Origin of the sequence: Duganella sp. Root198D2, from assembly GCF_001428585.1 — a bacterium.
Classification (GTDB): domain Bacteria; phylum Pseudomonadota; class Gammaproteobacteria; order Burkholderiales; family Burkholderiaceae_D; genus Rugamonas.
The window spans coordinates 167964-223111 of sequence record NZ_LMIC01000050.1 but is presented as its reverse complement, the minus strand read 5'-3'; the positions used below and the strand labels follow the sequence as shown (position 1 = coordinate 223111).

Sequence of the window (55148 nt, the reverse complement as noted above, 5' to 3'; positions counted from 1 at the left end):
TGTGGGCACTGGCCATTGCGTGGCTGGTGGCACTGGCCCAGCAGGGCATCCACTTCCAGGACATCAGCGAGCGCTTCGAATCGCAGCGCCGCCTCGACACCGTCTACGCCGAACGCGCCGCCAAGGCGCAAGCCGCCGAAGAAGGCCGCCAGCGCCAGCGCGCCGAAACCGAGGCTCGTCAGACCGCAGAACGCACCAGGCGCGCCAACAAGAAGGTCCGCAGCAGCAAATTCGACTATTAATCGTGGGGTGTTTTCAGTTTCCCTCTTGCTCGCAAGCTGTTAATCTTAGCTTTTTGATAGCAAGGAGATTGGTGTGCTTATCCTGTTTGCAGCATTGATGACGGGGTTTGCCATCGGCAAGTTCATGCCGGACGGACGCGGCGCGTATCGCATCTGCATTCCTGCCAGTATCGTCGCCTACGGGCTGATTAAAACGCTGGTCGCCGGCTTCCCGGATATGGCAATGCTCATCGCTGTCGGTGTACTCCAATCGCCGTTGCTGATGTTGGGCGTATTCCTTGCCCGCCGCAATACCAGGCGCAACACATTCGAAGCCGATTGAGCGCCGCGAAAGCCTTACATCCAGTTCTGGTCCTACTGCCCGGAATGGATGGAACAGGCGAGCTGTTTGACCCATTCATCGCCGCGCTCGGCGACCAATTTGAGGTGCGCGTGGTGCGCTACCCAGGCGATCACCGCGGCGGCTATGCGGAACTCGAGGCGTTTGCCAGGGCGGCAATTCCACCGGAGCGGCCATACGTCCTGCTGGGCGAATCGTTCTCGGGGCCGATTGCCATTTCCCTGGCGGCGGCGGCACCTGGGCAATTGCGCGCGCTGGTGTTGTGCTGCACATTTGCGCGAAACCCAAGGCCAGGATTGGCGGCCCTGGCGCCCTTGGTCGGCGCGGTACCGTTCAAAGCATTGCCGGCCGCTTGGCTCGTGGCGGCCCCAATACGCGCGGCCTTCAGGCAGGCACTTGGCCAGCTCACGACGCCGGCACTGCATGCTCGGATGCGCGCGGTACTTGCCGTCGACGTCTGCGACCGGCTGGCGGCCTGCGATGTGCCGATACTGTATTTGCGTGCGACACGCGACCGCCTGGTGCCGCGCGCGGCGGCAGCGCTGGTCGCGCAGCTCAAGCCAGCCACCACGGTGATCGACTTCGATGCGCCGCACTTCCTGCTGCAAACCGCGCCCGAACAGGCCGCGCACGAAGTCGCGGCCTTCGTGCGGCTTAATGGGCGGAGATAATCCCCAGCCCCATCACGCCCAGGATGGCGATGGCCAGCGAAATCCCATGCAGCACGCTAAGCAGGACCCAGCGCCAGAATGTCCCCCACCTGCCCTTCCGGTAGACACGCTGCATGGCCCACGGCAGGTAGCCGGCCACCCAGCAGAACGCCAGGAACTTCAGGAAGCCGTCGGGCAGGAAGATGAACACAGCGAGCATCACGAAGGCGAATGCGTTGGTGTGCAGCGCGAACAGCATATGCTCGCCGTACTTCTTGCCGCTACCGAGGTAGAGCAGCTTGAGCCACAAGGCGAAAATCGGCATCAGCAGGAAGATTGCGTACGGCGCGTATTTGTAGAAGCCCGCCTGCATGGCCGCGCTCTTCTGCCGGTCATCCATGTTGTTGAAGCGCTCGATGGCGTGGGAGATGCCGGGCGTCTCCTTCTCCAGCACCAGCTGCAGCCTTTCGTTAACGATCGCGGGCTGCTCTTTCGCCGCCACCACCTGCTGCGTCGCCCCCGGCGGCAAAGGGCGCGGATCGACCGTGGCAACGTCCGCATCGCTGAATTTCAGGATGGCGAAGAAAAGGATGCTGAGCGACAGGTACAGCCGCAGCGGCTCGACGTAGCGCTTGCGCCGGCCCGCCAGGTATTCGGCGGTCAGCAGGCCGGGACGGAACAGCAAACGCGTAATGGTGCCCCACAAGCGCCCTTCCAGCGCAACGTAGTGGCCAATGAATTCGTGCATGAATTCACTGAAGCTGGGTGCATGCAGGTGGCTCTCCTGTCCGCACATATGGCAGAAATTCCCGGAGGTGGTGGCGCCGCAGTTGCGGCAAGTGTTGTCGGTGGCGATATCCATATTGCAATGCTACCGGCGTAATTGCTTCTGTTCAAGCTGGCGACCGCCGCCGCGTGGCTTCGCTACCATGAATTGAGGAGGATGACCGCATGGAACCGAACAGCAAGGACCGCAAGGTCAATACGCAGGCGCCCGTGGAGCGCAGCGGCGGCAAGCGCCTGCCGCACGAGCGCGACGAGTCGCCGCAGGGCGCGAGCCAGCAAAAGACACGCAGCGTGATCCGCCAGGCAGCGGAAGACGTCGAACAAGGCCTGGTCGACACCGACTTGCACGGCAAGCCGGGGCTGCAAAAGCCGCAGGCGGGCAGCGCGTCGAAGGCCAATCCCCTGCCCGGCACCAAACGCGATTGAGGCCCGCCATGCGAACCGCGATTCTATCCGTGCTGGCCTGCGCAGCCGCCGCCGCATTGGCGCAAGATGCCGTGGCGCAGAGCTATCCGCCAAGCTGGGGACCCAACCCCAGCCTGCCCGAGCCAAACAAGAAACTGATCCCGACCGTCAACGTAGCCCCGGTCGAACGCTGGAAGGGCGACGACAAGCCGCTGCCTGCGGCCGGCTTCACCGTCAGCGCCTATGCGCGCGACCTCGACCACCCGCGCTGGCTGTACGTGCTGCCCAATGGCGACGTGCTGGTCGCTGAAACCGCGGCGCCGCCCAAGCCGGAAGACGGCAAGGGCATCAAGGGCGCGATCATGAAGCACGAGATGAAGAAAGCCGGCTCGGTGACGCCATCCGCCAACCGGATTACGCTGCTGCGCGATATCGACGAGCGCGGCGTGGCGAAAACGCGCGGCACCTTCATCAAGGACCTCAATTCGCCCTTCGGCATGGTGCTGGTCGATAAAGACCTGTACGTCGCCAATACCGATGCCGTGGTGCGCTTCCCCTACACCGAGGGCGCGACGTCGATCGGCGCCGCCGGCATCAAGATCCTGGACCTGCCGGCCGGCCCGCTCAACCACCATTGGACCAAGAACATCACGGCCAGCCCGGACGGGCGCTTCCTGTACGTCACCGTGGGCTCGAACAGCAACGTCGCCGAGAACGGCATGGACAAGGAAGAAGGCCGCGCCGCCATCTGGGAATACGAGCGCGCCACCGGCAAATCGCGCCTGTTCGCCACCGGCCTGCGCAATGCCAACGGCATGGCCTGGGAACCCAAGTCCAAGGCGCTGTGGACCGTGGTGAACGAACGCGACGAACTGGGTGAAGACCTGGTGCCGGACTACCTGACCTCAGTCAAGGACGGCGCGTTCTACGGCTGGCCTTACAGCTACTACGGCCAGCGCGTCGACAGCCGCGTCAAGCCGCCGCGCCCGGACCTGGTGGCGAAAGCGGTGATGCCCGATTACGCGCTGGGTGGCCACACCGCCTCCCTCGGGCTTACCTTCTACGATGCGAAGCTGTTCCCGGCAAGCTGGCAAGGCGGCGCCTTCATCGGCCAGCACGGCTCGTGGAACCGCAAGGAATACAGCGGCTACAAGGTCGCCTTCGTGCCGTTTGCGGAAGGGCGCCCTGCCGGGCCGCCGGTGGATTTCCTGTCCGGCTTCCTGACGCGCGAGGGCAAGGCCAAAGGCCGGCCGGTTGGCGTGGCGGTGGACAAGGCCGGCGCGCTGCTGGTGGCGGATGACGTGGGCAATGTGGTGTGGCGCGTGTCGCCGGCGAGCCACTGAGAAAACCCCTACAATGTAGCCATGCGAATCCTACACACGATGCTGCGGGTTGGTGACCTGCAGCGATCCATCGACTTCTACACCAAGGTGCTGGGCATGCAACTTCTGCGCACCAGCGACAATCCCGAATACAAGTACACGCTGGCCTTCCTCGGCTACGGGCACAACCCGGAACATGCGGAGCTGGAGCTGACGTACAACTACGGCGTCGAGAAATACGATATGGGCAATGCCTACGGCCATATCGCGATTTCGGCCACCGACATCGTGTCGGCCTGCGCGGCCGTGCGCAGCAACGGCGGTAACGTCACGCGCGAACCGGGCCCGGTCAAAGGCGGCAGCACCGTGATTGCTTTTGTGACCGACCCGGACGGGTACAAGATCGAACTGATCGAACGCAGCTTCGACGGCCAGGGAGCCGGCCTGCGTTGAAGGGACGGGCCGCGGCGCCTTGACCGGCGCCGCGGCGGTTTTGATGCTTAGTGTTCCAGCAGGGCGTTGATCGGCTCCAGGTCTTCTTCCTTGAGCGAACCAGCCGCCGACTTCAGGCGCAGGCCATTCATGATGGTGTCGTAACGCGCCTTCGACAGGTCCTTCTGCGTGGTGTACAGCTGGCGCTGTGCATTCAACACGTCGATGTTGATACGCACGCCCACCTGGTAACCCAGCTTGTTCGATTCCAGCGCGGACTTGGACGACACTTCCGCCGCTTCCAGCGCCTTGACCTGGGCCAGGCCGCTGTTTACGCCAAGGAAAGCCTGGCGTGCGGTTTGCGCAGCCTGGCGGCGCGAAACCTCCAGGTCGTTGCGCGCCTTGTCTTCCAGTGCGATCGATTCACGCACCTTGCTGGTGACGGCGAAGCCGTTGAAGATTGGTACGTTCCAGGTCAGGCCGATGGCGTTGTTGTTGGCCAGCGCCACGCCGGTCGTCGAATTGCGAGTCTTCTGCGCCACCAGGTCCAGCGTCGGCATATGGCCGGCACGCTGCTTGCTGATCTCACGCTTGGCGACTTCCACATTCAGCTTGGCGCCGGTCACGCCGTAGTTCTGCTCTTCCGCCGCCGACACCCAAGGCTCCAGCGTAGCGGGCTGCGGGCTGGCGATGGCCACGCCGGTGCGCAGCGGTGCCAGTGCACCTGGCGCCTGGCCGATGACCTGCTGCAGCGCGGTGCGCTTCACTTCCAGCTCGTTCTGGGCGGCGAATTCCTGCGCCACCACCAGGTCGTACGCCGCTTGCGCTTCGTGCGTGTCAGTGATGGTCTGGGTGCCCACTTCGAAGTTGCGCTTGGCCGATGCCAGCTGCTCGGTGGTGGCCGCCTTCTGCGCCTGGGTCGCGGTCAGGTTGTCCTGCGCGGTCAGCACGTCGAAGTATGCCTGCGACACGCGCAGGATCACGTCTTGCTGCGCTTGTGCAAACACGGCTTCGGCGGCCGCGGCGGACAGCTTGCTCTGCTGGTAGTTCTCCCAGTTGGCCCAGCGGAACAGGGGCTGGGTCAGTTGCAGCTGCATTGTGTGGCTGTAGTTTTCAGTGTCGCCAGACAGGCCTTTGATGCGGTCAGTCTGGTCACCGTCGTTCTTCATGGCGGTGCCGCTGAGGCCGACGGTTGGAAGCAATAGCGAACGCCCCTGCACCGTGCGTTCCTGGCCCGCCGCCAGCGCGGCGCGCGCGCTGGCGTAGGTGGCGTCATTGGCGAGCGCCTGTTTGTACACCTGGACCAGGTCGGCCGCCTGTGCATTCAGCGAGAACAGGGCGCTGGCTACCAGCACGGCGAGGAGGGGTTTCTGCATTTGCATCTCCGTTGGAGTCGTCAAAAAGGATTAGTTTTCGTGCCTAGTACTGCGGCATGGAGCTGTCTACCTGCACAGCCCAGGCGTGAATCCCGCCTGTCAGATTGCTTACCTTGCTGAAACCGTGATGCTCGAGGAAAGCTGCCACATTGAGGCTGCGCGCCCCGTGATGGCAGATGCAGACGATTTCTGCATCCTCGTCGAGATCGTCGATGCGGGCCGGGATGGTCTGCATCGGCATCAGGGTCGAGCCTGCGATATGGCAGGTCTCGAATTCCCAGTTCTCGCGCACGTCCAGCAGGAACGGCTGGGCGCGGCTCTCGTCATTGAGCCAGCCAGCCAGTTCCGGTGCGGTTAAGTGCTGCATGGGCGTTCCTTAGAAAGTGAACGCCGAAGGTTTCACCGCCAGGTCGAGCGGCTTGACATCGGTCTCAAACAGTTTGACGGTGTCGTAGCCGTGCTCGCCGGTGCGGGTGATGCGCTGCGCCGACATCACCGGCGAATCGCCGAGGATGACCACGATGCGGCCGCCCACTTTCACTTGCTGCAGCACCGCTTCCGGCAGTACCGGCAGCGAGCCGGAGAACACGATCACGTCGAACGGCGCGCCATTGGACCAGCCCTGGGCGCCATTGCCCAGTTCCACGGTCACATTGGAGATGCCGTTCGCCGCCAGGTTCTTTTCCGCCAGCGCCTTGAATTCAGGGGCGAGTTCGACGGCGGTGACGTGGCGTGCACGGTGCGCCAGCAGCGCGGCCAGGTAGCCAGTGCCCGCGCCAACCAGCAGCACGTTTTCATGTTTCTTGATTTGCGCGTCCTGTGTGATGCGCGCTTCCAGCTTCGGGGTCAGCATTTGCTCGCCGCCCGCCAGCGGAATGAACGTGTCGACAAAAGCCAGGTTCTTGTAGGCTTCTGGCACGAAATTCTCGCGTTTTACGACCAGCAAGAGATCGAGGATGTCCGTATCCAGCACATCCCAAGGGCGGATTTGCTGTTCGATCATATTGAAACGGGCTTGTTCGATATTCATCTTTGTTGACTCGGTGAGGGATAAATAATCCGTCATTTTATCGTTTGTCTGGTCAGGTGGGCATATTAACGATTAAGACAACGGATCGCGGGAAATTGCGACAGTCTGCAGATTTGGGGGGGTGAACGACCGAATTCGGCAATTTAAGCCGGTTTTTGCGGGGCCAGTCCCTGCTGCACCAGGCCGAGGAAGGCGTCCATGAAGGCGTCGGCGTCAACGCCCTCGTGGGTGTCGCAGGGGAAGAAGCTGTGCTTCCACATCATCAGCGTCAGCACCGGGGCGATCAGGACATTGGTCATCATCACCGGGTCGAGCGGACGGAATTCGCCGCGCTCCACGCCGCGCTCCAGGATACGGGTCAGCAAGGCGCTGCCGCGCTCGATGACTTCTTCGTTATAGAACTGGGCCAGTTCGGGGAAATTGCCGGATTCGGCCATCATCAGTTTGGTCAGGCCGGCGGCCTTGGTGGCGCCGACCTGGGTCCACCAGCGGCGCAGCATCTGGCGCAGCAGTTCGTCGCTGGGCATATCGCGCGCCGCGGCAGCATCGCTTTCCGCCTGGCCGATGGTTTGCACGATGGTTTCGCGCACCACGGCCTTGAACAGTTCCTGCTTGTTTTCGAAGTACAGGTAGAGCGTGCCCTTCGAGACGCCGGCGGCGCGCGCCACGTCTTCCAGGCGGGTGGCGGCAAATCCACGATCGACGAACAGCTCCAGCGCGGCCGCCAGCAGTTCCTGCGGACGCGCATCCTTGCGCCGCTCCCAGCGGGGCTTGGTATCAGTCGGGGCTTGCATGATAAAAATTGGGATTGGGTAACTTACTTAAGAGTCATTTATATTAGTTCCCCCACCCGCCCCGCGTCAAGTCAAGCCCGCCGAGGCGGGCCGCGAATTGCATTACAAGGTGGCCATGCCGCCATCGAACACGACGTTCTCGCCCATCATGTACGAGGAATCGTCGCTGGCCAGGAACAGCACGGCTTTGGCCACTTCATCGGCCTGGCCGAAGCGCGCGGCCGGCACCTTGGCCACCAGTTGGCCGGCCCATGCCTGCACCGCATCCGGCGGCAGGCCAAGCTTGCCGTAGATCGGGGTCTCGATCAGGCCCGGGCTGATGACGTTGACCCGCACGCCGCGCGGCGCCAGTTCGGTCGACAGGGTGCGCGCCAGCGAGCGCACCGCGGCCTTGGTGGCCGAGTACACGGACAGGCCGGCCACGCCCTGCTCGGCCAGCGTGGTGCCGGTCAGGACCACGCTGGCGGGGTTGTTCAGCAGCGGCAGCATGCATTGCACGGTGTGGATCACGCCCTTGAAGTTGACGTCGACCTGGCTGTCGATGTGCCTGGCGTCCACGTCCGAGAATTGCATGGGCTGGGCGATGCCGGCGTTGGCGAACACCACATCCAGGCTGCCGAATAGCGCCCTGATCCTGGCGGCGGCGGCCACCATGTCCGCTGCCGAGGTCACGTCGGCGCGCAGCGCCAGCACACCTTCGCCCAGTTCCTTGCCGGCCGCTTCGACGCGCTGCGCGTCCTGGCCGATGATGGCCACGCGCGCCCCTTCCTCCAGGAACAGCCTGGCCGTCGCCAGGCCGATGCCCGTGGTGCCGCCGGTGATCAATGCGGTTTTGCCAGTCAGTCTACCCATCGTGTTCTCCTTGAAGTTGAAAAGTTACCGGTTCGCCTTAATTATGTACCGATAGGTATTTAATGTACCGGTTAGTATAATATTCGTCAACAGAACCGATGGAGATTCCCGATGCCACGTGAACGCGGCCGCCCACGCACCTTCGATATCGATCACGCCCTGGACCGGGCGGTGGAGATTTTCTGGAAGCACGGCTACCAGGACGCTTCCCTGCACGAACTGACGGAGGCAATGGGCCTGTCGAAACCGAGCCTGTACGCGGCCTTCGGCGACAAGGAAGCGTTGTACCTGAAAGGACTGCAGCGCTACCTGTCGCTGCTGATCGGGCGCCATGCGGGCAAACTCAATGACGAACCGGAGGGCCGCAAGGCCCTGGATGGCTTCCTGCGTTCGCTGGCTGCGATGCTGGCCGATCCCGCGCTGCCGGGCGGCTGCTTCATCATCAATGGCACTGCCGATTGCGGCGGTTCGACCATCCCCGCCTCGGTCGAAATGGCGCTGCGCGAGGCCCTGCAGGGCACGGAAACGATGGTGCTGGAGCGATTGGTGCGGGCGGAGAAGGACGGCCAGTTGCCGGCCGGGATGACGCCGCACGCGATGGCGGCGCTGTTCGGCTCTTTGATCGCCGGGCTGGGAGTGCAGGCCAAGAGTGGCGCGGACCTGGCCAAATTGACGATGGTGATCGAGGCTGCGATGGCCGTCTGGCCGAACTAGCCCCTCAAGTTTCTTCAGGTCGTTTCGCCACCGCGTAGACCGCTTGCACCACCATCGCCATCCGCTGGTAATCGAGCTTGTCGAACGTATCGCCAGCCCGGTGATAGTTCGGATTGCGCATGAATGAGGTATCGGTCACCATCAGGGCTGGATAGCCCTGCGCCCAATAGCTGCGGTGGTCGGAAAAATCGACCCCTTGCACAAGACTGGGCGCGTTGAGCGAATAGACCGGCAGCTCGGACGCGCCCGACATTGCAGCCTTCACCGAGCGGCTGGCGCCAAAGTCGCCAAACTGGCCCACCAGCGCGATGAAATTGCCGCGGTCCGGATAGCCGAGTTTCATCGCGGCCAGCGGGTACGCCTGGCTGCCTGGACGGTCGCTGAAATAACCGATCATCTCCAGCGACAGCATCAGCTCCACATCGCGTCCCGCCTCTTTCAAGCTGCGGGCATGCCATACGCTGCCCATGCGGGGTGAGCGGAAATGCGGCGGCTCTTCCAGGGTATACGCCACCAGTTCAATCGGGCGGGCTGGTTCGGATTGCCCCAGCAGGTGCGCCAGTTCCAGCAGGCCTGCGATGCCGCTGGCATTGTCATCGGCGCCCGGTGTCGCGCCGTGGCTGTCGTAATGTGCGCCAATCACCAGCAGGCGCCCGTTCGCAGGACCGAAGCGCGCGACGACGTTCTTGTAATGCTCGGCGTCGACCACCACGTCCTGGATGGACACCTGCGCTCCGGCTGCCTTGAATTCCTCCACGATGTATGCCGCCGTACGCTCCAGTTTTGCGCGGTGCTCGAATGAGCGCGGATAAAAGTCCACGGTCAGCTTTTTTACGTGCTCTTCGAGCTTGGCCGGATCGACCGCGGGCGGCGTCGATGGAACGGACGGCACCAGGGGCTGGCAGACCAGTGCAGCAAGCAGCATCAGTATCGCCGTGGCGATGATGGCCAATGCGGCGTAGAAGCGGCGGCTGCGTTTGGGCGGCTGCGAAAAATCCATTCCTGTTCCCTGGTGTCAAATCAGAAAAGGCAGTATGCCATGCGCCCGTTCACGTCATTGCTTTGCCGCGGCCTTGGCAGGCTCGATCAGCACCAGCTGGCCGGTCTTCGGGTCGCGGAACACCTCGCCGACGCGGTCGTAGCCGCTGCCCGCTTGCGTGACGCCGGCGTCCGGGCGTTCGATCTGGCGGCCCTTTTCCACCGGCTTGTGCTGGAGCGCTCCCTGGCTGCCGGCGATGGCGGCGATCAGGCCGCAGGCGAAGACCAGCATGACGTCAACCAGGTTGACCAGGCTGGCGCGCGGGTCTTCGTCGCTGTCGTCGAAGCGGGAGTCGAGGTGGCGGTACAGGCGCAGCCGCTTGCGGGCCGGGACGGCAGCGTTGCCAGGGGCTTGGGCCTGGTCCCTCATGCTGCGTGCTCCATCGCGTCCAGGGTTTCTTCGTACCAGCGGCGGCGCAGTTTGCCGATCACCAGTCCGGCGATACCGGCCACCAGGCCAAGCACCGTGGCGTCGAAGGCGACTGTCACGGCGCTGGCCAGCTGGGCCGGATTGCCTTGGCCGAGGGCGGCCAGGCCAGGGCCAAGCGGGATGATGGTGGCCATCAGACCAAGCATCGGCGGAATGCGGGCCAGCAGGTCGGCGCGCTCCAGGCGGTGGCGGGCCAAGGCCTGGATGTGGGCGGCGTTGCCGGCCTCGCGAAGTTTCTTCAAGCCGCTGAAACGTTCGCCGGCGGCGATGCCTGCTTCAACCGCCGCCACCGCGCAGGCGGCCAGTAGGGCCAGCAGGGCTGGGGCGAGGAGGAAGCTGACGCCGTCGTGCAGCCAGGCGTAGGTTTGGTTGTCGATCATTGGTGTGCTCCTTTGTAAATGGGTATTTGGGTACCGCGCAGGGCGCCGATGGCGAACAGCGCGATGCCGGCGCCGGCCGCGGCCAGCAGGGCGAGCAGCTTCATCGCGCGTTCGGCGGGGCTTGGCGGCTGCCCGGCCAGGTCGCGCAGCTCGTAGACGTGGGCCTGGGCCTGGGTTTGGGCGGCACTGCCATCCGCTGCCGCGACGGCGCCGGACTCGGTCGCGTCGTGCGCGGTGCGGCGCTCTTGCCTGGCGGCTGTAGTCGCGGCGGCATTTGCGGCGGGCGCCCTGGCATCCGCCTGGACTGCGGCGGCGAACGCGGGGACGGCGCTTGCCTCGGGTGCCGCGTATGCATCGGCGGCTGGCGCGTCGCCGCGAGCTTTGGCGAGGGTGGCAGCCAGTGCCTGCGCGTCAGCTGCATCGAGCTGGGGCGAGAGCCATTGCCACATCGGATGGTCGGGTGCGGTATGGCCGCTGCCTGGCAACCCGTTGCTGGCCACCAGCCGCGCCAGCTCGCCGCCCATCTGCCTGATGGTGGCGTCATCGGTTTTCCAGTAGCCCTTTTCCGCCGCCACCATGAAGATCGCCAGCATATGCGCCTTGGCGTGCGCGTTGTGGCGCTGGCCGAGGAATTGCGGCAGGCCGAGTTTATGCGCGTCGTCGAAGTAGACCGACTTCACCTCATCCCAGGCCCAGTCCTTCACCAGGTCGGGGCGTGTCACCTGCCATCCCCACAGGTTTTCCAGGAACTCCTGCCCCATGGTACGGGCGCCGGCATAACCATGCCCCATTAAAGGCTTGATCCAGGCCGGATTCAGGAAGCGGCCGCGCAATTCGCCCAGCATGGCCGAGGCAAGCGGCTCCACGTCGGCACGCCCCGGCTGCGCATGCTGCAGGATCAGCGCTTCCGGCACGCGGCCGGTGCGGCTTTCGACGGCCAGCGACAGGCCGCCCAGGTAATCGAAGGCGTCGTTGTTATCGAGCAGGCCGTACAGGTTGCTGGCGCGGCCGTGATAGGTGCGCGTGATGCCGTCCAGCGCGGCGTCGAAAGCGGCGTGGCTCGATTCGCCGCTGGCATCCAGGCCGTAAGCGTGGCCCATGCGGTTGCGGTAGGCCTTGCCGATCTCGTCGCGTTCGCGCCAGGCGCCCGAGCGTTCGGTCAGGCGGTTGACGCCGGCGCCGTAGGCACCGGGGGCATCGCCGAAGATGCGCTGCGCCGCGGCGCGGCCGGCTTCGGCGGGCGGCATGCCGCCCGCCTGCAAGGCCCGCACGCGCACCAGCCATTCGCGTGCAACGCGGTTGCTGGTGGCAGGCTCGCGTCCCCAGGCGGCACTGGCGCCGGTACTGCCGCTACCGGCGCCGGCACCGCTGGCAAGCGGCGCCAGCGCAGCTTCGAGCGCTTCGCGCAGCGCCGGCTCCTGCTCGGCAAGGCCGGCGGCGGAAGCGGCCAGCGACAGGCGGCCGGCACGGTCGATCAGGCGAATCAGGTTCGGGTACAGGTCGCGAAACAGGCCTGAGGTGGTCACCAGCGCATCGCGCCGCACCGCGCCCGGCACCAGCCGCACGTCATTAACGATGCCGCGCGCATTCCATACCGGCTCGGCGCCCATCATGGCCAGCGCGAACGCCACCATCACGCCTTCGTCGCGCACCGCATCGGAGGCCCACAGCAGGATGCCTTCGCTGCCGGCGCCGGAGCGCTCGCGCGCGGCAGCCTTGGCGGCCAGGCTGGAGCCCATCTGGTAGCCGATTTTGGTCGGCAGGATATCGCCGTCGACGGCATGGAAATTGCGGCCGGTCGGCAGCGCTTCCGGCGAGCGCAGCGGGTCGTTGCCCTTGCCCGGTTCGATGAAGCGCCCGTCCAGCCCAGCCAGCAGCGAGCGCATTTCATTCAACGGCGAGGCGGCCAGCTTGCGCGCCACTTCGGGATCGTCGATGCCGCCCTTTTTCATCGATTCCAGCATCAGGTCAATGGACTCCTGCTTCCACGGCCGGCCGAAGATGTGCAGGCCGTGCGGCATGAACTTCTCCTGCAGCTTGGTCAGGTAGTGGCCAACTTCGTGCGCCAGCAAATCGTCGTCGGCCGCATCGAAGCCGATGCCGCGCACGGCCAGCACATCGGCCATCGAAGCTTCCAGTTCCGCTTTCAGGTTGAGGGCCACCACCCGTTCGCGCATCAGTTGCGCGGCCTTCGCCTTCAACGTCTCGGAGCTGGCTGCCTCGTAGCTCTCGACCACCTGGCGCAGCGACAGCAGCTCGTCGTACAGCGGCGTCGATGCCAGCGGCGGCGTCAGGTGGTCGACCATCACCGCCAGGCCGCGCCGCTTGGCTTGCGTACCTTCGCCGACGCCGTCCACGATGTAGGGATAGATGCCCGGCAGGTCGCCCGCGATCAGGCTGGGAAAGTCGTCGACCGACAAGCCGACCGCCTTCCCCGGCAGGAATTCATAGGTGGAATGGCGCCCGATATGCACCAGCGCATCGGCCTTGAAGCGGTCGCGCAGCCAGTGGTAAAAGGCCAGGTACTGGTGCGGCGGCGGCACGCTGGTGTTCGCATGCAGCAGTTCTTCCTCGACTTCCCAGCCGCGCGGCGGCTGCGGGCCGATGAATACATTGCCGAACACCATGCCCGGCACCAGCAGCTTGCCGCTTTCGACCATGATCTTGCCGGGCGCAGCTCCCCAGCCCTTCAAGCCTTCGATACCGTAAGACGACACGCGGCGGCGCAGCGGCTCCAGCGCGGAGCAGCGCCGCGCAGCCTTCGCTTGCAGGCAGGCGGCATAGCCATCGGCCAGCTCAGCGAGGTCGCGGATCGCTTTCTCGCGCTGAGGATGATCGGCTCCCTCCACCAGGTGCTGCAGTTCCTTGATCACGACTTCCGCCTGCTTGCGCCCCAGCACCCATTCGCCCGCGGCTTCCGCTTCCAGCACGTCGGCATGCAGGCGGCCCAGCAAACCGCTGGTCATCTCGCCTTGTACGCGCGGCGACAGCGTGCCGAACCACTTCGCATAATCGGCGGCGCTGACGCTGTTCACGGTGCCCGCCAGTTCGCGCAAGGCGCCGCGGTCTTCCGGCAGGTTGACGCCGTGCGCCATGATGCGGTCGAGCAGCGCTTCCGGCGTGGCGGGCAATTCGCCCACGGTGTAGCCGGCGTCCTTCATGGCATGCAGCATGTCGAACAGCGAAGCCGGCACGTCGAGGTTGTCGGCGCCGATATTCTGCCGGCCCGGCGGATGGTTGTAGTAGACCAGGGCCACGCGCTTGTCGCGGTTGGATTTGGCGCGCAGCGCCAGCCAGCGATCGATGCGCGCGGCCAGGCGCTCGGCTTCCGCCGCCAGCACCACCGGCGGGCGGTTCTCGATGCCGGTCAGCTTGTCGCGCTGCGGCTCGCCAAGGGCGGCCATCACGATCGGCTGGCCGATGCCCTGCAGCTCCGGCAGCGCCACGCGATACTGCACCGAGTCCGGCGGCAAGCCGTCCGGCGACAGGCGCCATTGCATGGGCGTGCGGTCGGACAGGCGGATCGCCTTGAACAGCGGAATGTCGAGCTTCTTGAATGCTTCGCTGACGGCCTCGCGTCCTTCGGCGGCGCCCACTACAAAGTCCTGCAGCACCACCATGGCGGCCGGCACGGCCGGTGCGATCAGTTCCGGCAAACGCTCCAGCGCTTCGCGCGATGCACCGCCCCAGCGCGGCAGCACCTGCACGCATTGCTGGCCAGTGCGCTCGACCTGGCGGCACACGGCGTCGGGCACCGTGCCGTCCATATTCGACAGGTCCAGCACCACTACCGTGGGCCGCGCCTGCAGGCCCAGCTGCGCCGCCCTGCCCCACGCTGCCGCGTCATGCAGCTCGCGCTGGCCGACACGCAGGCGCAGCGTCGGTTCCGGCTGCGGCTGCGCCAGGGCGTGCGACGGCTCGAGCAGGTGAGCGAACAGGGCCGCCGTGTTGTCGCGCCCCCCGGCCTGCCACACCTGGCGCGCAGCCAGCCACTGGCCCGCAGCCGGACGCGCCCTGGCCTCCTGCAGCGCCGCCTGCGGCGGCTGCTCGGCCGACAGCTGGCGCAGCGTTTCCGGCGAAAAGCCTTGCAGGCTGCCCTGCCGCCCGCGCGACAGCAGGCTAAGCGTGGCTTCGCCGTTCATGGCCAGCACCGTCGCCTGCGGGCGGGCATGGCGCGGCAAGGCTTCCTTCAGCCTGCGCGCCGGGTCGCCGAACAGCGATACCGCCAGGATGCTGTCGGCCTGCGCCAGCCACTGGGCGGCTTGCTTGTCGTCCGCCGCCATCCACTGCGCAGGAGTGCGCAGCACGATGCGGTCCTGCGGATGATCGGCCAGGTGGCGATGGGCGGCCTCGATGGCGATGGGCGCGGCGCGCTCGGTGACGATGGCAAACAGCACGGCGGCATTGGCACGCGCGCAAGCGAACGCACATAGCAGGACCGCAATGGTCCGGACAAAGGTAGTGGTAGGCACGACAGGATTCCGAGCACGCAAAACCACACCCCGGGCTTTGCACAATCAAAGTGACTGGCCGGTCTTCTGGCTCGCCTTCATCCTCCCCTGGCCTGGCCTTCCCGTGCGGTGCACAGTGGCGTTGGTCAGCTTCGTCCGGCTTACAGCAGCGGGGGCTGCGCCGGACTGGCGCAAGATGGCAATCCCGCGCGGCACCGGCTTCCCGTTTCACCTCCCTGCAGGCTTGCAAGAAGGCACCAATCACATAACGTGCGCCATTCTAGCAGAGTGGATTCCAGCGGCAATCTAGCTAGAAAAGCAACGACTGTTGTTATATGGATCCACTACTTCAAAATCATTGGTAATTCGAGAGAATTAGGTATTTACTGCTAAGTACGCGTCAAAGAACGTGTCTGGGAGAGTAAAAATGCATAACAAGACAACATTACAAGTCCTGGCAGCCGCCTCCGGACTTGCGGATGAGCGCATCCAGGAACTCTGGGAAGGGGCGGATATGTATGCCCGTGCCCAGGCTGGGGACCCGGATTCGCCGCGCTACCAGCAAGTGCTGCACGAGCGCATGGCGGCCATGGTCGAACGCGAAGTGGCCAAACGCCATGCCGCTGACGGCGAACCCTGGGTGCTGGCAGATGCCCACCTGGGCCAGATTGAAGTGTCGCTGTCCGACGCCCTGAAAGCCTTCGGCAGCCGCACGCACCACGTTATCCACTAGCAAGGCAAAGCCGCCAACACGGCTGTGAACCGCACCCCGATCCCGTGCCGTCCACAATGCGGTGCCTGTTGTACGGCGCCCGCAATCTCCAGCCCGATTCCCGGCATGCCTGAAGGCAAACCGGCGGGCGTGCCCTGCATCCAGCTCGATTCACAACGGCGCTGCAAGCTGTACGGCTTGCCCGAACGCCCCCGCGTGTGCGTCGAGTTCAGAGCCGATGAAGCGGTGTGCGGTGCGTCGCGCGAGCAGGCCATGCGCTGGCTGGGTTGGCCGAAGCTGTAGAATATCGCCCCATCATGAGTTTCCAATGCCGCCCAGCCTGTGGCGCCTGCTGCACTGCGCCTTCGATCACCTCGCCGATTCCCGGTATGCCGAACGGCAAGCCGGCCGGGGTGCGCTGCGTGCAGCTGGGCGACGATAATCTCTGCAGGATTTTCGGCCGACCCGAACGCCCGGCATTCTGCGGCGGCCTGCAGCCATCGGCTGAAATGTGCGGCGAGACGCGCGAGCAAGCCATGCACTGGCTCACCACGCTCGAGCTGGCCACAGCGCCCTGAACACGCCAGCGGGCAGTGGAAACGATTCCCAGCTAGAATGTTCAGCTATGAATCAAGCCATCGACCACCGCCATCGCCTGTCCACCCGCCTCGCCTTCCTGACCGCGGGCCTTGCCATGTCCGCTTGGGCGCCGCTGGTGCCCTATGCCAAGGAACGCCTGCAACTGGCGGAAGGCCCGCTCGGCCTGCTGCTGCTCTGCCTTGGCCTGGGTTCACTGCTGGCGATGCCGCTGACCGGCGCGCTGGCGGCGCGCTTTGGCTGCCGCAAGGTGGTGCTGTGGTCGGCGCTGGCGGTCTGCCTGGCCCTGCCCGGCCTGGCACTGGCGCCGACGCCGGTCCTGCTTGGGCTGGTGCTGTTCGTCTTCGGCGCCTCGCTGGGCACCATGGACGTGGCGATGAACGTGCAGGCCGTGATTGTCGAAAAGGCCAGCGGCGGCGCCCTGATGTCCGGCTTCCATGGCATGTTCAGCCTGGGCGGTTTCGCCGGCGCCGGCGGCATGGCGCTGCTGCTGTGGCTGGGCAGCGGCCCGCTGGTCGCCTGCCTGGCCATCGTGGCGCTGATCGTACTGCTGCTGTGGCGCGCCGGCGCCGACCTGCTGCGCGAACCGGAAGCGCGCGACGACGGCACCCCAAGCTTTGTCATGCCGCACGGCGCGGTGATCTTCATTGGCGCGCTGTGCTTCATCGTCTTCCTGGCCGAAGGCGCCATGCTGGACTGGAGCGCCGTGTTCCTGAGCGCCGAACGCGGGCTGGAAGAAGGCCGCGCCGGTCTCGGCTACGCCGCCTTCGCCGTCGCCATGACCGTGGGCCGCCTGACCGGCGACCGTGTGGTGGGCCGCTTCGGCGGACGCCGCGTGCTGCTGGCGGGCGGCCTGTGCGCCGCAGCCGGCTTCTTCACGGCAGTGGCCTCGCCCACGCCGGCCGTGGCGCTGGCCGGATTCGTGCTGATCGGCCTGGGCGCCTCCAACATCGTGCCCATCCTGTTCACCGCCGCCGGCAACCAGAACGCCATGCCGGCCAGCCTGGCGATTGCCGCCATTACCACCATCGGCTATGCCGGCATCCTGGCCGGTCCGGCCATGATCGGCTTCGTGGCCCACCTGTCCAGCCTGGACCTGGCCTTTGCCGCCCTCGGCGGGGCACTGTTGCTGGTAGCCGCCGGCAGCCGCCTGGTGCGGGTGCACTCCTGACGCAGCGCAAACCAGGGCCCCGGCAACGGCGCTACTCTTGACTGATGTGCATTGGTCGGCCGCGCTCATGGTAAGCTTCGTGCCCGCGCAGCATCCCGCCCGCGTTCCCCACCGACACATTTAGCAAAATCACAATGGATATCGTTCTCGCGCTGAAGGCTCTGATCATGGGTCTGGTCGAAGGATTTACCGAATTCCTGCCGATTTCCTCCACCGGCCACCTGGTGCTGGCGGGTAGTTTGTTGAATTTCACGGGCGAGAAAGCCAAAGTGTTCGAGATTGCCATCCAGGGCGGCGCCATGGTGGCGGTAATCTGGGAGTACCACAAGAAGATCTGCGAAGTCCTGTCCGGCATGTTGCGCGAAGCACGCGCGCGCCGCTTTGCGCTCAACGTGGCGGTGGCCTTCATTCCGGCCGCCGCACTGGGCTTCCTGTTCGAAAAGAAGATCAAGGCCGTGCTGTTCGCGCCGGAGCCGGTAGCGCTGGCCTTTATCATCGGCGGCCTGATCATCCTGTGGGTCGAACGCCGCGCCAGGAACAATCCGGTTGCCGTGCGCGTGCAGTCGGTGGACGATATGACCTTGCTCGATGCGCTGAAAGTCGGCTTCGCCCAGGTCTTCGCCCTGATTCCCGGCACCAGCCGCTCCGGCGCCACCATCATTGGCGGCATGATGTTCGGCCTGTCGCGCAAGGTGGCGACCGAGTTCTCGTTCTTCCTCGCGATCCCGACCCTGCTGGCCGCCACCTTCTACTCGCTGTGGAAGGATCGCGCGCTGCTGAGCGCTGCCGATTTGCCGCTGTTCAGCATCGGCGCGGTGGTCGCCTTCGTATCGGCCTTCGCCTGCATCCGCTGGCTGCTGCGCTACATCAGCACCCACACCTTCACCGTTTTCGCCTGGTACCGCATCGTGTTCGGCATCGTGGTGATCGCCACCGCCTACTCCGGCATGATCAGCTGGGCAGAATAAAAGAATGCAAGACCAGGACACCAGCCAGCGCGCACTACACTTGCTGCAGACCGTATTCGGCTACCCAGCCTTCCGCGGCCAGCAGGGGGAGATTGTCGAACATGTGGGCAATGGCGGCGATGCACTGGTGCTGATGCCGACCGGCGGCGGCAAGTCGCTGTGCTACCAGATCCCGGCCATGCTGCGCAACGGCGTGGGCGTGGTGGTGTCGCCGCTGATCGCTTTGATGCAGGACCAGGTCGACGCCCTGGCCGAAGTCGGCGTGCGCGCCGCCTTCCTGAATTCCACGCAAACCTATGAAGAAGCGGCGCGCATCGAGCGCCTGGTGCGCACCAACCAGATCGACCTGCTGTACGTGGCGCCCGAGCGCCTGCTGACGCAGCGCTGCTTCGACCTGCTGCAGGATTCGCAGATTGCACTGTTCGCCATCGACGAAGCGCACTGCGTGTCGCAATGGGGCCACGACTTCCGCCCGGAATACATCAAGCTGTCGGTGCTGCACGAGCAGTTCCCGAACGTACCGCGCATTGCGCTGACGGCAACCGCCGACCATCAGACCCGCGCCGAGATCATCCACCGCCTGGCGCTGAACGATGCCGCGCAATTCGTCTCTTCGTTCGACCGCCCGAACATCCGCTACCAGATCGTTGAGAAGACCAATGGCCGCAAACAGCTGCTGGACTTCATCACCGCCGAGCATGCGGGCGATTGCGGCATCGTGTACTGCCTGTCGCGCAAGAAGGTGGAAGAGACCGCGGAATTCCTGAACGAGCATGGCGTGCGCGCCATGGCCTACCACGCCGGTATGGAGCATGCGAAGCGGGCCGACAACCAGGCACGCTTCCTGCGCGAGGAAAATATCGTGATGGTCGCCACCATCGCCTTCGGCATGGGCATCGACAAGCCGGACGTGCGTTTCGTCTGCCACCTCGACCTGCCTAAATCGATCGAGGGCTACTACCAGGAGACCGGGCGCGCCGGCCGCGACGGCATGCCGGCCAGCGCCTGGATGTCCTACGGCCTACAGGACGTGGTGCTGCAGCGGCGCATGATCGACGAGTCCGAGGCCGACGAAAATTTCAAGCGCGTGCTGTCGACCAAGCTCGATTCCATGCTGGGCCTGTGCGAGACCCTGAGCTGCCGCCGCATGCGCCTGCTGGAATACTTCGGCGAACCCGCCACGCCTTGCGGCAATTGCGATACCTGCCTGATTCCGCCGGTATCCTTCGACGGCACGGTGCCGGTGCAGAAACTGCTGTCGGCAATCTACCGCTGCGACCAGCGCTTCGCTGCCGGCCACGTGATCGACGTGCTGCGCGGCGCCGAATCGGAACGCATCCAGACCTGGCACCACGACAAGCTGTCCGTGTTCGGCATCGGCGCCGACCGCAGCGAGCAGGAATGGCGCGCCATCCTGCGCCAGGTCATTGCACTGGGCCTGGTGACCGTCGACCACGAACAATTCAGCTCGCTCAAGCTGACTGACGCCGCGCGCCCGGTGCTGAAAGGCGGCCAGAAAGTGCAGCTGCGCCAGTACCAGAAACCGGTCAAGCAGAAGCGTAGCAGCTCGACGCCGAAAGGCTATGAGGAAACCAGCCTCGATGGCGACGAGCAGCGCGTCTTCGACCGCCTGCGCTCCTGGCGCATGGGCGCGGCGCGCGAACACGGCGTGCCGGCCTATGTGATCTTCAACGACGCCACGCTGCGCGAAATCGCCAAGGTGCGTCCGTCTTCGCTGAACGAGATGCGCGGCATCTCCGGCGTGGGCGAGAAAAAGCTGGTGTCCTACGGCGACGAGATAATTTCGTTGCTTCAGACTATCTAAACGATTGCCGTTGCTCAACTGCGACGGCGAATCAAGGCTCACTATGAAATGTTTGCCAACCTGCTATTCTATTTCCAATCGGAACCGAAAATTGGATCTGTTACCATGGCAAAACAGGGTCGAGAAAGTGCGATAGCTCTCAATTTCGGAAACGGCGAGGCTACAAAGCTGCATTTCCAGAGTTCCTACCCCGACTCTGAAATCGTCATTGGCTTGGTCGCTGCCGTGGGCACGGACTTAGAGCATGTCGCCAGAGAAATCGTCGAGCGCCTAAAGGCATTTCGGTACAACTCAAAAGAGATCAAGATATCGCGAGATATCATTCCGGTCCTTCGCAAGACAAAAAATCATACAGATCATTTTGCACGCATTGACAATTTGATGTCTACGGGCAATCGGTTGCGCAAAGATTCAGGTGAAAATTCAATTTTGGCGCTTGCCGCTGCGGCAAGTATTAACGAATTTCGTATCAAGGCAAGCTCGGGAGCGCACCCTGCTGCCTTCAAGAAGCAAGCATTCATAATCAGTTCGTTGAAGCACCCTGACGAGGTTGAGCAGCTTAGAAAAATCTATTCAAACGGCTTTTTTTTAATTGGAATTCATTCCACAGAAGAACGCCGGACTGAGCTTCTAACCAAGAGGAAATTTATATCCGAAGATAAAGCAAAATTGCTTATTCAGCGAGACCAAGAGGAGAACGAACCCTTTGGGCAGCATACCCGCGACACCTACCATCTTTCGGATTTCTTCGTTAATCTCCAAGGAAATCTTGACAAATTTCAAAACGATATCTGGCGCGTGATAGATTTGATCTTTGGAAAGCCGTTTGTCACCCCAACATTTGATGAGTTCGCGATGTTCATGGCGTTTTCCTCCTCACTAAGGTCGGCCGATCTTTCCAGGCAAGTTGGAGCCGTGATTGCGAAAAATAAGAATATCATTTCCACAGGTGCCAACGACGTTCCTAAATCTGGCGGAGGCCTTTACTGGCCACATTATGATCAGAACAACACAAAGATTGAAGACGAACAAGGTGGGCGGGACTACATGCGTGGCGGTGACACGAACGTCTTGGAGAAGAATGCGATAATAAGTGACATTTTGGAAAGAGCGAGCGATTCAACTAAGCGAGAGCTGAAGAAACTACTAAAATCCAGCAAGATAAAAAACATCACCGAATATGGTCGCGCTGTTCATGCCGAAATGGAGGCGCTGTTGGCTTGTGGCAGAAGTAAGGTTGGAACAGTTGGCGCAACTTTATATAGTACAACTTACCCTTGTCACAACTGCGCGAAACATATTATCGCAGCCGGCATAAAGCGGGTAGTTTATGTGGAACCCTATCCCAAAAGCAAAGCGTATGAATTCCACTCTGACTCATTAAGCCATAACGACTCAAATAAAGTTCTATTCGAACCTTTCGTTGGTGTCGGCCCGCGAAGTTTTTTTAACTTGTTCTCAATGAACTTAGGTAGTGGATATAAAATTCTGCGAAAACTAGGAAATGGAAACATCGTGGACTGGAAAGAATCTACGAGTTCGCCTAGAATGAAATTAACCCCCTCTTCTTACATTGAACGCGAACAACTGGCTGCCGTAAGTGTGCTTAATTGCCTGGAGAAATTGAAATGACGGATCTATCGAAAAGCTTCCTCGACCATTTGAACAAGACTCGCGATGCGGTAAACGAATGGCCAGCTTGGAAGCAACACGCGCTTACTCCTCCAGTCTCGACTCAACTTAAGTCAAATGGCGTGCCGCCATTACATACGGAAAAAGGATCGAAAGAAAAGAAACGCTGATCCTTGGTCCTCTCATTTTCACGAGCTTTCGTTGCTCTTTGCAAAACCAAGCCGCAACGATTTTTTAACGCCAACTCATCGCGGCGATCGTCAGGCTGATCGCCGACCTGGCCTGAGGCGCAGGCTGCCCAGCAGCGCCAGCCCGGCCAGCAGCAGCGCGCCCTGCGCCGGTTCCGGCACCGGCGACAACAGGAAAGTCGCCCCCTGATCCCATTCGTTGCCGCCGCCGGCAAGGACCTGGCCCCTGGCGTTGATGTCCCAGGCCCTTTCCAGGAACCAGCCGGCATATTGTTCCTCGTTCCACAGGTGGTCCAGCACGTATGGCCGGTCCTGGTACCACAGCATGGCGCGTTCATAGGCACTCTCGCCCACCACGCTGCCGGCGTCGTTGATATCGAAGGCATAGCGCGGCCACAGCTGCTGGAGTTCCCGTTCGGTACCGCGCACCAGGAACGTGTGGGCGTAGCCATTTTCCTGGTAGCCTGCCCGCCGGCCCTCGTTGTTCAGCGCACTGGCGTAAAAGTCGTAAGGCGTGCGGTCGTCGCCGAAGACGCCGTCGCGCCAGCTCCTGACGCCGAATTCGTCGGTACGGCTGCCAAGCACCATTCCCACATCATTGATGATGGTCGGCCCGTAGTCGTCAAACAATTGCGCAGCCCTGCCATCCCCCCACTGGATGAAGCCGACTGCCCCGGTCCCGTTAGCGTGCGCCTCGTGGTTATAGCCGACAATGTCGCCACGGTTGTTGATGCCGGCAGCGACGCCGCCCGAGCCGGCGCTTTGAACCAGCTCCATTGCGCCACCGTTGCGCCACATGAGCGCTTGCGGTTTCGCAAACCCGGGCACGATGCCATTCCCGATCACCGTTTCCTGGCTATTGAATCCTGTGATGCTCAAATCGGCTCCCCTGTCCCGGTATTGGACGCGCCGGCCATATAGCCGATGATGTCGCCGCGGTTGTTGATGCCCTCGGTGTAGCCACCGAGGCCACTGAAGGGCAAGCGCTCTACTGAGCCACCATTGCGCCATACCACTGGCTGCGGCAGGCTGTAGCCCGGGATCAGCGCATTGCCAACCACCGTTCCCTGGTTGTTGAAGCCAGTGATGGTGACTTCGCTGGCGGTGCCAGGCAGGTGCAGTATGGAACCATCCGGATACCAGATGGCAGGCTTGCCATCCTGGCCGATGCCGGCGACCTGGCCCAGGTCATTCAGTACCTGCGGCCCCGCGCGCCAGCTCAAATCGTGCGCATCGGCGCGATAGTCTTGCGCGTTACAGCGCGATGCTAGCCGCGGCGCTGGTGAGCTGGCGATAGCGGCCGGGCGGTGCGCCGACTGCTGCGCTGAAGCGGTGGGTGAAGTGGCTCAGGTCGGCATAGCCGCAAGCCTCCGCGACCTGCTGCAAAGGCAGGCGGCCCGCACGCAGCAGCCCGCGCGCACGCTCGATGCGGCACGCCGCGATCCAGGTGGATGGCGGCATGCCGAAGCTGATGCGGAACATGCGGGCCAGGTGGAATTCCGACATGCAGGCGAGCTGCGCCAACATGCCCAGGGTGATGTTCTGGTCGAGGTGGGCTTCAATGTATTCGTGCAGCCGGCGCCGCACCAGCGGTGCCAGGCCGCCGCGCAGGCGCAGGCCGGGCCTGCTCATCGACTGCGCGTGCAGCAGTTCGCTCAGGGCTTGGTGCGTGATTTCGTTGGCGCGCAGCAGTTGGTCGGCGTCCTCCCACGGCTGCTGCAGCAGGTCGCCGCACAGCTGCACCAGGCGCTGGTTTTCGAAATAGGTGCGATCCTGCAGCGTCAGTTCGCGCGGCTCGCGGTCCAGTTCAGCCACAGCGCGCTGCGTGAAATGCTCCGGCATGAAATAGACGTGCAGCATGCGCAGCTGGCCGCGCACTACCCACTCCGACTCATGCCAGTCCGGCAGTGAGCACAGGCGCTGCGGCGCACCGTACTGCCCCGGCAAGCCTTCGCGTTCCACGCTGTAGCCGCCGCCCAGGTAGCAGGACAAGGTATGGTGGCCTGGCTGGCGGTATTCCGTGAACGCCTCCTCCGTGCTGCGATGCCAGACCGCTGCCGCCAACCCGTCGCCGAGCCAGGCAAAACGCTCCAGCGTCGCATCGGTGCCGGACATGGTGCGGAACACCGCGTGCGACATCGCATCACCCGGCTCCGCCGCCAATGCCGCGCGCGCCGCCGCCCCCACGCGCTTGCGTGGAACGGCATCATCAGATTGTCCAGTCAGAGGCTTCACGCCGAAAAGTCTAGCACGGGCACTCCCGCCCTGCCGGGCACCCCTTCGATATGCGCAAGATCAGACAAAGCCCTGTCGGGAAAATTTACAGCGACCTTAAACCCGGCTACCCCTTATCCATAAGAATCAGTGACTTGCAGGCATGGGGTATAAAAATTGCTTATTGCTTTTGAAGCAATACTGCCAACAAGACTACTACTCTGAAAGGAAATATCGATGAAAAAGCTCGCTTGCCTTGCAGCCCTGTCAGTCGCCTTCGCCACAGCCCAGGCAGGCCCGATCCAGCTGGACCTGACCAGCGGCATCTTCGCCAACAACAACGGCTCGGTCGTTGTCGACACCTACACTGAAGATGGTTTCCGCCTGCGTACAGTGCGCGCCGGCGACCATTTCGATCCGGCGTTTATCGGCGACATCGGCATCCACAACGGCTTCCAGAATGCCGACGACGTGAGCTGGGTCATCGACTTCTTCGGCGCCAGCTTCAACCTGGTCAACATCAATATCGCCGGTTACGTCGATGGCGCATCGTCGATCACTGTGACCGGCTCCAACGGCGCCACGCAAATCTTGTCCGGACTCGGTACCCTGGCGCTCGCCGGCATGGGTAACGTGATATCGGTCGTCTTCAATATCGGCCAGGACGGCGGCACGCAGGGCTTTGGCTTCTCCGAGATCAACGTCGATACCACGCCAGTGCAGCAATTGCCGGTACCGGGCTCGCTGGCGCTGCTTGGCCTTGGCCTGTCGGCACTGGGCATTTCACGCCGCCGCACGGCGAAGTAGTCGGCAAATTGCCAGTGTCCGCCACGGTACACTGGCAGTTTTTACGAGCCAGCGTCGTCCATGTTCCGTTTTTTCCTGCCCGTCGTCTTGTTTTTCCCGGCGTCGGCCTTTGCCACCGACAGCCAGCGGCAAGTACCAGCAATGTCGGCGCCGCAGTTCGACAGCCTTGTCGCGGCACTGGAATCGGGCCAAATTGACCGCACACAATTGGCTGCGCTCTCTCAGGTTGGCAGCGGCAATATCACGCGCCTGACCGCGCGGACTGGCTTGCCTTACATGACGCCAAGCGCGGATGAGGATTACTTCTCGTTCGGTGCCGATTCGGGTAAAAAGCATTACATCGTCTGGTTCACCGTCACCCCTCGCCTGCCGCAGGACGCCGAAACGCCCGGCCTGGCCGCCATTCTGGCCAATCGCAGGGTCACCCAATACCATGTGATCGCCTTAATTGAGGGCAGGAAGGAAAGCAATCTGGTCGCGAGCCGCCTGCGCGACGCGGATAGCAGCAAGATCAGACAACCAGGCCAGCGCGATTGACGGCATGCTGGGGGCACTATGAATATTGCCCTCTACCTCACCACGGTGCTCATCTGGGGCACCACCTGGATCGCGATCAAATTCCAGCTCGGCGTCGTCGCTGCGCCGGTGTCGATCGCTTATCGTTTCTGGATCGCGGCGCTGGTGCTGATGCTGATCCTGCTCGTGCGCAGGCAGCAGATCCTGCCGCCGCGCTCAGCGTGGCGCTACCTGGTCGCGCAAGGACTGGCTCTGTTCTGCTGCAATTTCCTGTGCTTCTACTACGCCACAACGTGGGTGCCGAGCGGGCTGGTGGCGGTGGTGTTCTCCACCGCGCCGATCTGGAATGCGATCAACGGACGCCTGTTCATGAAGCGTCCAATCCGGCCGCAAGTACTGGGCGGTGCGGTACTTGGACTGGCAGGCATCGTGATGCTGTTCCTGCCTTCCATGCGCGGCCACTGGAACGACAGCGGCATGCTGGCCGGCCTCGGACTGGCCCTGCTTGGCACGCTGTGCTTCTCGACCGGCAACCTGCTCTCCAGCCGCATGCAGGCGCTGGGCATGCAGCCCTGGCTGACCAACACCTGGGCCATGCTGATCGGCGCCACCATCCTGACGATAGGCGCACTGGTCCTCGGCATGCCGTTCAACTTCGACCCAAGCCCGCGCTATGTCGGCGCTTTGCTCTACCTGGCCGTGCCGGGCTCGGTGATCGCCTTTACGGCTTACCTGCTGCTGGTGGGGAGGATCGGGCCGGACCGCGCGGCATACTGCACGGTACTGTTCCCGGTGGTGGCGCTGACGGTGTCCACCTTCTTTGAAGGCTACCAGTGGAGCAGCATGGCGCTGGCCGGGCTGCTGCTGGTGATCGGCGGGAATTTGCTGGCCTTCATGCCGGCGCGGGCCAAGGCCCAGGCGCCGGCGACTGCCTAGCTTACTTCTTGGTGAACACCAGGTCCCAAACGCCGTGGCCCAGTTTCAGGCCACGGTTTTCGAACTTGGTCAGCGGGCGGTATGCCGGCTGCGGCGCGTAGCCTTCAGCCGTGTTCTGCAGCGCCGGCTCGGCGCCCAGCACTTCCAGCATCTGCACCGCATAGTCTTCCCAGTCGGTTGCCAGGTGGATGTAGCCGCCCGGCGCCAGGTGCTCGCACAGGGTCTTTACAAACGCGGGCTGGATCAGGCGGCGCTTGTTGTGGCGCGCCTTATGCCATGGATCCGGGAAGTAGATATGCACGCCCGCCAGCGAACCGGCCGGGATCATATCGCGCAGGACCTCCACGGCGTCATGCTGGATCACGCGCAGGTTGGGGATGCCTTCGTCGCCGATCATCTTCAGCAGGCTGCCTACGCCAGGGGTATGCACTTCGACACCGATGAAGTCCTTCTCCGGCATGACCTTGGCGATGTGGGCGGTGGTGCCGCCCATGCCGAAGCCGATCTCCAGGATCACCGGCGCCTTGCGGCCGAAAGCCTTTTCGTAATCCAGTGCTTCCTTCGTGTGCTCAATCAGGAATTGCGGGCCGAACTCCTTCAGTCCACGTTCCTGGCCGGTGGACAGGCGGCCAGCACGCGTAACGAAGCTGCGGATGCGGTGTTCGGTCGGGTCATAGAGCATTTTGCCCTTTGGCGTGGATTCGGAAGACATGGCTGAACGTGCAAGGAAAAGGGGCGATTATACCATTCCGGTTTTATCGCCCGGCCTGCGATAATAGCGGGTCTTGTCCCTTAGGAAGCCCCTCAAATGGCCCTCGCACTGAATATCCTGATCATCGTCCTGGCACTGGTAACGCTGTACTTCCTGCTGAAGGGCGGCCCGAAAGCCACGCCGGCGCCGGCGGGCAAGCCGGCGGGCGGCTCCTACACCCCGCTGCCGCAGGGCGAACCGGTGCACCACTGGAGCGACGAAGGCCGCTTCCAGCTTGAAGTGCTGGGTGAATCGCGCTACTCCGACACCATCCGCACCCTGGCCGGCGAGCATGGCGAAGCCGCTGCCGAGGCCCGCCACAAGGCGCTGCTGCTGGCGGACGACAATAATCCCTACGAAGACAAGGCGGTCGCCGTCTTCCTCAACAACGAAATGGTTGGCTACCTGGCGCCGAAAGACGCTGCAGCTTTCCGCACCATGCTGGCGCGCCAGGAGATCAGCGGCCAGCTCACGTCGACCGACGCCGTCATCCGCGGCGGCCAGGTGTACGAAGGTAAGCGCCTGGCCCACGCCGTGTGGCTCGATGTTAACTTGTCGTAAACGCCCCACGCACAATTGAGTTTTTGGCATCCTTATGCCATATTGCGGCTTTATATTTTTGATAATTCCGCAAAGGATGTCCATGAAGACCAAATTCGCCTTGCTGCTGCCAGTCCTGCTGCTGGCCGCATGCGCCAAGAAGCATCCGCAACCTGAGGCGGCAGCGGCTGCCGCTCCAGCCCCTGCCACTGCAGCCGCTGCGCCGGCCCCGGCACCTGCCGCCGTACCGGCTCCGGCCGCCGCGGCAGCCGCCGCCCCGGCCGGCAATGCTCCCCTGCCGACGCCAATCATTTCCACTGAAAACATGAGCGACGAGCAACTGGAAACCGCCAAGCGCCAGGCCAAACTCGATTACTCGAATATGGAGCAAGCCTATCTGGCCGATCCGGAAGCACAATGGGCCAGTGCTGCCAACGCCAGTTCGAACTACAGCGACAGCCAAAACGCCTCCAAAGCGATTGGCAAGGTGGACGGCAACTACTGGTCCACCAAAAGCAGCGATGTCGGCTTCGATTCGCTGGAAGTGACGTTCGATAAGCCGGTCAACGCGACCCAGCTGCGCGTAGCGGTGGCTGATGCCTATGGCCTGGATGGCATCACCAAGGTAGAGCTGCAAGATACCGATGGAAAATGGTACACCGTCTGGTCCGGCGTGCACGGCGTGAAAGCCGACAAGCGCGGTCCACGCACCTGGTTCGTGCAGCCGATCGAGAAAACGGCGTACAAAGCCAAGGCCGCACGCATCACCAAGTCCAACAACATGACCAGCTACTGCCTGCAGGTCGACGCCGTACAGCTGATCGGCTCCTGATCGGGCGCCCTGCCTTTCCCGACAGGCGTATCATGGTTCCAGCTGCTTGCAGGAGGCTACTATGGAACGTGAACGGGCAAAGGCAGGGGACGCGGTGCGGCCAATCGGCTGGCGCCATAAGATGCTGGTGATCCGCACCACGCCGGGCCGCTCGGGCCGGAATGATGACGAGGACGTGCTGTGCCGCTGGCACGACAGCGACGGCGAGCACCAGCAAACCTTCAAATCAGGACAGCTTGAAATCCTGAACTCAGCCGCGCAAGCGCGCAACCCGCGCGGCCGAACGCTTATTTGAGCAGGCCGAAGACTTTGGAAATCGCCTTGCTGCCGTAGGAAATCGGATTCTCGCGGATCTTCTTCTCTTCTTCCCCGATCATCAGGAACAGGCCATCCAGCGCGCGCTGGGTGACGTAGCTTTCCACGCTGGCCTGCTCTTCGGTGGCCAGGCCGAACTTGGTGGCTTGTGCCATGGCGCTGTTGAACTGGCCGGACAGCTTGGATTTATCGGTCACGCCTTTCACGATCGGCTTGAATTTCACCGCCAGCGGCGCTGCCGTTTTCTCCTTGAAGAAATCGGTGACCGAGGTGTCGCCGCCGGTCAGGATCGCCTTCGCATCGCTCAGCGTCATCGACTTGACGGCATTGACCAGCAGCGGCTTGGCCAGCGGGACGGCTTGCTCGGCGGCGCGGTTCATCGCGGTTTCCAGCTCATCGAGCTGCTCGCCGCGGCCGGTCATTTCCAGGATCGGCCGCGCTTTTTCCAGCACGCGCGGCAGCTTGATGCGCACCGCATCGTTGTTCAGGAAACCGCCGTCCACGCCCAGCTTGCCCACCGCCGCGACCGAACCGGCTTCCAGTGCGGCTTTCAGGCCGCCGCCCGCTTCCTTCTCGGTCAAGGCGTCCAATGGGTTTGCAAAAGCGGTGGCGGCGAGCGCCATGCCGGCCAGCAGGGTGGTTACTTGTTTTGTGATGCTCATGGCGCACCTCCTTCGTTACAAAGGCTCAACCCTACCATAAGGACGACGCTTCCAGGCAAGACTCGCCACCGCCGCCAGCACGCAAACCATGCCGGCCAGTTGCGGCGGCGTGATGGCTTCATGCAGGACGGTATTGGCGAACAGCGTGGCGGAGATCGGCGACAGGGCCGTGAACAACGCTGCCTCGGTGCCGCTCACGCGCGCCGAGCCGGCGTACCACAGCACGAAGCCAAGCACGGTGGGCACCAGCGCGTAGTACAGCACCGCTTGCAGGGCGCCGGGCTTGACGCTGATGTGCCATGGCTGCTCAAAGGCCAGCGAAGCGCCGCCCGCCAGCAGCAGGCCAAGAGCGCACATTAACGTCGACAAGGGCAGCGCCTCGACCGGCGCGCTCAAGCGCTTGTTCAGCAAGATGAAGAACGACTCGCACGCCACAGCGGCCAATACCAGCGTCATCCCAAGCAGTTGCCCCGTCCCGCCGTCGGTCCCGGTGCCGCGCCAATTTACGCCGCTTGCCACCAGCACGCCAAGCGAGGCCAGGGCGATCGCGCCCAACAGGCGCAGCGTCGGCCGCTCGCCGAGCCCCAGCACGGCAAATGCCGCTGACACGATCGGCAGCGTGCCAACCAGCACGCCCGCGGTAGCCGCGCTGGTAAACGACATCCCCGAAATCAACAGCACCGTATAACCAACGCTTCCCGCCCCCGCCTGCAGCAACAGCAAGGCCGCGTCGCGCCGCCCGATGCGCGGCCAGCGCGCCCGCAACAGCCAGCACAAGGCCAGGAATATCGGCAGCGCCACCATGAAGCGCAAGGCCGTCGCCGTGAACGGCGGCAGTCCGGACGCAATCACCTTGCTGGCCACCACTGTGCTGCCGACCGTCACCATCGCCAGCGCGCAATACAGGTACCCCACCATTTGCAGCCTCCATCAACGAAAGCTGCAGGCTAACCCATCCAGCGCATTCAGGTCTTGAACGAAATTGCAAACGCGCCGGGGGCGACGCCGTATTTGCGGGTAAACACGCGGGTCATATGGCTCTGGTCCGAGAACCCGCTGGCGGCTGCGGCATCGGCCAGCGCCATGCCGCCAGCAATCAGGCGACGCGCCAGCAGGATGCGGCGATGCAGGAGGAAGGCGTGCGGCGTAAAGCCCGTATTGCGGGCAAATGAGCGCACCAGTTGAAAGCGGCTCAAACCGCACGCACCCGCCAGTTCGGCCAGCGACCAGTTGGAGAGGGGATCGTCTTCCATCATCGATTGGGCGACAGCGGTGGGCGCCGCGCAACGCGTGGCAGCAGCGCTGCGACGGAGCAAGGTCTGCGCCATCAAGTCAAACAAGTGGTACTCGGCCGCCAGGGGCGCACCCGGCAACGCCGATGTGACCGCAGTGTACGCGCGCGCAAAGCCAGCCGCCAAGGCGGCATCCTGCAGCACCGGCGCCTTGAACTCGAGCGAAGCGCCGCCAGCACCGGGGTCCGCATCGCGCAGCAGTTCGGCCGCAAAACCAGGCTCCAGGTACAGCATCTTCCAGCTGCGCCCACCGTCGCCAAGGGGCGCTCCATCATGGACCTCATTCGGGTTCACCGTGATCACATCGCCCGCGCAAGCCTCCACCATGCCGCAGCCGCTGAACGACTTCGAAGCGCCATGCGTGAGCAAGCCGATGCCGAATTGTTCGTGGGTATGCCGGGAAAAGGATTGGCTGCTATGCGCTTCCACCGCCTGGATGCGTGCATCACCGCACGGTAACACCTGGAAGTTCGCTTTGGCCATGGACAAAGGGGGATTGGAGCGGGTGAAGGGAATCGAACCCTCGTATGAAGCTTGGGAAGCTGCCGTTCTACCATTGAACTACACCCGCATGCCACGCATTCTATGCGGCTTTGACCGAAGTTGGCAAGAAGGACACACCATAGTGCCCTTCGTTGCATCTCACACCCTTATTGGATGAACGGCCAGCCGTCGGCCGTGAAGGCGAGCGTATTGATGCCCAGCGTGGCACGCCCGCCGTTGTTGCCGTCGTAATAGTGGTAGACGTAGGTAGGCTTGTTACTGTTGCCGGCATCTGTGAACACGCTGCCGCCGCCAGGGCCGATGATATTGCCATGGGTACTGAGCAGGATGGTGCCGCCGCCCGCGGTCAGGGCTACGCCGCCGCGGTCGACATAGGGCCCGGTCACGCTGCTGGAACGGCCCACTATGGTGCGGTAGGTGCTGGTCGAACCCTTACAGCACTCATTGATTGGCGCGAAATAGTAGTAATAGCCGTTGTAGTAGTAGATGAATGGCCCTTCTTCGCCGGCCGATGGCGTGCCGCGCTTGGCCAGGGTATACACCCGTGCATTCGTTTTGATCAGGCCATTGGCAGGATCAAGCTGCACCAGGTGCGTGCCGTCGGTCCACGACCCCCATGCCATCCACCAGTTGCCGCCGGCATCCCGCAACGGAGCCGGGTCGATCGCGTTGTCGGTGGTGGCCCAAAAGCCCGGCGGTGGCGCAGTGGTCGTGCTGTTCCAGGACTTGGTGACGAAGCCTTTATCGGTCCACGGTCCTTGCGGCGACGCGCTGGTGGCAACGCCGATTACCGCCTCGGCGCCCGTGCTGGGCAGGTAGGGGATGGAGTAATACTGGTAGTAGGTGCCGTTCACCACCATCAGGCTCGGCGCCCAGACATCGGTATTGGCGCCATTGTTCCATCCCTTCGGCGCCTGCAGGCCGCTCCATGAACTGAAGTCTGGCCCGATTGGAGGACAATTCGGCGCGTAGCCGCCCATCTGGCCGCCGGTGCAGCTCGTGTAATTCGTGAAGTTGACGCCATCGGTCGATGTGGCCAGTGTCTGGTGCGAGCCGTACAGCCAATATTTGCCGCTGGTATCCCGCAGCATATAGGGATCGTGGACGAAGATGCCATTGCCGGCGACCGCGCGCGGCGCAGGGTAAGGGCTGGCGCCGGTGTTCACCAGCTGCCATTCCTGACAGGTGCATCCGGTCAGGCCCCACTGGTCGACGGTGGCGGTATTTGCAATACTCGCCATATACGCTTCCAGGTACTTGCCGCTATTGGCGTTCTGGATCAGGAAGTTGCCGCTCGCCGCCTGCGTGACGACCCACAAATGATCCGAAGTGCCGTTGTCTGCCCATTGCACCACCTGCGCGCCGTCTGCGGTGGATGCATTGGTCACCCCTAACACCTGGTGCGTCAACATGTTCTCGATGTTGTAGCGCCCATTCCCCATCGGCATGAAGTGCCACAAATGGTCGGCCGTGCCGTTATCGGCCCATTGGATTACTTTGGATCCAGCAGCCTGGCTGGCGCCGTCGATGCCTAATACCAGGCCGCTGTTAACATTCTTGATCTTGTACTGCACACTCGTATTGATCGTGATCGGGGTAGCTGCGTGCGCGGAAAGCGCCATGCCGATCAGCATGGCGAAACATGACAGAAGTCGCTTCATAGATGGTCTCCTTGGAGTTTTTTGACTGCCAAACCATCCTAGTCACTGTCCTGCCAGGCCACCAATCGTATCTTTTACGTCGGCAATACCCCTTTGATATCGCGATTATTCCGGCTTCAGCCGCGGCCGAGCAGTCCCCCGAGGGCAGCGCCAAGGCCGCCGCCGGTGTCGGGAATGGCACCGCCCGGCGTGAGCTTGTCGACCATTTGCGGCAGCAACTGCGCCAGATGGCCGGCGACGTCTTGCGTGTTGAGGCCAAGGCGGCTGGCGATGGCTTGCACTTGCTCACTGCCCAGCACTGCCTGGATCTGTTCCGCACTGATCGACTGGTTGGCGCCAGTGCCGATCCAGGAAGCGATCACGCCGCCCATGCCGCCCTGCTCGAACGTCTTCACCAGGCCTTGCAAGCCGCCGGTATTGGGATCGTTAAGCATCGTGGTAACCGCATCCAGCATCCCTTCCGGATGGTTACCGCCTGAGAACTGGCTCAGCACTTCGCCTGCCAGTGAATCGAGAATACCCATGGCACACCTCCTCAAATAGAACGGCGACTAGCAACAGTATCACAACGGGCTGTGTGTCCGAATGTAACGTTGTTTATCCCATTGAAAATTCAAGCTGCGACCGGCGTGGAAGGTGCAAAATGCCCGGACCAAACCAACCGGACTGACTTCCAATGAAACCAACCGTAGTCCTCGGCATCGCACTGGCTTTTGCGGCAAACATCGCTCACGCCCAAACTGACCCGGTCTCCGCGCTGGTCAGCCAGCTCGAACTGGAAAAATACAAGGCCACCATCAAGAGCCTGACCAAATTCGGCGACCGCCGCCAGGGCACGGAGCGCAATCGCCAGGCGCTGGACTGGATCGAGGCGCAGCTGAAAGCGTACGGCTGCTCCAATGTGGAGCGCTTGCAGTACCAGTTCACCGAGCCGGCCATGCGCGGCAAGCCGGCGGTGGCGGCAGGCGGTGGTGCGGGCGGTCCTCCTGGCCAGGGCGGCAGCACCCTGTTCGGCAACCGCGCGCCGACCGGTGTCAATACAGATCCGATGAAACAGCCGGACGAACGGCTGCGCGCACTGAATGCGGAACAGACGCCGCAAGGCACCTCCCTGCGCGAGAACGTCTATTGCACCAAGATCGGCAAGACGCGCCCCGATGAAATGTACATCGTCAGCGCCCATATGGACGGCATCGGCTTTGGCGAGGCGGCCAATGACGATGGTTCCGGTACCGCGCTGGTGATGGAGCTGGCGCGCATCTTCAGCGCACCTGGGGTGGAGACTGATCGCTCGATCCGCTTCGCCTTGTGGAACAACGAGGAGACCGGCTTGAACGGCGCGGCCGCCTACGTTGAACAGCGCAAGAACCTGCAAGGCATCGAGTCGCCGAAAGGCTCGGGCAAGTATCCCGAGCCGCGCTGGCTGGGCATGATCCAGCACGACATGATGCTGTTCGACCATGGCATGCCGATCCCTAAGCTCGATGATGCCGGCAAGCCGGTACTGGACCCGAATGGCCGTCCCGTCTGTGTGCTGCCGAACGAGCAGCGCGCCGAAGCGGACGTGAACATCGAGTTCCAGTCCAACTCGAAACAGGCGGAAGCATCGGCCAGGCTGGCGTGGGACTTCCGCGCGGCGAACGACAGGTACGCAACCAATTATCCGGCTGCCGTTGGCTTCCACATGACCAACACCGACTCCACGCCCTTCATGGACCTGGTGCCGTCGATCTCACTGCGCGAGAACGAGCGAGGGCAGCAGATCGGCTCCGGCTGGAATCCGCACTGGCACCAGCCGACCGACCTGTATGCGAACTACTCGGACAAGGACTTCCTGCTTGGCCTGAATGCTGCCCAGACCACGCTGGCCGGCGTGGCCAGGCTGGCTGGCGCCAAAATCGCCAAGCCTTAACGCCACAAGGGGTCGCTGGCCATCAAGGCCGTGGCCCAGTCGGTAAAGGCACGCACGCGCGACGACAGCCTGCGCGCATACGGATAGACAAGGCTGATCGGCATGCTGCCCAGGTGCCAGTCGGCCAGCACTTCCACCAGCGCGCCGCTGCGCAAATGCGGCGCCGCTTCCGCGCGCGGGATATTCAGGATGCCCAGTCCCGCAATTCCCGAAGCGACATATGCGGCGGCGCTATTGAAGCGCATCGCCGGCATCTGCTCGATGGTGTAGCGCTGTTCGCCGCGCAGTAGGGTTTGCATATGCTGGCGCCCCGTGGCAGCGAAGACGAAGCCAAGGTAGCGCTGCGCCGGCAGGTCTTCCACCGACTCCAGCCGCGGCGCCGATGCCAGGTAGGAGGGCGCCGCGCATAAGCAGAACTGCATATTCCCCACCCTCTTCGCCACCAGGTCCTGGTCCGCCACCGGCCCGCCGCGCAAGGCGCAATCGATCCCCTCCTGCACCAGGTCCACCACGCGTTCGCCGCAGCCGATATCGAGCTGCACATCCGGATAGCGCGCCGCAAAATCCGGCAAGGCGGGAATGATCAGGCTTGTGCCGACCGGCGATGGCATTTCAACCCGCACGCGGCCGCGCGCGCCGTGGCGCGAGGATTCCAGTTCATCCAGGTCGTCGAGGAGCGCGCGGGCGCCTTCGTAGTAGGCCGCGCCGTCCGTGGTGGGCGACACGCGGCGCGTGGTCCGGTGCAGCAGCTTCATGCCCAGGTGCGCCTCCAGCCCCTGGATCTGGCCGGAGATAGTGGTCTTCGGTACGCCCAGCGCTTCGGCCGCGCCGACGAAACTCCCCACTTCCACGATGCGGCAGAAGGCGCGCATTGCCTCAAGACGGTCAAAAGCCATGATTGTTCGACTTTCCGTATATTAAAAACAATAAAGACCAGTTTATCCGTAATCTCGTCCGGACTAAAGTGGATTCATCGCAACCAACCAGAGGAATCCACCATGAAACGCATCGACTATTACGCAGCCGCCCCGAACGCCATGAAAGCCATGATGGGCCTGGAACGCGCGATTGCGGAATCGCTGCTTCCGCTCAGCCTGCGCGAGCTGGTCAAGATCCGCGCCTCGCAAATCAACGGCTGCGCCTATTGCATCGACATGCACAGCAAGGACGCACTGAAGAACGGCGAAGACGTGCGGCGCCTGATGGCACTGCCGGCCTGGCGCGAAACGCCCTTCTTTGACGAACGGGAACGGGCCGCGCTGCTGTGGACCGAAACGCTGACCGAGCTTTCCAAAAACGGAGCGCCGGATGCTGTGTACAGTGCCGTCGCCGCCCAATTCAGCGAGCAGGAACTGTCTGAACTGACCTTCCTCATTGGCACCATCAACGCCTGGAACCGCTTTGCCGTGGGCTTCGCAATGCAACTGCCCAATTAACCACAAGACAACTGTTTTGGTGGAAAAACCACGAAATGGCCACGCTTTCGGCGCGGCCATTCGTCGATCTGCTAGTATGCACTGCGATCTTTCCCAACTGAAACAAAGTGTCAAAAATGCGCAGCACACTCACCGCAGCCGAACACGAAACCCTGCTTGAAGACGGCAAACCAATCGTCATCACCACCGACCTGCAGGGCCGCCTGACCTACACCAATTCGACCTTCATCGCTGTCGGCGACTACGCCGGCGACGATTTGATCGGGCGCCAGCAAAAGGCGCTCTATCACCCGGATATGCCGGCGCAGGTCGATGAAGACATGCTGCGCACTACGATGTCGGGCGAGCCTTGGCGCGGCCTGGTCAAATACCGCCGCAAGAATGGCGGCTATTTCTGGTGCATCGCCAACGTCACGCCTGTCATTGAAAAGAACCGCACCACCGGCTTCATGGCGGTCTGCACCAAGCCCAAGGCACAGCAGGTCAAGGACGCCGAAGCTTTGTACCGCACCGTGAGGGGCCCGAATCCGGAAGGCGTGCGCATCGCGCGCGGCGCCGCTGCAGCGCGCGGCCGCAAAAAGATCACCAATGCACTGCGCGATATTTCGCTATCCCAGCGCATGGCGCTGTGTTTTGGCAGCATGACGCTGCTGGCGCTGTCGATGGCGCTGCATGCCGTGCTGCCCTATTCCGATTTCGCGCTGCACCTGCAGGCGTTGCTGCTGGCGGCGCTGGCGCTGTACGGCTGGTACAACCTGCACCGCGCGATCGTGGCTCCGGTCCAGGCCTGCATCAACGCCACCCGCATCCTCGCCGGCGGCGACCTGACTACGCGCATGGCGGTTGACCGCCACGATGAACTGGGCCAGCTGCAGGCCTTTGTGCGCCAGTTGAACCTGAACCTGGCATCGATACTCGGCGACATCCGCGGCAATTTCGCGCTGACCCGCAGCACTACCACGCAAGTGCGCACCGCTAACGTCGACCTGGCGGCGCGCACCGAAGCGCAGGCAGCGAACCTGGAACAGACCACGGCCCATATGGGACTCATCACCGGCACCGTGAGCCAGACTGCCGATAACGTGAATAGCGCCAATGGCGTGGCGACCGAAGCGACCGCGCTGGCCGAACGCACCGGCGTGGCCGTGGCCCAGGTGGTAACGGCAATGGACGAGATCCGCCAGTCGTCGCACAAGATCGCCGACATCATCGGCCTGATCGACGGCATCGCGTTCCAGACCAATATCCTGGCCCTCAATGCAGCGGTGGAAGCGGCACGCGCCGGCGAAAGCGGTCGCGGCTTCGCTGTCGTCGCGAGCGAAGTGCGCAGCCTGGCGCAGCGCAGTGCGGCAGCGGCCAAGGATATCAAGGCGCTGATCGACGCATCGGCCGGCAAGATCGAAGGCGGCGCCAGCGTCGCTACCACGGCCGGCAAAGACATGGATGCGGTGATTGCCGCCATCGGCCGCGTGGCCGCCATCATGGGCGATATCCGCGGCGCGACGCGCGAACAGAGCGATGGCATCAACCAGGTAAAAGATTCCATCGTCCAGCTTGACGAGGTGACGCGGCAGAACAGCCAGATGGTGGAAGAGGCGTCTACCGCCACCGGTGTGCTGGACCTGCAGGCGCAGGCCGTCGCCAAGGCGCTGGAAGTGTTCAAGCTGCCGCCGCAAAGCGCCAGCAAGTCGAGGCGCGCCTGACGAAGCGGGGTAGCGCTTACTCGGGCGCTTCCACCTTGTAACCCTTGGCCTGCAGTTCAAGCAGATAGTTCTTCGGGCCGATCAACTGGCTTAGCGACAACACTGCGAAAGTGGTGTCGTTGGCTTCCAGCGCATGCTCCGCATTGGACATCCAGGCCTTGCGGGCCGACTGTTCCGCGTGCTGCAGCTTGTCATTCGACTTGAAGGCTTCGTTGTCGAAGACCGCCTGCTTGCAGGCTTCCTCGCGATCGGCAAAATTGAGCGAGGCAATCTTCGACATATCGCCTACCGCCCAGGCATTGGCACGCACACGCATGGCGTCGATATCGGACTCCAGGCTCTCCACGGTCTTGGCAAAGCAATCGGTATCGGCGCCGGGCGAATTCTTGAATGCCTTCAAGGCCTGGCCCGGGTTATCCAGCTCCGTTTCGAAGCCGCTCGGGGTCACCTTTACCTTGTACTGCTTGACCAGCTTATCGAGCTTCGCATACACCTCGGTGCGCTTGGTCAAGCCATTCTTTTCCAGCCCATACCGGTAAAGCGTGTCGGCAGCAAACATCGGTCGCTCACGTTCGATGTCGTCGTTCTTGCCGATGTATTTGGCCTTGAGCGCCTGCCAGCGATCATACGTCTCCGCAGGCAGCACGTCGATCAGCTTCGCGCCATCCGGGTTGTTCTTGAAGCCGATTGCATAGGGCAGCAGCTTAAGGCCGCCCCAGAACCCCACCTTGATGCCGAACGAAGGTTTTGGCAGGTACTCCTGCGACTTGGCGATGATGGATTCCACCTCATGGGAACGCCAGTCCATCTTGATCGGCAAAGGCGAGTAATCGCCGAACAGGTACATCACGTGCTCGCCTTTGGAGACCTTCCACAGGCCAGGGCCGGGACGCTGGCCCGTGATCACAACCTTTTCACCTTCCGGCGCCTGGGCTTCTTCCTGCGCCCAGGCGCTTGCCGCCAGCAGGCTCAATGCCACGGCGGATATCACTTTCCTTGTCATCCTCTTACTCTTTCTAAATGGTTAAGAGAATGGCAATACTACATCAGCGGCGTGAAGCAATGGTGAGTGTATGGACCGGCGTGCCTTTGTCGGTGACCACCTTGACGGTCAGCGTGCGTTCGGTGGCGTCTACGCGCGCCAGCTGGTCCTGACCCAGGACCAGGCGGTGGTAGGCATGCCCCTTGCCGGGCGCCTGGTAGGAGAAGGCGTGGTCATGGCCGGCGAGCACCAGGTCGACGCCGGCCTGGTTGGCCAGCGCGGTCCAGGCCGCGCCGTTATCGGGCAGCCAGCCCCAGTCGCCCTGGTGCATTGCCACCACGCGGAACGGGGCGCTGGAGAAGTGGCTGTTGCTGGCTGCGTGCGCGCGCAGCCATGCAAGCTCGCCTTCGCGATAAGGTACGGTACGATTCAGCTGGGCATAGACGTTGGTTTCGTCGGGCTTGTCCTCGGCGGTATCGAGCACCAGCAGGTGCACCGGGCCCATGGCGCGCCCGTAGTGGTAGCTGCCTTCCGGCGTCGGCACGTAGCCGGCCAGCTGGCGCGCAAAGGCGCCGCGCAGTTCGTGGTTGCCGCGTGCGAACAGCAGGGGTTTGCCCGGCCCCATCGCGGCAACCGTGGGGCGCAGCCATTTGGCCCACAACTGTTCTTCCGAATCGATCCAGTGGAAGGCATCGCCCAGGTGCAGCAGCGCGTCGGCGCTGGCCCAGTCGACCAACTTCATCAGGCGGCCGATGCGTGCCGTGTCTTCGTGGGTATCAGTCACCACGCTGAACGAGACCTTGTCCTGCTGCGGGCTGAAGGTCGTGAAGGCCGCGGCTGCGCTGGCGGTGCTCAAGCCCTTGTCCGGCCAATAGGGCTTCAGCTTCACCACGCGCGTGGCGCTGGCTTCATAGGAATAGCGTTTGCCGGGATCCAGCCCGGTGATCGTCACCACGTGCCGCTGGCCGACCGGCACCAAGCCGTCGACCTGCGGCTCGATTTCGCGCGCCGAATCACCGTCGCTCAGGCGTACCTTGGCGTGGCTTGGCGCATCGGTCATCCACATTACCGACACCGAGGTATCGGAGAGCGCCGACAGGTAAGGGCCTTCGGTAATGACAGGCCTGGTGTCGAACACCTTGTACGGCTCGGACTGGGCTATGGCCGCCCCTTGCACGGCCAGGGCGGCCAGGCCGATGCAAACGGATGCCAGCACTATGCGCGTGCGCTTCATCAGTAGCGGTCGTTGAAGGCGAAGACAGGTTTGCGCTTGCTCCACTCGCCCCGCGTAAAGTCCGGGAAGTCCAGCGTCTGGAAGTTCTGCGCGATCGATTGCTCGGACAGCGGCGTGATGGCGCTCCACGTCACCGCGTCGTAGATATCGATCGGCATCGGTGCGCGCGCCTTGAGCGCTTCCACAAAAGCATGGATCACGAAGTAATCCATGCCGCCGTGGCCCGCACCTGCCGCTTCGCTGGCGTATTTGCGCCACAGCGGGTGGTCGAACTGGTCCTGGTAAGCCTGGAAGTCCTCCCACTGGTGCGGCTTGCTCTTGCCTTCGACGTGGATGGAGTGGTTCACGTCCATCCACAGACCATTCGTTCCCTGCACGCGGAAACCCAGCGAATAAGGGCGCGGCAGCGAAGTATCGTGCTGCAGGACGATGGTCTCGCCGTTCTCACAGGCCAGCGTGGTGGTCACCACGTCGCCCAAGCTGAACCTCACCTTGCCGCTCGCGTGCTCGGCACCGCCCTGCTTGACGATGTAATCGTGCAGGCCGCGCGCCTTGGTGGCAAAGGTGTTGATACGGGTGAAGCGGTTGCCGCGGTTGATGTTGGTGTACATCGCGCACGGGCCGATGCCATGACTGGGATACAGCTCGCCATTGCGCTGCACCGAGTGCTCGGTGCGCCACTTCGCTTCCGACCAGCCCTTGGCACCGAATTCGATGCCGCTGCCGTATGGCTTGGCTGGATCGCCGTTGTTGAACTTCACCGCGCGCAAGTCGTGCTGGTAACCGCCTTGCAGGTGCACCAGTTCGCCGAACAGGCCGGAGCGCACCATCTGCAGCACCGCCATCACGTCGCGGCGGTAGCACACGTTCTCCAGCAGCATGTACGGCGTGCCGGTCTTGAGCTGGGTGTCCAGCACGTCCCAGTGATCTTTCAGCGTCACACCCGCCACCACTTCGCAGCCTACCGGCACCTTGGCCTGCATGGCGTCGATCGCCATTTGCGCGTGCCATTCCCATGGGGTGGCGATGATCACGCCGTCGAGCTGCTTCGAGTCCAGCATGCGGCGGTAGGCGTGCTTGTCGCCATCCTCGCCGAAGGTGCGCGGCTTCGGCTTGCCGGCTTTTTCGAACTGCGCCAGCGCCTTGCCCAGCATGATCGGTTCGATATCGCACAACGCAGCAACTTCCACGTCATCGCGGCGCACCAGTTCGCGCAGCAGCACCTGGCCGCGCATGCCGGTGCCGATCATGCCGAGCCGGAGCTTTTCGCGGCCGCCGGCCGCAAAGGCCGTCGGCAGCAGCAGGCTGCCCGCCAGCGCGGCGCCGGCGGTGAGGAAGTGTCGTCGATTGAATTGCTTGTCCATCTAGTCTTTACCTCTTTGGTTGGATCGCAGGTTACCAGAACTTGTAGCTGGCCGAGAGAGCGAAGACGCGTCCGAACAGGTTTTGCTGGTGGTTGTAGCCTTCCCAGCCGTTCGGGTCGTAGTACGGCTTCTTGTTGGTCACGTTCTTGATATTCAGGCCCAGCTCCAGGTTCTTGACAGGCTTCCAGTTGAAGCCCAGGTTGACCGTGTAGTACGAAGGCTGGCCGCCGCACAGGTTGTCCGGCAGTGCCACGCCGCCGGCAGTGCAGTTTTCCGGAGCGTTGTCGGTGTCGTACGCGCCGTATGCCCACTTGGCCTTGCCGGTGTAGTTGACGAACAGGCTGGTGACCAGGTTCTGGTAGGTCCAGTCGGCATTGAAGGTGGCGCGCAGGCGCGGCGAATCGTAGTAGCCCACGTAGTTGCCGGAGAAACCGCTGCCGTCTTCGTAATTGTAGGTTTCGCGCTTGCGAATCGTGAAGGCGGCTCCGGTATTCAGCTTGCCGTATTCGCCCAGCGAGAAGCGGGTGCGCGCATCGATGTCGAAGCCGTCCATCAGAGTGCGGCCGCGGTTCGAATAGGAGTTGATCAGGCCACCCAGGTTGCCAACCGAGTATTTCGGCATGCCAGCTGCAACGCAGGCCGGCAGGTTGGCCAGGTTGTTGCACATGGTGACCACGGCCGCCATATTGGCGCGGTCGGCATCGGTCAGGTCGTTGCGGATTGCCTGGTTGGTGCCGGCCAGGCTCGGGCCATGATTGGCAACCAGGTCGGTGAACAACTGGTTGAAGTCCTGGCGCACGATCTCGTTGCGGCGGTACACGAACCAGTAGTCCAGCGAGATGCTGACGTCCTTGGTCGGCTGCAGCACCAGGCCAAGGGTCGAAATCTTGGCCTTTTCCGGCTTCAGGTCAGGGTTCGGCGGAGTCAGGCCGCCCACCGTGGTCGAGCAATTGGAGTTCAGCAGTGTCTTGCCCAGGTCCTGGTCGGTGCCGGTGACGGACTTCATCAGCAGCCTGGCGATGGCATTGGTTTCATCGCAGCGCACGGTGTCGCGGATGCCGCCCACCTGCGCGAACACGCCGCCGCTGCCCGATTCAGCCAGGTTCGGCGCACGGAAGCCTTCCGAATAGGTGCCGCGGACCATGATTTCAGGGCGTGCACGCCATTGGACGCCGATCTTCGGCGCCAGGTTGGCGGAAAAGTGCGGGTATTTGTCCACGCGGGCCGCGGCATTGATTTCCAGCGTATCGGTCACCGGCACCACCACTTCGCCGAACAGCGCGCTGACGGTGCGCTTGCCGTCGAACCAGGACCCGCCCTGCTGCGTGATCAGGCCATTGGCCGCATCGGCATTGCCGGGAGTATCGAAGCTTTCGCGCATCAGGTTGGTGCCAATGGCTGCACGCACTTCACGCTCGCCCAGCTTGAACAGCGTGCCTTCCACCTTGGCGTCGAAGCTAATCAGCTTGGTCCAGGACTGGATGTCGAAAGTCGGGAAGGCTTCACGGATCAGGGCCGCATTGGCTTCGCTGACCTCGCCGAACTTGAAGGCCGGGTTGTCGGCTATGTAGACGCGGCCGGTGATCGGGTCCCTGGTGGTCGGGCCGAAGGCTTTCTCGAAGCCTTTGGTGTTGATATTGGTGGTCTGGTACAGCGTGGAATGGCTGCCCGCGACACCCAGCGCGGTTTCGAAATCCCAGCTGCCGGCGAGGTGGCCGCGCAGGCCGGCCAGCACGCGGTAGTTGTCGTCCAGGTTCTTCTGTCCGAAGTGGCCGACCGCATCCTGCATGATGTAGTTCAGACCCGCCGCGCCGCCCATCTTGGCTGCCATGTCGGGATCCAGCTTGCCCTGCAGGTAGACGTTGTTCGGGCCCAGGTAAGGATTGACGAAGGTATTCAGCCTGGTGCCGGTATTGCGCGAGAACCAGTTGCTGGTGGTGCCGCTGTTGAAGCTGCGCGGGCCATTTTCACCGCGCAGCTTGATATGGGTGAAAGCGGCTTCGGCAAAGGCTTCCAGGTCTTCGCCCAGCTTCATGCGGCCGGACAGGAAACCGGTGGCGCGGTCGGAAGTCGGCCCGGTGTCCAGCGAATACGGCAGGTTGTTCCACACGCAGCGGGTGCCCGACGCTTCGGTAATCATGGTGGAGCAACCGCTCACCGCACGCTGGGTGCGCGCGTTGTTCTTGGCCGGGTCGAACACGAAGAAGGTGCCCGGGTTGGGCTGTCCAGGTTCGCTGCCGACACCGATGCGGAAGTTGGGAATGAAGTTGGGGTTGTTGACGTAGAAGTAGTCCGGGCGCTTGTCATAAGTGTCGGACAGTGCTATACGGTCGCGCTGGTACACGTTCAGGGAAGCCATGAAGTTGTAGCCATCGTTGGCAAAGTCGCCCTTGCCGTACACCACGCTGGCCTGGTGCTCGCCGTAAGCCGAGACTTTCTGGGAATGATCGGTGCTGACTTTCGCTTCCAGGCCCTGGTAATTCTTCTTCGTGATCACGTTGATTACGCCTGCCACCGCATCGGAGCCGTACACTGCGGAGGCGCCGTCGGTCAGGATTTCCATGCGCTCGATTGCCGCTGCCGGAATCGAGTCGATATTGACGAACATGGTCTGGAAGCCTGCCGGCGCGCCGTAGAACGACAGGCGGCGGCCATTCAGCAGCACCAGCGTGCCTTGCGCGCCAAGACCGCGCAGGTTGGCTTGCGAGGCGCCGTCGGAGCCGGTGAACATGGAGCGGAAGTCCTGCTGCGCCGGGCGTGCAGCTGGCAGGTTGTCCAGCACTTGCATCAGGGTCCGGGCGCCCATGTTTTCAATCTGCCTGGCGTCGATCACCTGCACTGGCGATGCGGTTTCCGCGTTGATGCGTTTCAGGCTGGAGCCGGTCACTTCGACGCGGTGGATCTTCTCGCCTTTCTCGCCTTTCTCGTCCTTCTTGTCATCCGCTCCATCGGCTGCCAAGGCGCCGCCGGCAAATCCAATAGCTGCCAGCGCAGCGATCAATTTCTTCAGTTCCACTTGCATCTCCTTTTTTTAGTTTGCAAAACGCCCTCCCCGGTCCGAAGAGGGGTTCGTTCTTAGCGACGAAAAATGTGCGGTCAGCGCGTTCGGACGGTGGCGCCCTCTGTGCCTATGAGTACGGCGTTGGCCCAGTTGCCGCAAACCTGGGCGGGTTGGGCGCCGCGCGCACCCAGGGTCCGCAGGCTGAGTTGCCTCAACCCGCGCAGATCGATTTCCGGCTTGACCACGGCCGGCGCAGTTACCAGGCCGCTGTCATACAGCAGGCGTTCCCCGCTCCAGACCTGGAACTGCAGGCCGCCGGCGCTACGGCAGCTATCGTCCACGCCAAGGTCGGCGCGCAGCAGGTTCCAGCTGCCCTCCAGATGCAGGTCGATGCGGCTGGAAGGTCCGACGCCCAGGCCTTTGCGGAACCACAGGCCGTTCATGCGCATTTCCTTGCCTTTGCCGGCAGGACGATCACGGTTCACGCCTTTCGGCTGTGGCAGGTCGGACAGGAAGCTTTGCTGTTCGGCGCCTTCCTTCGTTCGATGTTCGAGGATGCGGAAGGTGGACAGCGCGATCGGTCCCACTTCGGCCGGCTGCATGGCGTTGATTGCCTTGGCTGGTGCTTGCGCTGCTGCGGTGACCATCGGGTCGGTGGCGGCCGCGCCCTCGCCTTCCGGGTTCTGCGTGCTGAGCACGCGGAAGCGCAGCAGGCGGCCTGCGCTGGCCGGGAAGTTGATGGTTTGCGTTTCCTGCTGCAGCTTCAAGCGGCCGCTGAAGCTTGGCTTGCCCCATTCGCCGTTGGTATCCGCAATGTAGATTTCATAGTCGCGCACCTGGCCGTGCTTCCAGTGCTCGTCGTTGCGCGGCGCAATTTCGATGCCGTCCACCAGGCGGCGCTCCGTGAAGCCGATGGTCCATTCATGCGCACCGGTGCGGATCGACTGGTTGCGGGTGGTGCGGAACCAGGTGCCGGCCTTGTCGTCGAAGGCGTTCTCCAGCGGATGGCCGGGTTCTTCGGCCGGACGGCTCACCACCAGCAGGGCGTCGGGCGGCAGCGCGCGGCCCGGTTCCGGCGCCTGCGGGAAATCGTCGTCTTGCGCGGCCAGCGTCTGCGCGCCCTGCACGGCGATTTGCAGCGCCTGGCGGATATCCTGCCTGGCGGTCTTGACGAGCAGGGTTCCCGTCCGGTCTTGCGGGTCGTAGAACCAGCCTTCCGCTGCCGCCTCATATGCCGCGCGGTCCGTGTGGGCCGGCAAACCGCGGCTCGCCGCGGTGACCGCCGCCGGCCGCTGGCGGGTCAGCATGCGCAGCGCGTAGCTGCGGCGTGCCTCCTGGCCTTCGTAGCTGCCTTCCACCGCAGCGATGTCGACGCTGACGATGCCGCTCGATTCGCGCATGCGCAGCACTTGCTGGCTGAACGCGCCCTTCTGGTACTCGCGCGTGTTGCCATCGTCTTCATACAGCGTGAACGAGGACTCGCCGTGCGGATACAGGTCCAGCGTCAGCACATCTTTCGGCTTCTCGCCGTCATACAACACTTCGGGATACATCGGCAGGATCGCGCCGGCGCGGACGAAGACCGGCAGCTTGTCGAGCGTGACCTGCAGGTCGAGGTCGCGCCCCGCAGCGCCGGCAGTCGCCTGGCGCCCATCCCAGTACTCGATCCAGGTGCCTTGCGGCAGGTGGATACCCTTGCGCCAGCCTTGCGATACCGCCTGGCTGCGATACACCGGCGCCACCAGCATGTCGCGGCCGAGAAGGAATTGGTACTTGTGCGCTTCGGTGAAAGCAGCAGGGTCCGACGGGTAATCCCACATCAGGCCACGCACCAGCGGCGCACCGCTCTGCTCCGCTTCGCGCCCCAGTGTGTACATGTAGGGCGTCAGGCGCAGCTTCAGTTTCAGGTAGCGCCGGTTGATGCTGCGGTAAGGTTCATCGAACCACCATGGATGCTTGCGCGCATTGGCCGACCAGCCCGACATCCCCATCAGCACCGGCGTGAACGCCTTCCATTGCAGGTCGCGGGTATAGGTCTCGGGGCTGCCGCCGAAAATCGCATCGACGTCGCCAGTCGCATAGGCCTGGCCGGACAGGCCGGAACCCACCAGCGTCGGCACATGCCAGCGGATGTAGTCCCAGCTCGCGCTCTGGTCGCCGGTCCACGCCACGGCATAGCGCTGCGTACCGGCCCAGCCCATCACGGTCCAGATGAAAGGACGGCTGTCGGAGTTGTCCAGGATGCCGTCGTAAGCGGACTTGTTGGCGTCCAGCGAAAACTGGTAGCCCTTGCCGGTCCACGCCACGTCCAGTTTCTGCACGCGGCTGCCGGCAGTGCCGACTTCCCACTTGATCTTGTCGACGCCGTTCTCGGTCCACAGCCCGGTGCGGAAACCATACTTGGCCAGGCCTTGCACCGTCTCAGGCAAACTGCTGTAGCCGCAGCCGTAGCCGTCGTTCGGCAGGATCCAGCCGCCGGGCATATCGTTCTCGCGATATTGGCGCGCCACCGCATCGACAACGTCCGGCGTCTTGCCGGTCGGGCCGTCGCTCCAGCCTTTCGGCACGGTGCCCGGCTTCTTCACATTGTCGCCATCGTTGTAGCAATCGGCATCGCCGTATTCCAGCGCCCAGCGCGGCAGCATGCGCGCACGGCCGGTCCATTCGGTGTAGCGCGCCAGCACATCGCGCACGTCCTTGCCGACGAAGTAGTAGGCATCGAAGCGCGGCTCGGCGTGCTGCAAGGCCACCACGTCCTGCTGGCGCAAATCGTAGCTGCCATCCGACCAGGTGTTGCGCAGCATGCCCCAGCCGCGGGAGCTCATGAGGAAAGGCGCCGGGCTTGGGCGGTCGCCCTCTTCCCAGCCGCCCGAATAGGACACTTCAAGCTGGCGGCCCTTGAACTCGAAACGGCCATTCTGCTGGCCGCCGCCGAAGAAGCGCTCCGCCTTGTCGCTGGACAGGGTCTGCACGCTGGCCTTATCGCCCAACTCCAGCGGCTGCACTTCGCGCCACAGCGCTTGCGTTTCGCCGGCGCGGAACAGGGTGAAGCGCACCGGGTTGCGGTCGATGCGCAAGGCCAGTTTGGACGTGCGCAGCAAAACATGATCGGGCTGCTCGCTTACGCTATGCTCAATGCGTGCAGCCGGCTTGCCGACCACGATGGCCGCGGCCTTGTCGCCGGCATCGGTCAGCTTGCCCTTGGGGCCGGCCCAGATGCGCAGTACATCGTCCTGCAGCAGGCCGACACGCACGATGGCGCCGGATTCGGTCGCCAGGTCCCAGTACAGGCCCTCGGCGGGGCCGGCCGGCGCGGCGGTGATGCTGCGCAGCTTTCCCAGTGGCGCGGCCAAGGCGGCACCTGTAGTGGCCAAGCCCATGACGGCAGCGGCGATTGCAGTGCGGGTGAGTCTCTTCATAAGCCTGCCTAAGGTGCAAGTTTTTTCGTTTTGATGGTCGTACTTTAGGAATAAAAGCAAAAAAGGTCAACAAAAAGAAAGGAAACTGCACTTTTTCCTGGGTTTACAGTCTATTTTTCTTTCGTTTTAGCCGATATTGCAGTGCAATAGCTTTCATTTAGTAGCGGATACGCAACGCGACAGGCTGGAATGTGGTGGCTGGCCGTACAGTTCCGCCTACCGCGCCGGCAGGATCATCTTTCGTTTATCTTTCGTATTTGACTTTTCGAAATACTTTATTTATGCTTTAAGTCAACTTACAACTTTTCTTTTTTCGATGACTACCCTCCTCCAGCGTGACCCGCAAGCCTGGCGCGACATCAGCGGCCTCGATACCGCCGAAGAGATTGCGCAGCAGCCGGCCCTGTGGCGCGAACTGGGCGCCAGCCTGCAAAGCCGCGCCGCCGACGTCGCAGCCTTCCTCGGCAGCTGCCTGCACAATCCGCAGCAGCGCGTGATCCTGACCGGCGCCGGTAGTTCTTGCTATGTGGGCGAAATCATCGCCGATGAGCTGAATGCGGCCTGGCCAGCGCAAGTGCGCGCCGTGGCGACCACCAGCCTGCTGACCCACCCGGAGCTGTACCTCGATCCGAATGCGCCGACCCTGCTGGTCTCCTTCGCCCGCAGCGGCAGCAGCCCGGAAAGCCTGGCCGCCGTGGAACTGGTGCGCGAGCTGGCGGCCGATGCACGCTTCATGAATATCACCTGCAATGCGCAAGGCCAGTTGGCGCGCAATGGCGATACCGATGCGCGCACGTTCAACCTGTTGATGCCTGCCGCCAGCTGCGACCGCGGCTTCGCCATGACCAGCAGCTTCACCTGCATGCTGCTGGCCGCCTTGTGCGTGCTGGGTAAAGGCGAATGGCAGCAACACCTGCCAGCGCTGGCGCAAGCCGGCGACGCCGCACTGCGCGACTGGGCGGCGCCGCTAGCCTCGTTGGCCGCGCTGCCGGTCGAGCGCGTGGTCTACCTGGGCAGCGGCCCGCTGGAAGCGCTGGCCAAGGAATCCGCGCTGAAGATCCTGGAACTGACCGGCGGCCGCGTGCTTGCCATGTCGAACACTGCGCTTGGTTTCCGCCACGGCCCGAAGTCTGCGCTGAACCAGCAATCGCTGGTGGTGCTGTTCCGCAGCAGCAAAGCGCTGTCGCGCCGCTATGAAGAAGACCTGCTGCAGGAGCTGCGCCGCGATGGCGTGGCCGGCTCGCTGGTCACCGTCGGCACCGGCTCCGACATTTCGGTCGCTGCACCGGACTTGCCTGACGCCTGGCTGGCGCCATTGTGGCTGCTGATGGCGCAGCAATACGCCCTGCACCAATCGGCGACGCTGGGCCTGACGCCCGACAATCCCTTTGCCGACGGCACCGTCAACCGCGTGGTGCAAGGCGTCACCATCTACCGCCATGACCAGTTCTGAGCAAACCGGCTATCACGGCATCGACATCGGCGGCACCAAGATCGAACTGGTGTCGTGGATCGACGCCGGCAGCGAGCTGCAGGAGATGTTCCGCGAACGCATCGCGACGCCAGGCACCGACTTCAATGAATTCGTCGCAGCGATCATTGGCCTGGTAGCGCGCGGCGACGCGGCGCTCGGCCCGCAAGGATCGCCTGCAGCGGTCGGTATCGGCCTGCCCGGCGTCATCGACAGCGCCACCGGCCGCCAGCTCAGTTCCAATGTGCCGGCCCTCAACGGCCGCCTGGTCGCAGCCGCATTGCAGGAGGCTCTGGCGCGCCCGGTCATCATCGGCAACGACTGCCAGTGCTTCGCCCTGTCGGAAGCGCAAGGCGGCGCAGCAGCGGGCTTGCCGACCATGTTCGGCGCCATCATCGGCACCGGCGCCGGCGGCGGCTACTGCGTCGAAGGACGCCTGCTGCGCGGCTTCAATGCCATTGCCGGCGAATGGGGGCATTGGACCGTGCCCGCGTCGCTGCTGGCCCTCTACCAGCTGCCAATCCTGGATTGCCCATGCGGCAAGAAGGGCTGCATGGAGCGCTATGTCTCCGGTCCCGGCCTGTCGAAACTGCACGCCCACATCGGCGGCGACGGCGCGCAGCCGCTGGCCATCACGGCCCGCGCCAGCAACGGCGACGCACTGGCCGCGCAGGCGCTGGCAATCCACCTCGACCTGCTGGGCCATGCCCTGGCCGGCCTGGTGCTGGCCTACGACCCGCACGCTATCGTGCTGGGTGGCGGCCTGTCCAAGCTGTCGCACCTGTACCAGCAGCTGCCGGCAGCCATGCGCCGCCACCTGTTCCGCGGCGTGCAAACGCCGCCTGTGCTGCCGCCGCGCTTCGGCGATGCCGGCGGTGCGCGCGGCGCCGCCCTGCTGGCGCGCCAACAAACGACGTAAATGACCATGAACCAGACTGCCCAACTTTCCCCAGTCCTGCAAATCGTCCAGGCGCACCGCGCCGGCGAAGCGGTCGGCCTGTACAGCGTTTGCTGCAGCCATCCCATCGTGCTGCGCGCCGCCATGCAGGTGGCCGCACAGTACGGCACGCCGCTGCTGGTGGAAGCCACCTCGAACCAGGTGGACCAGTTTGGCGGCTACACCGGCATGCAGCCGGCCGGGTTCCGCGATTACGTGCACCGCCTGGCGCACGAGCAAGGCTTCCCGGTCGGCCGCCTGGTACTGGGCGGCGACCATCTCGGCCCCAATGCCTGGCAATCGCAGGATGCCGCTAGCGCGATGGCGCACGCCGAAGTGCTGATCGACGCCTACGTGTCGGCCGGCTTCCACAAGATCCACCTTGATTGCAGCATGCGCTGCGCCGACGACGCGCCGGTGCTGAGCGACGAGACCGTGGCCGCACGCGCGGTGCGCCTGGCCGCCGTCGCCGAACAGGCGGCAGGCCGCGCCGGCCTGCCGCCGCCGGTCTACGTGATCGGCACCGAAGTGCCGGTGCCGGGCGGCGAGGCATCGCTGGAGCAGGCGCTTGCCGTCACCGCAGCGCCCGCCGCCGCACGCACGCTGGAAGTACACCGCAGCGCCTTCGCCGCAGCCGGCCTGCAAGAGGCGTGGCAGCGCGTGATCGCCATGGTGGTGCAGCCCGGCGTGGATTTCGACCAGGCCAATGTGCAGCACTACGACGCGGCAGCCGCGCAGGAATTGTCAGGCTTCGTGGCCGGCCAGCCTGGCCTGGTGTTCGAAGCCCACTCCACCGACTACCAGCGCGAGTCGGGCCTGCACGACATGGTGCGCGACCACTATGCCATCCTCAAGGTCGGCCCGGCTGCCACCTTCGCCCTGCGCGAAGGGTTCCTGGCGCTGTGCCTGATCGAAGAAGCCCTGCTGGGCAAGGAAAAGGCTTCGCGCCTGATGGACGTGCTGGAGCAAGCCATGCTGGCCAAGCCCAGGCACTGGCAGCAGCATTACCTTGGCAGCGAAAGCGAACAGCGCCTGATGCGCCGCTACGGCCTGTCCGACCGCTGCCGCTACTACTGGGGCGAGCCGCAAGTTGCCGCCGCCGTCGGCCAACTGTTCGCCAACCTGGCCGGGCGCAGCATCCCGCTGCCTTTGCTGAGCCAATACCTGCCGCAGCAGTTCCAGTCCGTGCTGCAGGGCGAACTGGCCGCCGCGCCGCAAGCCCTGCTTGAACACAAGGTCGGCTGCCTGCTGGCGCAGTATGCGCGGGCCTGCAGCGCCAACGCCGCTGCCAGGCACACGGCTGCCGCCATCTGTTAAGCTCGACGTTTTTACACCCAGCGACACAAGACATGCGAAATACCAGCCAACGCCGCGAAACCATCCTGCAGGCAATCGTTCAACATGGTTCGGTCCAGGTAGCCGACCTGGTGGACAAGCTTGGCGTCTCCGCCGTCACCATCCGCAGCGACCTCAGCGTGCTTGAATCGCAAGGCCTGGTGCAGCGCAGCCACGGCGGCGCCCTGCTGGCGCGCACGCCGCCAACCGAGCACACCATCCGCCAGAAGGATTCCCTGAACCAGGCGCAGAAAGAACAAATCGGCCTGCTGGCCGCGCGCATGGTGCAACCGGGCGACAACGTCATCATCGACTCCGGCACCACCACCATCTCGCTGGCGCGCCAGCTGCGCGACGCCAGCGATGTCACGGTGCTGACCAACGGCCTGAACATCGCCTGGGAACTGGCCGACGCGCCGGGCGTGGACCTGATCCTGACCGGCGGCCGCCTGCGCAAGCAATCGCTGTCGCTGCAAGGCGCCCAGGCCGAAGCCTGCCTGTCGGCCTATAACTTCGACAAGCTGTTCCTCGGCGTCGACGGTTTCGACCTGCAGTTCGGCATCACCACCCACCACGAGGCGGAAGCAAACCTGAACCACAAGATGGTGGAACGCGCCAAGAAAGTCATCGTGCTGACCGACGCCTCCAAGTTCGGCCGCGTCTCGCTGCACCGCATCGTGCAGCTGGACCGCGTGCATACCGTCATCACCGACGCCAGCATCAGCACCGAGTATCGCGAGGGGCTGGAGAAGCGCGGCATTGAAGTGATCATCGCGGAGTAAAAATGCTGCAAGGCCGTATCCTCACTCCCGACGGCTGGATCACTGGCGCCATCGCCTTCGACCAGCGCATCGCCAGCATCACCGAAGGCCCCGCCGCCGAAGGCTTGACCATCATCCCCGGCTTCGTCGACCTGCACGTGCACGGCGCCTCCGGCGTCGACATCATGGAAGGCGGCAATGCGGGAGCCGTGGTGGCGCGCAGCCACGCGCGGCACGGCACCACCGCGCTGCTCGGCACCACGCTGACTGCCAAAGAGGATTCGATCCGCCACGCCCTGCAAGGCCTGGCCGGCGCCATCGCACAGCGCCCGCAGCACGGCGCGCGCATGCTGGGCGTGCACCTGGAGGGCCCGTTCCTGAACCGGCGCCGCCTGGGCGCCCAGCCGCCCGACGTGGTGACCGGCAGCCGCGCCCTGGTGGAAAGCTACAACGCCATCGCACCGATCCGCGTGCTGACCATGGCGCCCGAAGTGACGGGCCACCTGGAACTGATCCCGCACTTGAAGAACATGGGCATCCGGGTCCAGATCGGCCACAGCGCCGGCAGCTACGACGACGGCGTGGCCGCCATGCGCGCCGGCGCCGCCGGCTTCACCCACCTGTTCAACGGCATGACCGGCATGAGCCACAAGGAGCCGGGCATGGTGGACGTGGCCATGGCGCACGCCGAATACGCCGAAATCATTCCCGACCTGCTGCACGTGCACCCGGGCGCCATGCGCGCCGCGCTGCGCGCCATCCCGCGCCTGTACGGCGTGACCGACGCCACTTCCGCCACCGGCATGCCGGACGGCGAATATGCGCTGGGCACCCAGCGCGTGTTCAAGTGCATGGGCTGCGTGCGCCTTGCCACCGGTTCGCTGGCCGGCTCGGTGCTGACCATGGACCAGGCGCTGCGCAACTTCGTCAGCCTGGGCATGGACGTGGCGGAAGCTTCCCGGCGCCTGTCGCTCTTCCCTGCCGACTACCTGGGCGAGTCGCAGCGCGGCCGCCTGGCGCCCGGAGCGTGGGCCGACATCGTCGTGCTGGACCAGTCTTTACACCCTGTGGCCGTCTTCGTTGAAGGCGAGGCCATTCCACTCTCATAAAAATATCAGGAGATCCGATGCAGGCCTTATCCATGCGCTATTTACTGTTTATCGCCGGGATGGGCGGCCTGCTGTACGGGATCGACGTCGGCATCATTGCCGGCGCCCTGCCTTACCTGGAGTCCACCGCTTCCGTTGCCTGGAAGCTGAGCGCGCAGCAACTGAGCTTCATCGTTGCCGCCGTGCTGCTTGGCTCGGTGCTGTCTTCCCTGTTTGCCGGCGCCATTGCCGATGCCATCGGCCGCCGCTGGGCGATGGTGCTGGCCGGCGCCCTGTTCACCATCAGCATCCCCTTGATCGCGCTGTCCGACGGCTACACCCCGCTGCTGCTCGGGCGCCTGCTGCAAGGCATCAGCGGCGGCTTGATCGGCGTCGTCGTGCCGCTCTATCTCGCCGAGTGCCTGGGCGCGCAACAGCGCGGCCGAGGCGCCGCCCTGTTCCAGCTCCTGCTGACCATCGGCCTGGTCGCCGCCGCCGTGATCGGCCTGCTGCAGGCACAGAACGTCGAGGCCGCAACCCAGGCCGCGCAAGCCTTGCCGGACACCGCGCGCGCCGCCGCCGTATTCGACGCCAAGGACCACGCCTGGCGCAGCATCTTCTGGATGTGCCTTGCGCCCGGCCTGGTATTCACTTTCGGCAGCGGGCTGCTGGCTGAATCGCCGCGCTGGCTGGTACAGCGCGGCCGCATCGAACAGGCGCGCAGCGCCCTGCTGCGCAGCCGTGCCGCTGCCGCAGCGGACGCCGAACTGCGCGACATGCAGGCCGCTGCCGGGGTAGTCGTGCAGCACGCCGCGCCCGGCGGGCCGAGCGAAGGCGACATCGCCGCCGCGCGCGGCGTCGTGGCCGGCAGGGGCGGCGCGCCTGCAGCGCGCAGCCCGGCCGGCGCCGCCGCGGCCGACGATCGCCTGCTGAGCCGCCGCTACATGCTGCCATTCCTGCTGGCCTGCCTGGTGCTGGCCTGCACCCAGGCCACCGGCATCAACTCGGTGCTGGCCTACGTGGTCAATATCCTGAACCAGGCCGGCCTGCCCGGCGCCAGCGCCAACATGGCCGACGTCGGCCTCAAGCTGCTGAACGCCGTCATGACCGTGGTGGCGGTGCTGCTGGTCGACCGCAAGG

54 protein-coding genes, 1 tRNA gene and 1 riboswitch (2 of these 56 cut by a window edge) are annotated in these 55148 nt (G+C 63.7%); of the genes, 29 read left to right on the top strand and 26 right to left on the bottom strand.

Going from position 1 to position 55148, the window contains the following annotated elements; genetic code table 11:
* The 3 genes from ASE26_RS27935 to ASE26_RS27925 form a co-directional block, all read left to right on the top strand.
* Positions 1-242 carry the 3' portion of a hypothetical protein gene (locus ASE26_RS27935; protein ID WP_055934052.1) on the top strand. The gene continues 193 nt to the left of window position 1, outside the view, so only the last 242 of its 435 coding nucleotides appear in the window; its start codon lies off the left edge, out of view; it ends in the stop codon at positions 240-242.
* Positions 243-315: 73 nt separating this feature from the next.
* The gene (locus ASE26_RS27930; protein WP_055934054.1) at positions 316-564 is read left to right on the top strand and encodes a hypothetical protein; all 249 of its coding nucleotides are present in this window, start codon (positions 316-318) and stop codon (positions 562-564) included.
* Entirely contained in the window at positions 561-1253 is a 693-nt protein-coding gene (locus ASE26_RS27925) for an alpha/beta fold hydrolase (RefSeq protein WP_255357020.1), read from the top strand. Before ASE26_RS27930 ends, ASE26_RS27925 begins: the two co-directional genes overlap by 4 nt.
* On the opposite strand, the gene ASE26_RS27920 is transcribed toward ASE26_RS27925, so the two are convergent.
* Complete coding sequence (locus tag ASE26_RS27920) at positions 1237-2094, bottom strand: DUF3667 domain-containing protein (RefSeq protein WP_055934058.1); 858 nt, start codon at positions 2092-2094, stop codon at positions 1237-1239. The genes ASE26_RS27925 and ASE26_RS27920 overlap by 17 nt on opposite strands.
* An 89-nt stretch (positions 2095-2183) precedes the next feature.
* Between ASE26_RS27920 and ASE26_RS27915 the strand changes: the two genes are divergently transcribed.
* From ASE26_RS27915 to gloA, 3 genes are read left to right on the top strand one after another with little or no spacing between them, the layout of a single operon-like run.
* Positions 2184-2444 carry a hypothetical protein gene (locus ASE26_RS27915; RefSeq protein WP_055934060.1) on the top strand — a complete coding sequence of 87 codons (261 nt, stop codon included), beginning with the start codon at positions 2184-2186 and terminating at the stop codon, positions 2442-2444.
* Positions 2445-2452: 8 nt separating this feature from the next.
* On the top strand, positions 2453-3766 hold the full coding sequence (locus tag ASE26_RS27910) for a sorbosone dehydrogenase family protein (RefSeq protein ID WP_055934062.1): 1314 nt from the start codon (positions 2453-2455) through the stop codon (positions 3764-3766).
* Between the two features lie 21 nt (positions 3767-3787).
* Positions 3788-4198, top strand: coding sequence for a lactoylglutathione lyase (gene gloA, locus ASE26_RS27905; protein ID WP_082507439.1), 411 nt, complete (start codon positions 3788-3790; stop codon positions 4196-4198).
* Between the two features lie 47 nt (positions 4199-4245).
* On the opposite strand, the gene ASE26_RS27900 is transcribed toward gloA, so the two are convergent.
* From ASE26_RS27900 to ASE26_RS27880, 5 genes are all read right to left on the bottom strand, one after another.
* A complete protein-coding gene (locus ASE26_RS27900) occupies positions 4246-5553 on the bottom strand; it encodes a TolC family outer membrane protein (protein WP_055934066.1) in 1308 nt (435 codons plus the stop codon).
* Positions 5554-5596: 43 nt separating this feature from the next.
* Positions 5597-5920, bottom strand: a complete 324-nt coding sequence (locus tag ASE26_RS27895; RefSeq protein WP_055934068.1) for a rhodanese-like domain-containing protein — start codon at positions 5918-5920, stop codon at positions 5597-5599.
* Between the two features lie 9 nt (positions 5921-5929).
* Positions 5930-6583 carry a protein-L-isoaspartate O-methyltransferase gene (locus ASE26_RS27890; RefSeq protein WP_055934069.1) on the bottom strand — a complete coding sequence of 218 codons (654 nt, stop codon included), beginning with the start codon at positions 6581-6583 and terminating at the stop codon, positions 5930-5932.
* A 143-nt stretch (positions 6584-6726) separates the two neighbouring features.
* Positions 6727-7377 (bottom strand): TetR/AcrR family transcriptional regulator, encoded by a 651-nt coding sequence (locus ASE26_RS27885; RefSeq protein WP_055934071.1) that lies wholly within the window; start codon positions 7375-7377, stop codon positions 6727-6729.
* A 102-nt stretch (positions 7378-7479) separates the two neighbouring features.
* The gene (locus ASE26_RS27880; RefSeq protein WP_055934073.1) at positions 7480-8229 is read right to left on the bottom strand and encodes an SDR family oxidoreductase; all 750 of its coding nucleotides are present in this window, start codon (positions 8227-8229) and stop codon (positions 7480-7482) included.
* 111 nt (positions 8230-8340) lie between these two features.
* Between ASE26_RS27880 and ASE26_RS27875 the strand changes: the two genes are divergently transcribed.
* Positions 8341-8943 (top strand): TetR/AcrR family transcriptional regulator, encoded by a 603-nt coding sequence (locus ASE26_RS27875; RefSeq protein ID WP_055934075.1) that lies wholly within the window; start codon positions 8341-8343, stop codon positions 8941-8943.
* Positions 8944-8947: 4 nt separating this feature from the next.
* Here ASE26_RS27875 and ASE26_RS27870 read toward each other — a convergent pair whose 3' ends face one another.
* Genes ASE26_RS27870 through ASE26_RS27855 form a run of 4 tightly spaced genes read right to left on the bottom strand, consistent with a single transcriptional unit; the run spans position 8948 to position 15263 of the window.
* Positions 8948-9943 carry a M28 family peptidase gene (locus ASE26_RS27870; protein WP_082507440.1) on the bottom strand — a complete coding sequence of 332 codons (996 nt, stop codon included), beginning with the start codon at positions 9941-9943 and terminating at the stop codon, positions 8948-8950.
* A 54-nt stretch (positions 9944-9997) separates the two neighbouring features.
* Positions 9998-10351: a hypothetical protein gene (locus tag ASE26_RS27865; RefSeq protein WP_200953824.1), complete on the bottom strand. Its 354-nt coding sequence runs from the start codon at positions 10349-10351 to the stop codon at positions 9998-10000.
* Positions 10348-10791: a MotA/TolQ/ExbB proton channel family protein gene (locus ASE26_RS27860; protein WP_055934078.1), complete on the bottom strand. Its 444-nt coding sequence runs from the start codon at positions 10789-10791 to the stop codon at positions 10348-10350. Before ASE26_RS27860 ends, ASE26_RS27865 begins: the two co-directional genes overlap by 4 nt.
* Positions 10788-15263, bottom strand: coding sequence for a cobaltochelatase subunit CobN (locus tag ASE26_RS27855; protein ID WP_082591496.1), 4476 nt, complete (start codon positions 15261-15263; stop codon positions 10788-10790). The genes ASE26_RS27860 and ASE26_RS27855 overlap by 4 nt, the downstream gene beginning before the upstream one ends.
* A gap of 38 nt (positions 15264-15301) precedes the next feature.
* Positions 15302-15519: riboswitch (cobalamin riboswitch) on the bottom strand.
* Between the two features lie 150 nt (positions 15520-15669).
* Between ASE26_RS27855 and ASE26_RS27850 the strand changes: the two genes are divergently transcribed.
* From ASE26_RS27850 to ASE26_RS27825, 7 genes are all read left to right on the top strand, one after another.
* Positions 15670-15975 (top strand): hypothetical protein, encoded by a 306-nt coding sequence (locus ASE26_RS27850; RefSeq protein WP_057247335.1) that lies wholly within the window; start codon positions 15670-15672, stop codon positions 15973-15975.
* A gap of 39 nt (positions 15976-16014) precedes the next feature.
* Positions 16015-16257, top strand: a complete 243-nt coding sequence (locus ASE26_RS30365) for a YkgJ family cysteine cluster protein (protein WP_082591501.1) — start codon at positions 16015-16017, stop codon at positions 16255-16257.
* Positions 16258-16271: 14 nt separating this feature from the next.
* The gene (locus ASE26_RS27845) at positions 16272-16532 is read left to right on the top strand and encodes a YkgJ family cysteine cluster protein (RefSeq protein ID WP_057247334.1); all 261 of its coding nucleotides are present in this window, start codon (positions 16272-16274) and stop codon (positions 16530-16532) included.
* Between the two features lie 47 nt (positions 16533-16579).
* The gene (locus ASE26_RS27840) at positions 16580-17722 is read left to right on the top strand and encodes an MFS transporter (protein ID WP_057247333.1); all 1143 of its coding nucleotides are present in this window, start codon (positions 16580-16582) and stop codon (positions 17720-17722) included.
* Between the two features lie 134 nt (positions 17723-17856).
* Positions 17857-18690: an undecaprenyl-diphosphate phosphatase gene (locus ASE26_RS27835; RefSeq protein WP_055934092.1), complete on the top strand. Its 834-nt coding sequence runs from the start codon at positions 17857-17859 to the stop codon at positions 18688-18690.
* A gap of 4 nt (positions 18691-18694) precedes the next feature.
* Positions 18695-20515 (top strand): DNA helicase RecQ, encoded by a 1821-nt coding sequence (gene recQ / locus ASE26_RS27830; protein ID WP_057247332.1) that lies wholly within the window; start codon positions 18695-18697, stop codon positions 20513-20515.
* 48 nt (positions 20516-20563) lie between these two features.
* Complete coding sequence (locus ASE26_RS27825) at positions 20564-22147, top strand: anti-phage dCTP deaminase (protein ID WP_200960851.1); 1584 nt, start codon at positions 20564-20566, stop codon at positions 22145-22147.
* Between the two features lie 260 nt (positions 22148-22407).
* On the opposite strand, the gene ASE26_RS27820 is transcribed toward ASE26_RS27825, so the two are convergent.
* The 3 genes from ASE26_RS27820 to ASE26_RS27810 are packed head-to-tail and all read right to left on the bottom strand — an operon-like array spanning position 22408 to position 24474.
* Positions 22408-23214 carry a PEP-CTERM sorting domain-containing protein gene (locus tag ASE26_RS27820; RefSeq protein WP_057247331.1) on the bottom strand — a complete coding sequence of 269 codons (807 nt, stop codon included), beginning with the start codon at positions 23212-23214 and terminating at the stop codon, positions 22408-22410.
* A complete protein-coding gene (locus tag ASE26_RS27815; RefSeq protein ID WP_057247330.1) occupies positions 23211-23558 on the bottom strand; it encodes a hypothetical protein in 348 nt (115 codons plus the stop codon). Before ASE26_RS27815 ends, ASE26_RS27820 begins: the two co-directional genes overlap by 4 nt.
* Positions 23559-23589: 31 nt before the next feature.
* Entirely contained in the window at positions 23590-24474 is an 885-nt protein-coding gene (locus tag ASE26_RS27810) for a helix-turn-helix domain-containing protein (RefSeq protein WP_057247329.1), read from the bottom strand.
* Positions 24475-24786: 312 nt separating this feature from the next.
* On the opposite strand from ASE26_RS27810, the gene ASE26_RS27805 reads away from it, so the two are divergent.
* From ASE26_RS27805 to ASE26_RS27795, 3 genes are read left to right on the top strand one after another with little or no spacing between them, the layout of a single operon-like run.
* Positions 24787-25356, top strand: coding sequence for a PEP-CTERM sorting domain-containing protein (locus ASE26_RS27805; RefSeq protein WP_055934101.1), 570 nt, complete (start codon positions 24787-24789; stop codon positions 25354-25356).
* Between the two features lie 60 nt (positions 25357-25416).
* A complete protein-coding gene (locus ASE26_RS27800; RefSeq protein WP_055934103.1) occupies positions 25417-25893 on the top strand; it encodes a hypothetical protein in 477 nt (158 codons plus the stop codon).
* Positions 25894-25911: 18 nt separating this feature from the next.
* Positions 25912-26808 carry a DMT family transporter gene (locus tag ASE26_RS27795; RefSeq protein ID WP_055934105.1) on the top strand — a complete coding sequence of 299 codons (897 nt, stop codon included), beginning with the start codon at positions 25912-25914 and terminating at the stop codon, positions 26806-26808.
* A 1-nt stretch (position 26809) separates the two neighbouring features.
* Here ASE26_RS27795 and trmB read toward each other — a convergent pair whose 3' ends face one another.
* Positions 26810-27490: a tRNA (guanosine(46)-N7)-methyltransferase TrmB gene (gene trmB / locus ASE26_RS27790; RefSeq protein WP_055934489.1), complete on the bottom strand. Its 681-nt coding sequence runs from the start codon at positions 27488-27490 to the stop codon at positions 26810-26812.
* A gap of 126 nt (positions 27491-27616) precedes the next feature.
* Between trmB and ASE26_RS27785 the strand changes: the two genes are divergently transcribed.
* From ASE26_RS27785 to ASE26_RS27775, 3 genes are all read left to right on the top strand, one after another.
* The gene (locus ASE26_RS27785; RefSeq protein WP_055934107.1) at positions 27617-28120 is read left to right on the top strand and encodes a hypothetical protein; all 504 of its coding nucleotides are present in this window, start codon (positions 27617-27619) and stop codon (positions 28118-28120) included.
* An 82-nt stretch (positions 28121-28202) separates the two neighbouring features.
* Complete coding sequence (locus ASE26_RS27780; protein WP_229207219.1) at positions 28203-28931, top strand: hypothetical protein; 729 nt, start codon at positions 28203-28205, stop codon at positions 28929-28931.
* Positions 28932-28992: 61 nt separating this feature from the next.
* Positions 28993-29226 carry a hypothetical protein gene (locus ASE26_RS27775; RefSeq protein WP_055934111.1) on the top strand — a complete coding sequence of 78 codons (234 nt, stop codon included), beginning with the start codon at positions 28993-28995 and terminating at the stop codon, positions 29224-29226.
* On the opposite strand, the gene ASE26_RS27770 is transcribed toward ASE26_RS27775, so the two are convergent.
* The 6 genes from ASE26_RS27770 to ASE26_RS27745 form a co-directional block, all read right to left on the bottom strand.
* Positions 29219-29908 carry a DUF4197 domain-containing protein gene (locus tag ASE26_RS27770; RefSeq protein ID WP_055934114.1) on the bottom strand — a complete coding sequence of 230 codons (690 nt, stop codon included), beginning with the start codon at positions 29906-29908 and terminating at the stop codon, positions 29219-29221. The genes ASE26_RS27775 and ASE26_RS27770 overlap by 8 nt on opposite strands.
* A 15-nt stretch (positions 29909-29923) precedes the next feature.
* Entirely contained in the window at positions 29924-30826 is a 903-nt protein-coding gene (locus ASE26_RS27765; RefSeq protein WP_055934115.1) for a DMT family transporter, read from the bottom strand.
* Positions 30827-30873: 47 nt separating this feature from the next.
* Positions 30874-31683 (bottom strand): AraC family transcriptional regulator, encoded by an 810-nt coding sequence (locus ASE26_RS27760; protein WP_055934117.1) that lies wholly within the window; start codon positions 31681-31683, stop codon positions 30874-30876.
* A 14-nt stretch (positions 31684-31697) separates the two neighbouring features.
* Positions 31698-31771, bottom strand: a tRNA-Gly gene (locus ASE26_RS27755).
* A 79-nt stretch (positions 31772-31850) separates the two neighbouring features.
* The gene (locus ASE26_RS27750) at positions 31851-33365 is read right to left on the bottom strand and encodes a family 43 glycosylhydrolase (RefSeq protein WP_082591495.1); all 1515 of its coding nucleotides are present in this window, start codon (positions 33363-33365) and stop codon (positions 31851-31853) included.
* A 116-nt stretch (positions 33366-33481) separates the two neighbouring features.
* Positions 33482-33889, bottom strand: coding sequence for a YidB family protein (locus tag ASE26_RS27745; protein ID WP_055934121.1), 408 nt, complete (start codon positions 33887-33889; stop codon positions 33482-33484).
* Between the two features lie 152 nt (positions 33890-34041).
* Between ASE26_RS27745 and ASE26_RS27740 the strand changes: the two genes are divergently transcribed.
* A complete protein-coding gene (locus tag ASE26_RS27740) occupies positions 34042-35277 on the top strand; it encodes a M28 family metallopeptidase (RefSeq protein WP_055934123.1) in 1236 nt (411 codons plus the stop codon).
* Here ASE26_RS27740 and ASE26_RS27735 read toward each other — a convergent pair.
* Entirely contained in the window at positions 35274-36173 is a 900-nt protein-coding gene (locus ASE26_RS27735; RefSeq protein WP_055934125.1) for a LysR family transcriptional regulator, read from the bottom strand. The two genes, ASE26_RS27740 and ASE26_RS27735, sit on opposite strands and share 4 nt — an antisense overlap.
* A gap of 102 nt (positions 36174-36275) precedes the next feature.
* On the opposite strand from ASE26_RS27735, the gene ASE26_RS27730 reads away from it, so the two are divergent.
* On the top strand, positions 36276-36713 hold the full coding sequence (locus ASE26_RS27730) for a carboxymuconolactone decarboxylase family protein (protein ID WP_055934127.1): 438 nt from the start codon (positions 36276-36278) through the stop codon (positions 36711-36713).
* Positions 36714-36829: 116 nt separating this feature from the next.
* Positions 36830-38416, top strand: a complete 1587-nt coding sequence (locus ASE26_RS27725; protein WP_082507444.1) for a methyl-accepting chemotaxis protein — start codon at positions 36830-36832, stop codon at positions 38414-38416.
* A 16-nt stretch (positions 38417-38432) separates the two neighbouring features.
* On the opposite strand, the gene ASE26_RS27720 is transcribed toward ASE26_RS27725, so the two are convergent.
* The 5 genes from ASE26_RS27720 to ASE26_RS27700 all read right to left on the bottom strand — a co-directional run bounded on the left by ASE26_RS27720 (position 38433) and on the right by ASE26_RS27700 (position 48416).
* Positions 38433-39419 (bottom strand): TraB/GumN family protein, encoded by a 987-nt coding sequence (locus ASE26_RS27720; protein ID WP_082507445.1) that lies wholly within the window; start codon positions 39417-39419, stop codon positions 38433-38435.
* A gap of 43 nt (positions 39420-39462) precedes the next feature.
* The gene (locus ASE26_RS27715; RefSeq protein WP_057247327.1) at positions 39463-40632 is read right to left on the bottom strand and encodes an FN3 domain-containing metallophosphoesterase family protein; all 1170 of its coding nucleotides are present in this window, start codon (positions 40630-40632) and stop codon (positions 39463-39465) included.
* The gene (locus tag ASE26_RS27710; RefSeq protein ID WP_055934134.1) at positions 40632-41996 is read right to left on the bottom strand and encodes a Gfo/Idh/MocA family protein; all 1365 of its coding nucleotides are present in this window, start codon (positions 41994-41996) and stop codon (positions 40632-40634) included. Before ASE26_RS27710 ends, ASE26_RS27715 begins: the two co-directional genes overlap by 1 nt.
* Before the next feature lie 31 nt (positions 41997-42027).
* Positions 42028-45018: a TonB-dependent siderophore receptor gene (locus ASE26_RS27705; protein WP_082591494.1), complete on the bottom strand. Its 2991-nt coding sequence runs from the start codon at positions 45016-45018 to the stop codon at positions 42028-42030.
* 74 nt (positions 45019-45092) lie between these two features.
* Positions 45093-48416 (bottom strand): TIM-barrel domain-containing protein, encoded by a 3324-nt coding sequence (locus ASE26_RS27700; RefSeq protein WP_057247326.1) that lies wholly within the window; start codon positions 48414-48416, stop codon positions 45093-45095.
* 316 nt (positions 48417-48732) lie between these two features.
* Between ASE26_RS27700 and ASE26_RS27695 the strand changes: the two genes are divergently transcribed.
* The 6 genes in view from ASE26_RS27695 to ASE26_RS27670 are tightly spaced (at most 32 nt apart) and all read left to right on the top strand, a layout consistent with a single transcriptional unit that may run on beyond the window.
* Positions 48733-49869 carry an SIS domain-containing protein gene (locus ASE26_RS27695; RefSeq protein WP_055934138.1) on the top strand — a complete coding sequence of 379 codons (1137 nt, stop codon included), beginning with the start codon at positions 48733-48735 and terminating at the stop codon, positions 49867-49869.
* On the top strand, positions 49856-50806 hold the full coding sequence (locus tag ASE26_RS27690; RefSeq protein WP_055934140.1) for an ROK family protein: 951 nt from the start codon (positions 49856-49858) through the stop codon (positions 50804-50806). The genes ASE26_RS27695 and ASE26_RS27690 overlap by 14 nt, the downstream gene beginning before the upstream one ends.
* A gap of 6 nt (positions 50807-50812) precedes the next feature.
* Positions 50813-52141 carry a D-tagatose-bisphosphate aldolase, class II, non-catalytic subunit gene (locus tag ASE26_RS27685; RefSeq protein ID WP_057247345.1) on the top strand — a complete coding sequence of 443 codons (1329 nt, stop codon included), beginning with the start codon at positions 50813-50815 and terminating at the stop codon, positions 52139-52141.
* A 32-nt stretch (positions 52142-52173) separates the two neighbouring features.
* Positions 52174-52941 (top strand): DeoR family transcriptional regulator, encoded by a 768-nt coding sequence (locus ASE26_RS27680; protein WP_055934142.1) that lies wholly within the window; start codon positions 52174-52176, stop codon positions 52939-52941.
* Positions 52942-52943: 2 nt separating this feature from the next.
* Positions 52944-54029, top strand: coding sequence for an N-acetylglucosamine-6-phosphate deacetylase (locus ASE26_RS27675; protein ID WP_055934144.1), 1086 nt, complete (start codon positions 52944-52946; stop codon positions 54027-54029).
* Between the two features lie 17 nt (positions 54030-54046).
* Positions 54047-55148, top strand: partial view of an MFS transporter gene (locus ASE26_RS27670; protein ID WP_055934146.1) — the 5' portion only. It continues 767 nt past the right edge of the window; only the first 1102 of its 1869 coding nucleotides appear in the window; the start codon lies at positions 54047-54049; its stop codon lies off the right edge, out of view.

Excerpts from the sequence above, each read along its gene's own strand:
- ASE26_RS27920 (WP_055934058.1), bottom strand. The coding sequence starts at position 2,094 with ATGGATATCGCCACCGACAACACTTGCCGCAACTGCGGCGCCACCACC.
- ASE26_RS27915 (WP_055934060.1), top strand. The coding sequence starts at position 2,184 with ATGGAACCGAACAGCAAGGACCGCAAGGTCAATACGCAGGCGCCCGTG.
- ASE26_RS27910 (WP_055934062.1), top strand. The coding sequence starts at position 2,453 with ATGCGAACCGCGATTCTATCCGTGCTGGCCTGCGCAGCCGCCGCCGCA.
- gloA (WP_082507439.1), top strand. The coding sequence starts at position 3,788 with ATGCGAATCCTACACACGATGCTGCGGGTTGGTGACCTGCAGCGATCC.
- ASE26_RS27900 (WP_055934066.1), bottom strand. The coding sequence starts at position 5,553 with ATGCAGAAACCCCTCCTCGCCGTGCTGGTAGCCAGCGCCCTGTTCTCG.
- ASE26_RS27895 (WP_055934068.1), bottom strand. The coding sequence starts at position 5,920 with ATGCAGCACTTAACCGCACCGGAACTGGCTGGCTGGCTCAATGACGAG.
- ASE26_RS27890 (WP_055934069.1), bottom strand. The coding sequence starts at position 6,583 with ATGAATATCGAACAAGCCCGTTTCAATATGATCGAACAGCAAATCCGC.
- ASE26_RS27885 (WP_055934071.1), bottom strand. The coding sequence starts at position 7,377 with ATGCAAGCCCCGACTGATACCAAGCCCCGCTGGGAGCGGCGCAAGGAT.
- ASE26_RS27880 (WP_055934073.1), bottom strand. The coding sequence starts at position 8,229 with ATGGGTAGACTGACTGGCAAAACCGCATTGATCACCGGCGGCACCACG.
- ASE26_RS27875 (WP_055934075.1), top strand. The coding sequence starts at position 8,341 with ATGCCACGTGAACGCGGCCGCCCACGCACCTTCGATATCGATCACGCC.
- ASE26_RS27870 (WP_082507440.1), bottom strand. The coding sequence starts at position 9,943 with ATGGATTTTTCGCAGCCGCCCAAACGCAGCCGCCGCTTCTACGCCGCA.
- ASE26_RS27865 (WP_200953824.1), bottom strand. The coding sequence starts at position 10,351 with ATGAGGGACCAGGCCCAAGCCCCTGGCAACGCTGCCGTCCCGGCCCGC.
- ASE26_RS27860 (WP_055934078.1), bottom strand. The coding sequence starts at position 10,791 with ATGATCGACAACCAAACCTACGCCTGGCTGCACGACGGCGTCAGCTTC.
- ASE26_RS27850 (WP_057247335.1), top strand. The coding sequence starts at position 15,670 with ATGCATAACAAGACAACATTACAAGTCCTGGCAGCCGCCTCCGGACTT.
- ASE26_RS27845 (WP_057247334.1), top strand. The coding sequence starts at position 16,272 with ATGAGTTTCCAATGCCGCCCAGCCTGTGGCGCCTGCTGCACTGCGCCT.
- ASE26_RS27840 (WP_057247333.1), top strand. The coding sequence starts at position 16,580 with ATGAATCAAGCCATCGACCACCGCCATCGCCTGTCCACCCGCCTCGCC.
- ASE26_RS27835 (WP_055934092.1), top strand. The coding sequence starts at position 17,857 with ATGGATATCGTTCTCGCGCTGAAGGCTCTGATCATGGGTCTGGTCGAA.
- recQ (WP_057247332.1), top strand. The coding sequence starts at position 18,695 with ATGCAAGACCAGGACACCAGCCAGCGCGCACTACACTTGCTGCAGACC.
- ASE26_RS27825 (WP_200960851.1), top strand. The coding sequence starts at position 20,564 with ATGTTTGCCAACCTGCTATTCTATTTCCAATCGGAACCGAAAATTGGA.
- ASE26_RS27810 (WP_057247329.1), bottom strand. The coding sequence starts at position 24,474 with ATGTCGCACGCGGTGTTCCGCACCATGTCCGGCACCGATGCGACGCTG.
- ASE26_RS27805 (WP_055934101.1), top strand. The coding sequence starts at position 24,787 with ATGAAAAAGCTCGCTTGCCTTGCAGCCCTGTCAGTCGCCTTCGCCACA.
- ASE26_RS27800 (WP_055934103.1), top strand. The coding sequence starts at position 25,417 with ATGTTCCGTTTTTTCCTGCCCGTCGTCTTGTTTTTCCCGGCGTCGGCC.
- ASE26_RS27795 (WP_055934105.1), top strand. The coding sequence starts at position 25,912 with ATGAATATTGCCCTCTACCTCACCACGGTGCTCATCTGGGGCACCACC.
- trmB (WP_055934489.1), bottom strand. The coding sequence starts at position 27,490 with ATGCTCTATGACCCGACCGAACACCGCATCCGCAGCTTCGTTACGCGT.
- ASE26_RS27785 (WP_055934107.1), top strand. The coding sequence starts at position 27,617 with ATGGCCCTCGCACTGAATATCCTGATCATCGTCCTGGCACTGGTAACG.
- ASE26_RS27780 (WP_229207219.1), top strand. The coding sequence starts at position 28,203 with ATGAAGACCAAATTCGCCTTGCTGCTGCCAGTCCTGCTGCTGGCCGCA.
- ASE26_RS27775 (WP_055934111.1), top strand. The coding sequence starts at position 28,993 with ATGGAACGTGAACGGGCAAAGGCAGGGGACGCGGTGCGGCCAATCGGC.
- ASE26_RS27770 (WP_055934114.1), bottom strand. The coding sequence starts at position 29,908 with ATGAGCATCACAAAACAAGTAACCACCCTGCTGGCCGGCATGGCGCTC.
- ASE26_RS27765 (WP_055934115.1), bottom strand. The coding sequence starts at position 30,826 with ATGGTGGGGTACCTGTATTGCGCGCTGGCGATGGTGACGGTCGGCAGC.
- ASE26_RS27760 (WP_055934117.1), bottom strand. The coding sequence starts at position 31,683 with ATGGCCAAAGCGAACTTCCAGGTGTTACCGTGCGGTGATGCACGCATC.
- ASE26_RS27750 (WP_082591495.1), bottom strand. The coding sequence starts at position 33,365 with ATGAAGCGACTTCTGTCATGTTTCGCCATGCTGATCGGCATGGCGCTT.
- ASE26_RS27745 (WP_055934121.1), bottom strand. The coding sequence starts at position 33,889 with ATGGGTATTCTCGATTCACTGGCAGGCGAAGTGCTGAGCCAGTTCTCA.
- ASE26_RS27740 (WP_055934123.1), top strand. The coding sequence starts at position 34,042 with ATGAAACCAACCGTAGTCCTCGGCATCGCACTGGCTTTTGCGGCAAAC.
- ASE26_RS27735 (WP_055934125.1), bottom strand. The coding sequence starts at position 36,173 with ATGGCTTTTGACCGTCTTGAGGCAATGCGCGCCTTCTGCCGCATCGTG.
- ASE26_RS27730 (WP_055934127.1), top strand. The coding sequence starts at position 36,276 with ATGAAACGCATCGACTATTACGCAGCCGCCCCGAACGCCATGAAAGCC.
- ASE26_RS27725 (WP_082507444.1), top strand. The coding sequence starts at position 36,830 with ATGCGCAGCACACTCACCGCAGCCGAACACGAAACCCTGCTTGAAGAC.
- ASE26_RS27720 (WP_082507445.1), bottom strand. The coding sequence starts at position 39,419 with ATGACAAGGAAAGTGATATCCGCCGTGGCATTGAGCCTGCTGGCGGCA.
- ASE26_RS27715 (WP_057247327.1), bottom strand. The coding sequence starts at position 40,632 with ATGAAGCGCACGCGCATAGTGCTGGCATCCGTTTGCATCGGCCTGGCC.
- ASE26_RS27710 (WP_055934134.1), bottom strand. The coding sequence starts at position 41,996 with ATGGACAAGCAATTCAATCGACGACACTTCCTCACCGCCGGCGCCGCG.
- ASE26_RS27705 (WP_082591494.1), bottom strand. The coding sequence starts at position 45,018 with ATGCAAGTGGAACTGAAGAAATTGATCGCTGCGCTGGCAGCTATTGGA.
- ASE26_RS27700 (WP_057247326.1), bottom strand. The coding sequence starts at position 48,416 with ATGAAGAGACTCACCCGCACTGCAATCGCCGCTGCCGTCATGGGCTTG.
- ASE26_RS27695 (WP_055934138.1), top strand. The coding sequence starts at position 48,733 with ATGACTACCCTCCTCCAGCGTGACCCGCAAGCCTGGCGCGACATCAGC.
- ASE26_RS27690 (WP_055934140.1), top strand. The coding sequence starts at position 49,856 with ATGACCAGTTCTGAGCAAACCGGCTATCACGGCATCGACATCGGCGGC.
- ASE26_RS27685 (WP_057247345.1), top strand. The coding sequence starts at position 50,813 with ATGAACCAGACTGCCCAACTTTCCCCAGTCCTGCAAATCGTCCAGGCG.
- ASE26_RS27680 (WP_055934142.1), top strand. The coding sequence starts at position 52,174 with ATGCGAAATACCAGCCAACGCCGCGAAACCATCCTGCAGGCAATCGTT.
- ASE26_RS27675 (WP_055934144.1), top strand. The coding sequence starts at position 52,944 with ATGCTGCAAGGCCGTATCCTCACTCCCGACGGCTGGATCACTGGCGCC.